The 53,114-nt window shown below is 35.5% G+C and carries 45 protein-coding genes, 2 tRNA genes and 2 pseudogenes; 30 read left to right on the forward strand and 19 right to left on the reverse strand.

The annotated features are described in order from the left end of the window. Window positions 1-207 precede the first annotated feature (207 nt). The 14 genes from cyoE to tsaB all read left to right on the forward strand — a co-directional run bounded on the left by cyoE (window position 208) and on the right by tsaB (window position 12,037). Window positions 208-1,101, forward strand: coding sequence for a heme o synthase (gene cyoE / locus JF259_RS14600; protein ID WP_199116328.1), 894 nt, complete (start codon window positions 208-210; stop codon window positions 1,099-1,101). Between the two features lie 2 nt (window positions 1,102-1,103). Beyond that, a complete protein-coding gene (locus JF259_RS14605; RefSeq protein WP_199116329.1) occupies window positions 1,104-1,685 on the forward strand; it encodes a cytochrome c oxidase subunit 3 in 582 nt (193 codons plus the stop codon). Window positions 1,686-1,822: 137 nt separating this feature from the next. Then, window positions 1,823-2,803: a cytochrome c oxidase subunit 3 gene (locus JF259_RS14610; RefSeq protein ID WP_199116330.1), complete on the forward strand. Its 981-nt coding sequence runs from the start codon at window positions 1,823-1,825 to the stop codon at window positions 2,801-2,803. A 19-nt stretch (window positions 2,804-2,822) separates the two neighbouring features. Next, window positions 2,823-3,203, forward strand: coding sequence for a cytochrome C oxidase subunit IV family protein (locus JF259_RS14615; protein ID WP_199116331.1), 381 nt, complete (start codon window positions 2,823-2,825; stop codon window positions 3,201-3,203). A 105-nt stretch (window positions 3,204-3,308) separates the two neighbouring features. Next, a complete protein-coding gene (locus JF259_RS14620; protein WP_199116332.1) occupies window positions 3,309-4,031 on the forward strand; it encodes a dolichol-phosphate mannosyltransferase subunit 1 in 723 nt (240 codons plus the stop codon). Next, the gene (locus tag JF259_RS14625; protein WP_199116333.1) at window positions 4,018-4,761 is read left to right on the forward strand and encodes an SCO family protein; all 744 of its coding nucleotides are present in this window, start codon (window positions 4,018-4,020) and stop codon (window positions 4,759-4,761) included. The genes JF259_RS14620 and JF259_RS14625 overlap by 14 nt, the downstream gene beginning before the upstream one ends. After that, the gene (locus tag JF259_RS14630) at window positions 4,754-5,293 is read left to right on the forward strand and encodes a DUF420 domain-containing protein (RefSeq protein WP_199116334.1); all 540 of its coding nucleotides are present in this window, start codon (window positions 4,754-4,756) and stop codon (window positions 5,291-5,293) included. The genes JF259_RS14625 and JF259_RS14630 overlap by 8 nt, the downstream gene beginning before the upstream one ends. Continuing rightward, window positions 5,286-5,510, forward strand: a complete 225-nt coding sequence (locus JF259_RS14635; protein WP_233164314.1) for a hypothetical protein — start codon at window positions 5,286-5,288, stop codon at window positions 5,508-5,510. Before JF259_RS14630 ends, JF259_RS14635 begins: the two co-directional genes overlap by 8 nt. A gap of 89 nt (window positions 5,511-5,599) precedes the next feature. Continuing rightward, window positions 5,600-6,301, forward strand: a complete 702-nt coding sequence (locus JF259_RS14640; RefSeq protein ID WP_199116336.1) for an ABC transporter ATP-binding protein — start codon at window positions 5,600-5,602, stop codon at window positions 6,299-6,301. Continuing rightward, window positions 6,294-7,523, forward strand: a complete 1,230-nt coding sequence (locus JF259_RS14645) for an ABC transporter permease (protein WP_199116337.1) — start codon at window positions 6,294-6,296, stop codon at window positions 7,521-7,523. Before JF259_RS14640 ends, JF259_RS14645 begins: the two co-directional genes overlap by 8 nt. A 2-nt stretch (window positions 7,524-7,525) precedes the next feature. After that, on the forward strand, window positions 7,526-8,770 hold the full coding sequence (locus JF259_RS14650; RefSeq protein WP_199116338.1) for an ABC transporter permease: 1,245 nt from the start codon (window positions 7,526-7,528) through the stop codon (window positions 8,768-8,770). A gap of 11 nt (window positions 8,771-8,781) precedes the next feature. Further along, a complete protein-coding gene (locus JF259_RS14655) occupies window positions 8,782-9,909 on the forward strand; it encodes an efflux RND transporter periplasmic adaptor subunit (protein WP_199116339.1) in 1,128 nt (375 codons plus the stop codon). A gap of 19 nt (window positions 9,910-9,928) precedes the next feature. Further along, window positions 9,929-11,260: a TolC family protein gene (locus tag JF259_RS14660; protein WP_199116340.1), complete on the forward strand. Its 1,332-nt coding sequence runs from the start codon at window positions 9,929-9,931 to the stop codon at window positions 11,258-11,260. Between the two features lie 99 nt (window positions 11,261-11,359). Beyond that, window positions 11,360-12,037, forward strand: coding sequence for a tRNA (adenosine(37)-N6)-threonylcarbamoyltransferase complex dimerization subunit type 1 TsaB (gene tsaB, locus JF259_RS14665; RefSeq protein ID WP_199116341.1), 678 nt, complete (start codon window positions 11,360-11,362; stop codon window positions 12,035-12,037). On the opposite strand, the gene JF259_RS14670 is transcribed toward tsaB, so the two are convergent. From JF259_RS14670 to JF259_RS14680, 3 genes are all read right to left on the reverse strand, one after another. After that, the gene (locus tag JF259_RS14670) at window positions 12,034-12,855 is read right to left on the reverse strand and encodes a mechanosensitive ion channel family protein (RefSeq protein ID WP_199116342.1); all 822 of its coding nucleotides are present in this window, start codon (window positions 12,853-12,855) and stop codon (window positions 12,034-12,036) included. The genes tsaB and JF259_RS14670 overlap by 4 nt on opposite strands. Before the next feature lie 197 nt (window positions 12,856-13,052). Beyond that, entirely contained in the window at window positions 13,053-15,089 is a 2,037-nt protein-coding gene (locus JF259_RS14675; protein WP_199116344.1) for a thioredoxin domain-containing protein, read from the reverse strand. A 118-nt stretch (window positions 15,090-15,207) separates the two neighbouring features. After that, complete coding sequence (locus JF259_RS14680; RefSeq protein WP_199116346.1) at window positions 15,208-16,113, reverse strand: NifU family protein; 906 nt, start codon at window positions 16,111-16,113, stop codon at window positions 15,208-15,210. A 174-nt stretch (window positions 16,114-16,287) separates the two neighbouring features. On the opposite strand from JF259_RS14680, the gene JF259_RS14685 reads away from it, so the two are divergent. Both JF259_RS14685 and JF259_RS14690 read left to right on the forward strand, forming a co-directional pair. Further along, on the forward strand, window positions 16,288-17,289 hold the full coding sequence (locus tag JF259_RS14685) for a PorP/SprF family type IX secretion system membrane protein (RefSeq protein WP_199116347.1): 1,002 nt from the start codon (window positions 16,288-16,290) through the stop codon (window positions 17,287-17,289). A gap of 5 nt (window positions 17,290-17,294) precedes the next feature. Further along, window positions 17,295-17,813, forward strand: a complete 519-nt coding sequence (locus JF259_RS14690; RefSeq protein ID WP_199116349.1) for a gamma carbonic anhydrase family protein — start codon at window positions 17,295-17,297, stop codon at window positions 17,811-17,813. A gap of 28 nt (window positions 17,814-17,841) precedes the next feature. On the opposite strand, the gene murI is transcribed toward JF259_RS14690, so the two are convergent. The 8 genes from murI to JF259_RS14730 form a co-directional block, all read right to left on the reverse strand. Then, on the reverse strand, window positions 17,842-18,621 hold the full coding sequence (gene murI, locus JF259_RS14695) for a glutamate racemase (protein WP_199116351.1): 780 nt from the start codon (window positions 18,619-18,621) through the stop codon (window positions 17,842-17,844). Between the two features lie 77 nt (window positions 18,622-18,698). Then, window positions 18,699-19,205: an OmpH family outer membrane protein gene (locus JF259_RS14700; RefSeq protein WP_199116353.1), complete on the reverse strand. Its 507-nt coding sequence runs from the start codon at window positions 19,203-19,205 to the stop codon at window positions 18,699-18,701. Window positions 19,206-19,236: 31 nt separating this feature from the next. Further along, window positions 19,237-20,322, reverse strand: coding sequence for an OmpH family outer membrane protein (locus JF259_RS14705; RefSeq protein ID WP_317192094.1), 1,086 nt, complete (start codon window positions 20,320-20,322; stop codon window positions 19,237-19,239). Window positions 20,323-20,618: 296 nt separating this feature from the next. Further along, window positions 20,619-23,291: a BamA/OMP85 family outer membrane protein gene (locus JF259_RS14710; RefSeq protein WP_199116355.1), complete on the reverse strand. Its 2,673-nt coding sequence runs from the start codon at window positions 23,289-23,291 to the stop codon at window positions 20,619-20,621. Next, window positions 23,224-23,964 carry an isoprenyl transferase gene (locus JF259_RS14715; protein ID WP_199116357.1) on the reverse strand — a complete coding sequence of 247 codons (741 nt, stop codon included), beginning with the start codon at window positions 23,962-23,964 and terminating at the stop codon, window positions 23,224-23,226. Before JF259_RS14715 ends, JF259_RS14710 begins: the two co-directional genes overlap by 68 nt. Next, window positions 23,965-24,651: a type IX secretion system protein PorG gene (porG, locus tag JF259_RS14720; RefSeq protein WP_199116358.1), complete on the reverse strand. Its 687-nt coding sequence runs from the start codon at window positions 24,649-24,651 to the stop codon at window positions 23,965-23,967. A gap of 99 nt (window positions 24,652-24,750) precedes the next feature. Next, entirely contained in the window at window positions 24,751-25,635 is an 885-nt protein-coding gene (locus JF259_RS14725) for an NAD kinase (protein ID WP_199116360.1), read from the reverse strand. 4 nt (window positions 25,636-25,639) lie between these two features. Further along, window positions 25,640-26,299 carry a CBS domain-containing protein gene (locus JF259_RS14730; RefSeq protein WP_199116362.1) on the reverse strand — a complete coding sequence of 220 codons (660 nt, stop codon included), beginning with the start codon at window positions 26,297-26,299 and terminating at the stop codon, window positions 25,640-25,642. A 237-nt stretch (window positions 26,300-26,536) separates the two neighbouring features. Here JF259_RS14730 and JF259_RS14735 point away from each other — a divergent pair, with 237 nt between their 5' ends. The 8 genes from JF259_RS14735 (at window position 26,537) to clpX (ending at window position 36,129) form a co-directional block, all read left to right on the forward strand. Continuing rightward, complete coding sequence (locus JF259_RS14735; RefSeq protein ID WP_199116364.1) at window positions 26,537-27,259, forward strand: pyridoxine 5'-phosphate synthase; 723 nt, start codon at window positions 26,537-26,539, stop codon at window positions 27,257-27,259. A gap of 107 nt (window positions 27,260-27,366) precedes the next feature. Continuing rightward, entirely contained in the window at window positions 27,367-28,143 is a 777-nt protein-coding gene (locus JF259_RS14740; RefSeq protein WP_199116366.1) for an alpha/beta fold hydrolase, read from the forward strand. A gap of 35 nt (window positions 28,144-28,178) precedes the next feature. Beyond that, window positions 28,179-28,526: a phage holin family protein gene (locus JF259_RS14745; protein ID WP_199116367.1), complete on the forward strand. Its 348-nt coding sequence runs from the start codon at window positions 28,179-28,181 to the stop codon at window positions 28,524-28,526. 13 nt (window positions 28,527-28,539) lie between these two features. Next, the gene (locus JF259_RS14750; RefSeq protein ID WP_199116369.1) at window positions 28,540-31,287 is read left to right on the forward strand and encodes a hypothetical protein; all 2,748 of its coding nucleotides are present in this window, start codon (window positions 28,540-28,542) and stop codon (window positions 31,285-31,287) included. 70 nt (window positions 31,288-31,357) lie between these two features. After that, the gene (locus JF259_RS14755; RefSeq protein WP_199116371.1) at window positions 31,358-32,428 is read left to right on the forward strand and encodes a TlpA disulfide reductase family protein; all 1,071 of its coding nucleotides are present in this window, start codon (window positions 31,358-31,360) and stop codon (window positions 32,426-32,428) included. A gap of 222 nt (window positions 32,429-32,650) precedes the next feature. Further along, complete coding sequence (tig, locus tag JF259_RS14760; RefSeq protein WP_199116373.1) at window positions 32,651-33,979, forward strand: trigger factor; 1,329 nt, start codon at window positions 32,651-32,653, stop codon at window positions 33,977-33,979. 166 nt (window positions 33,980-34,145) lie between these two features. After that, on the forward strand, window positions 34,146-34,820 hold the full coding sequence (gene clpP, locus JF259_RS14765; protein ID WP_199116375.1) for an ATP-dependent Clp endopeptidase proteolytic subunit ClpP: 675 nt from the start codon (window positions 34,146-34,148) through the stop codon (window positions 34,818-34,820). Between the two features lie 76 nt (window positions 34,821-34,896). Beyond that, window positions 34,897-36,129, forward strand: coding sequence for an ATP-dependent Clp protease ATP-binding subunit ClpX (gene clpX, locus JF259_RS14770; protein WP_199116377.1), 1,233 nt, complete (start codon window positions 34,897-34,899; stop codon window positions 36,127-36,129). 303 nt (window positions 36,130-36,432) lie between these two features. Here the strand turns inward: clpX and JF259_RS14775 are convergent, their stop codons facing one another. Continuing rightward, window positions 36,433-37,947 (reverse strand): GH3 auxin-responsive promoter family protein, encoded by a 1,515-nt coding sequence (locus JF259_RS14775; RefSeq protein ID WP_199116379.1) that lies wholly within the window; start codon window positions 37,945-37,947, stop codon window positions 36,433-36,435. Between the two features lie 42 nt (window positions 37,948-37,989). Between JF259_RS14775 and JF259_RS14780 the strand changes: the two genes are divergently transcribed. Continuing rightward, entirely contained in the window at window positions 37,990-38,784 is a 795-nt protein-coding gene (locus JF259_RS14780) for a DUF2797 domain-containing protein (protein WP_199116381.1), read from the forward strand. Between the two features lie 40 nt (window positions 38,785-38,824). On the opposite strand, the gene rpsU is transcribed toward JF259_RS14780, so the two are convergent. The 5 genes and pseudogenes from rpsU to JF259_RS14800 all read right to left on the reverse strand — a co-directional run bounded on the left by rpsU (window position 38,825) and on the right by JF259_RS14800 (window position 43,494). Then, window positions 38,825-39,019 carry a 30S ribosomal protein S21 gene (gene rpsU, locus JF259_RS14785; RefSeq protein WP_199116383.1) on the reverse strand — a complete coding sequence of 65 codons (195 nt, stop codon included), beginning with the start codon at window positions 39,017-39,019 and terminating at the stop codon, window positions 38,825-38,827. 328 nt (window positions 39,020-39,347) lie between these two features. Then, window positions 39,348-42,053 carry an AsmA family protein gene (locus JF259_RS14790; protein WP_199116385.1) on the reverse strand — a complete coding sequence of 902 codons (2,706 nt, stop codon included), beginning with the start codon at window positions 42,051-42,053 and terminating at the stop codon, window positions 39,348-39,350. Window positions 42,054-42,136: 83 nt separating this feature from the next. Continuing rightward, window positions 42,137-42,844, reverse strand: coding sequence for a queuosine precursor transporter (locus JF259_RS14795; RefSeq protein ID WP_199116387.1), 708 nt, complete (start codon window positions 42,842-42,844; stop codon window positions 42,137-42,139). 203 nt (window positions 42,845-43,047) lie between these two features. Next, a pseudogene (locus JF259_RS17645) lies at window positions 43,048-43,243 on the reverse strand (GIY-YIG nuclease family protein); the annotation flags it as partial. A 128-nt stretch (window positions 43,244-43,371) separates the two neighbouring features. Further along, entirely contained in the window at window positions 43,372-43,494 is a 123-nt protein-coding gene (locus JF259_RS14800) for a GIY-YIG nuclease family protein (protein WP_199116389.1), read from the reverse strand. Between the two features lie 465 nt (window positions 43,495-43,959). Between JF259_RS14800 and folK the strand changes: the two genes are divergently transcribed. Then, window positions 43,960-45,090 carry a 2-amino-4-hydroxy-6-hydroxymethyldihydropteridine diphosphokinase gene (gene folK / locus JF259_RS14805; RefSeq protein ID WP_199116396.1) on the forward strand — a complete coding sequence of 377 codons (1,131 nt, stop codon included), beginning with the start codon at window positions 43,960-43,962 and terminating at the stop codon, window positions 45,088-45,090. Between the two features lie 29 nt (window positions 45,091-45,119). On the opposite strand, the gene JF259_RS14810 is transcribed toward folK, so the two are convergent. Further along, on the reverse strand, window positions 45,120-45,779 hold the full coding sequence (locus JF259_RS14810; protein WP_317192095.1) for a class I SAM-dependent methyltransferase: 660 nt from the start codon (window positions 45,777-45,779) through the stop codon (window positions 45,120-45,122). Continuing rightward, window positions 45,780-46,319 carry an RNA methyltransferase gene (locus JF259_RS14815; RefSeq protein ID WP_199116398.1) on the reverse strand — a complete coding sequence of 180 codons (540 nt, stop codon included), beginning with the start codon at window positions 46,317-46,319 and terminating at the stop codon, window positions 45,780-45,782. It abuts the gene before it with no gap. A 132-nt stretch (window positions 46,320-46,451) separates the two neighbouring features. On the opposite strand from JF259_RS14815, the gene mutS reads away from it, so the two are divergent. The 4 genes and pseudogenes from mutS to cas9 form a co-directional block, all read left to right on the forward strand. Next, window positions 46,452-49,064 carry a DNA mismatch repair protein MutS gene (mutS, locus tag JF259_RS14820; protein ID WP_199116400.1) on the forward strand — a complete coding sequence of 871 codons (2,613 nt, stop codon included), beginning with the start codon at window positions 46,452-46,454 and terminating at the stop codon, window positions 49,062-49,064. 116 nt (window positions 49,065-49,180) lie between these two features. After that, window positions 49,181-49,252: transfer RNA gene (locus tag JF259_RS14825), tRNA-Gly, on the forward strand. Window positions 49,253-49,304: 52 nt separating this feature from the next. After that, a tRNA-Leu gene (locus JF259_RS14830) sits at window positions 49,305-49,388 on the forward strand. Between the two features lie 920 nt (window positions 49,389-50,308). After that, window positions 50,309-52,999, forward strand: a pseudogene (cas9, locus tag JF259_RS14835) (type II CRISPR RNA-guided endonuclease Cas9); the annotation flags it as partial. Between the last annotated feature and the right edge of the window lie 115 nt (window positions 53,000-53,114).

Consider the following 53,114-nt stretch of genomic DNA (forward strand, 5'->3'; position numbering starts at 1 on the left):
CATTAGATAAATAGGTCGAATTATTATTCTAATATACTGAAAATCAATGCTTTAACCTAATATTCAAGCGATTAATTTGCTGATAGTCAATGAATTATATTTTTGTCATGTACTAAAAAATAATTAATATTAGCTTACAATTGCTCAAATTGCTTTTATAAAGTATATTTGCACTCGCTAAACGAAAGCGCTTAAGAAACTATAACATTGGGGTATTCAAAATCTTCATTAGCAACACATTCTGTGATTTCAGATTTTAAGGAAATAACTAAAATGCGATTGGCATTAAGTGTGGTTTTTTCTTCGCTTGCCGGTTATATGTTAGGTGTCGATGTAGTCGATTTAAAGACTTTGGTGTTATTGGCTTTTGGAGGATACTTTATGGTTGGTGCTTCTAATGCATACAATCAGATTATAGAAAAAGACCTGGACGCTTTAATGGAGCGTACTAAAAATAGGCCTATCCCTTCTGGACGTATGACGGTTACTACAGCATTTATAATTGCATCTGTGTTTACGCTTCTTGGAATTATTATATTGTACAGTATCAACAAGCAAACGGCTATGTTCGGTGCAATTTCAATTTTTTTATATACCTGTGTCTATACACCTTTAAAAACAAAAACACCTCTGGCTGTTTTTGTTGGAGCCATTCCGGGAGCTATTCCATTTATGTTAGGATGGGTTGCAGCTACCGACGATTTTGGTATTGAGCCAGGAACTTTGTTTGCTTTACAGTTTTTTTGGCAGTTCCCACATTTTTGGGCCATAGGTTGGTTTTTGTTCGAGGATTATAAAAAAGGCGGATTTTACATGTTGCCAACAGGTAAACAAGATAAAGGTACGGCAGTACAGACTATTATGTATACTATATGGACTTTATTGGTTTCTATAATCCCAGTTTTCGGATTTACAGGAACTTTGAGTTTATCCATAGTAGCAACTTGCGTTGTATTTGTTTTGGGACTGGGGATGTTGTATTATGCCATCAAGTTGTTTAAAAAAATGACAGAATTAGCAGCTAAGCAATTAATGTTAGCTAGTGTGTCGTATATTACATTGGTACAAATAGTTTACGTTGTCGATAAATTTATAAGATAAGAATGGATTTAACAGAAGGTACTTTTGAAGAAAAGCAAGGGCGCGCAAAAAAAATGATGCTTTGGTTTGGTATTATTTCACTAATCATGTCCTTTGCAGGGTGGACAAGTGCATTTGTGGTAAGCAGTTCACGTCCCGATTGGTTAAAGGATTTTCAGTTGCCAAATGCTTTTGTAATTAGTACAATCATTATTTTAATAAGTAGTGTAACGTTTATTTTGGCTAAACGCGCTTTAAAAATAGGTAACAGACAAGAAACTAGCCTTTGGTTGGTAGTTACTTTTGTCTTGGGAATTGTGTTTATTGCATATCAGTTTTTAGGATTTCAGCAAATTATTGATCTAGGATATAATTTTACAGGGCCAACAAGTAATGTAACCATGTCTTACATTTATTTAATAGCTGTAGTGCACATCCTGCATGTTGTCGTTGGGTTAATTTGCTTGCTGGTAGTAATTTTTAATCATTTTAAACATAAATATAATGCAGCAAGAATGCTAGGTGTAGAGCTGGCAGCAACCTTTTGGCACTTTATAGATGCGCTTTGGGTTTACCTCTTTTTGTTTTTATATTTTATAAGATAATTTAACGCTTTTTATACCTATTGAATAACATCTCACAAATGGCTTTATTTAGAGTCTTTAAAATTTAGTAAGGGATGTTTCATTAGATGAATAAATTGATTATTTTTGTGCAACTTTTTAAAAAATAACCATTACATATGAGTACTACAGTTGTGAATACTGGAACAGAAGGTAAAACCTGGGGAGGGGCGAATCAGCCTTTAAAGGCAAGTTATGGTAAAATGATGATGTGGTTTTTCATCGTTTCAGATGCATTGACATTCTCTGGCTTTTTAGCTGCCTACGGATTTTCGAGATTTAAATTTATTGATTCATGGCCAATAGCCGATGAGGTGTTTACGCACGTGCCGTTCTTGCACGGCCAAGAATTACCAATGATATATGTGGCATTCATGACGTTTGTATTGATTATGTCATCTGTTACTATGGTACTTGCTGTAGATGCAGGGCATCATCTAAATAAAGCCAAAGTAACACTTTATATGTTCTTAACTATTATAGGAGGACTTATTTTCGTGGGGTCTCAAGCTTGGGAATGGGCGACCTTTATAAAAGGTGATTATGGTGCTGTTCAGACAAAAGGGGGTAATATTTTACAGTTTGTAGATACCGATGGGCATCGTGTTGCCCTAAGGGATTTTGTAACAGCAGGGCCTAAAGCGCGAACCGAGCATGAGCGTAAAAGTGGTTTGTGGTTTGTAAGTGAAGGGACATTGCCTACATATACAGTAGAAGAGGTTGTAGCAGGTTTAGAATCGCATGATAATGTTTTAGTAAGAACACAGATTATAAATGAGCATGGAGAGAAAACAGTGCTTTCCAGAGGCGAGTCCCTAAAAGTTTTAAAAGATAATGGTAAATTGGTCGTAGAAGGTGCTAATCTACAGGTAAATGAGTATGGTTCGCCGTTATTTGCCGATTTCTTTTTCTTTATTACTGGTTTTCACGGCTTTCACGTATTTTCCGGTGTTGTTATTAATATCATTATTTTCTTTAATGTGGTATTAGGAACTTACGAAAGACGTAAAAGCTACGAAATGGTAGAAAAAGTTGGTTTGTACTGGCACTTTGTAGATTTAGTTTGGGTATTTGTATTTACATTCTTCTATCTAGTTTAATTTTTAAAAATAATTTAAAATGGCACACGCACATAAGTTAGAAATACTAAGAGGTTTAATTAAATTTAAATCGAATACTCAAAAAATCTGGGGCGTTTTAATTTTACTTACAATCGTTACTGCTGTCGAGGTTGGTTTGGGTATTGTAAAACCAGAATGGTCAATGATCAAAGTTTTAGGGATGAAACTTTTAAATTGGATTTTCATTATTTTAACCGTAGTTAAGGCTTATTATATTACTTGGGATTTTATGCACATGCGCGATGAAACTAAAGGGTTAAGACGCGCAGTTGTATGGACATCCATATTTTTAATTTTATATTTAATCTTTATCTTATTGCAAGAAGGCGGTTATGTTTTCAATGTCTATAGCGATGGATTTGTAAAAAGAGATTTTTAAATAACACACTAAAGTAGTGTTAAAAAGATAGATTTAAGGTGGTTTTAATAACCACCTTTTTTATTTTTGCAAGGTGTTACAAATACAATAAATACATTTGTTTTAATGGATTACAAAAAGGCAGGTCGGTATGTGGTTTTGGGAATTTTGTTTTTTCTCCCTGTCACTTTTTTATTGTTCTTATATCCAGCGACCCACAATTATACTCCTTTGGATATTGTTAACGAAGCGGTAGGCGATCTACAGCCATTTTCTTCAGATTTAGAAAGTGATGTGCTTCTTAAAGATCATATTACGGTATTAGGATTTTTTGGTAGCCAACCAATGACTAGGGTTATTACAGCTTCAAACCTAAAAGAACTGGTTTATGATAAGTTTAAAGGGTTTAAACGTTTTCAAGTGGTCATTGTAATGCCAGATGGGACACAGGAAGCTGTTAGTGAATTAAAACAGGAGATTGCTTCGTATGAAGATATAAGGTTTTGGCATTTTGTGTTTGGTAGCCCACAAGATATTCGTCAATTATTCAATAGTTTGAAGGCGCATATGCAACTTGATGCAGAGCTTGGCACAGACGCTGTATTCATAATAGATAAAGATTTAAACCAGAGAGGGCGGCTTGATGATAGAAATGATAACGAGTTGGCAAAAAATAAACTTGTTTATGGAATGTATGCTTACAACTGTATTGAAGTAGCAGAAATCAAGAATAAGATGAGTGAAGACATGCGCATTTTATTTACAGAATATAGACAAAAACGTAAAGGAAATTTTGATTCTTCTACGAGAAGAGCCGATGATTTAAATAAAAACAATGAAGAAAACTAACTATTCGTATATAGGAATTGCCTTTGTTATTTTAGTATTTGGGATACTTTTTATCCCGAAAATTATTGATAGAATTACTAACAACGATGTTACAAGAAATGAGAGTAGAAGTAATTTTAAAGATGACAAAAAAGCGGCAGCGGCAGATTTGGCATTTATCGAAATTAATGGAAAACGAAAAAAAGTTCCGTCTTTTTCCTTTGTAAACCAAGACGGTAAGCTTGTTAGTAATAAAGATTATGAAGGCAAAGTGTATGTAATCGAATTTTTCTTTACAACATGCCCAACTATTTGTCCTAAGATGAATGCCAACCTTGTTCAAATTCAAAATGAATTTAAGACGTTCAGAGATTTTGGTGTGGCTTCCTTTACTATCAACCCAGATCACGATACACAAGCCGTTCTCAAGGCTTATGCAGAACAATATAATATATCCAATCCCAATTGGCATTTAATGACAGGAGATAAGGATGCCATATACAAGTTAGCAAATGAAGGCTTTAACTTGTATGCCGCCGAAGAAGAAACTGCTGCTGGCGGATTTGAGCACTCTGGAAATTTTGCCCTTATAGATAAGAATGGATACATCCGGTCGCGAAAAGACAATTTTGGTAATCCCATAATTTATTATAGAGGCGTCATTTCCGAAGAAGAGCAGGTAGATGATGAAGGTGTAGAGGAGGAAATTAGTAAACTAAAAGAGGATATAAAAAAATTACTTGATGAATAATAGCATTCAGAATATTAAAGACGAAAAGAAATATAACAAGTGGATTGTTGTATTGTCGGTCCTCATCCCTTTAGTGGTTGCAATCTTGTTTGGGGTTAAAATACCAAATGTAGAGCCTTTAACATTTTTGCCACCTATTTATGCATCGATAAATGCGCTAACAGCAACCGTGTTGATTTTAGCATTTATTGCCATTCGAAATAAAAAAATCATACTGCACAAGCGGTTAATGACCTCTGCAATTATGCTTTCTGTGTGTTTCTTGGTAATGTATGTTGCTTATCATATGACCAGTGATTCTACAAAGTATGGAGGCGAAGGGCTCATTAAATATATTTATTATTTTGTGTTGTTAACGCATATTCTGTTATCAATTGTTGTTATTCCTTTTGTGTTAATAACCTATGTTCGAGCCATCACAAATAATATTGAAAAGCATAAAAAAATTGCAAAGATTACATTTCCGTTATGGTTGTATGTTGCAATTACAGGTGTTGTTGTTTATATTATGATTTCGCCATATTATGTTTAAGTTTAAAACGGTCATACTATTGTTTTTGCTATTAATGTTAGCTTTACCCGTTGATGCGCAATGTGCCATGTGTCGTGCTGTTTTAGAAAGCGAACAAGGACAGGGTACAGCAGAGGGGATCAATGATGGGATTGTATACTTAATGGCCATTCCATATATTCTAATTGGAGGAGTTGGGTATTTGATTTATAGGAAATTCAATACGTTAAAAAAGTAATAAAAAGTTTTCGGAACAATTTTTGTAACATTTCTTTGTTTTATCAGTCTAATCGTTAAGTCTTAAGACTTACATAAATCAATCAAAAAATGTTAGAAATTCATCAATTGCACAAATCGTATCCCATTGGCGATTCCAGTTTACATGTTTTAAAAGGTATTGATCTTACGGTCGAATCAGGAGAAATGGTAGCGATTATGGGGTCTTCCGGTTCTGGAAAATCAACTTTACTTAATATTATTGGGATGTTGGACGAAGCCGATTCTGGCGAATACATCTTGGACGGATTACCAATTAAAGACCTTACAGAGAAAAAAGCAGCAGTATACAGAAATAAATTTTTGGGGTTCATTTTTCAGTCGTTTAATCTTATAAACTATAAAAATGCCCTAGAGAATGTTGCACTTCCCTTGTATTATCAAGGAATGAAGCGTAAGGAACGTCAAGAATTGGCCATGTTTCATCTTGAAAAAGTAGGTTTGGCCGATTGGGCACAACACTTACCAAAAGAGCTCTCGGGTGGGCAAAATCAACGTGTAGCTATAGCAAGGGCCTTGGCAGCTAATCCTAAGCTTTTATTGGCAGATGAGCCTACAGGTGCTTTAGATACCAAAACGTCTTATGAAATCATGGAGTTTATCCAACAATTAAACGACGAAGGAAAAACGATTTTAATGGTAACGCACGAAGAGGATATCGCCAATATGTGTAAGCGAATTGTTAGGTTGCGAGACGGCGTTATTATGGAAGATAAAAAAGTTCAGCAAGAAAGAGTCTCAGCATATGTTTGATCTGGATCTTTGGCGGGAGATTTTTCAAAGTATAAATAAGAATAGAACCAGAAGCTTATTGTCGGGTTTTACAGTGGCATTTGCCATACTGTTATTTGCTATTCTGTTCGGTATTGCCAATGGTTTAAAAAATACTTTTAAAGAAGCCTTTGGAGATGATGCCACCAATTCCATATTTATTAATTCAGGAAGAACAACCAAAGCTAGCAAAGGACTTCAAGCTGGTAGACGCATTCAATTCAAAAATGAAGATTACGATTATATAAAAGAAACTTATAACAATAAGGTAGAATTTATTACCGGACGTGTGTATAAGAATATAAATGCATCCTTTAGAAATGAACAGAACAATTATAGTGTAAGGGCAGTACACCCAGATCATCAGTTCTTGGAAAAAACTAAAATAAAAGAAGGCCGTTACATCAATCAAAATGATTTAAACAATGCTACCAAAGTAGTTGTTATTGGTCGTTTAGTAGAAGAGGACTTGTTTTTAAGAACAAGTGCTTTGGGTAAATATATCAATCTTAGTGGTATTCCTTATAAGGTAGTTGGGGTGTTTACAGATGATGGGGGCGATAATGAAGAGCGGCTTATTTATATGCCCATTACTACGGCACAACAAGTCTATGGTAACAACGATTATATAGACCAAATTAACTTAACCTATAACCCAGAATTGAATTACGACCAAGCTTTAGCCTTTAGTAGTTCATTAGTAAGGAAACTAAAAGAACGGTTTTTGGTAGCATCAAGTGACCAAAGGGCTATTCGGGTCCGTAATTTGGCAGCCGATTCAAAAAAAGTAAACCAGTTTAATTTAGCTTTAACAAGTATTATTCTAATTATTGGCTTTGGTACTTTAATAGCAGGTATTGTTGGTATTAGTAATATCATGATTTTTATAGTTAAAGAACGTACCAAGGAAATAGGTATACGTAAAGCATTGGGAGCATCGCCAAGATCAATCGTTTCCATCATTTTAATTGAGTCCATTCTTATTACAGCCATAGCGGGTTACGTAGGATTATTGATTGGAATGGGCGTTTTGGAAGTTGTAGGGCCTAAATTAGAAGCCTATTTTATAAAAGATCCGGCCGTTAGTACCAGTTTGGTAATTAGTGCTACCATAACATTAATAATTGCAGGAGGTATTGCAGGGTACTTCCCAGCGAAGAGAGCTTCAAAAATTAAACCCATAGTAGCTTTAAGAGACGATTGATTATGTTTAGATTTTTATTCGATAGAGATACTTGGCAAGAGGTTTACGATAGTTTTAGCAAAAACAAACTACGGTCTGTCTTAACTATGGTAGGTGTTTGGTGGGGTATTTTATTATTGATCGGACTTTTGGGATCGGCCAGAGGCGTAGAGAATTCCTTTAATCGTTTGTTTGGAAGTTTTGCTACCAATAGTGTTTTTATTTGGGGACAGAATACTAGCAAACCGTTTAAGGGCTTTCAGGAAGGAAAAAGGGTTAGGTTATCACTGTCGGATGCAAAGAAAGTAGAAGATAATATCGATGGTATTGAGTTTGTCGTTCCAAGAAATCGAAACCAAGCCACCGTTGTTAGAAACTTTCTTTCGGGGAGTTTTGCTATTAATGGCGATTACCCTCTATTGGATAAAGTACAAAAGAAAAAATTAATATATGGGCGGTTTATAAACCAAAACGATATTGATGACAATAAAAAAGTAGCCGTAATTTCTGAAGAGGTATATAAACAACTGTTTGAAAAGGATAAAAACCCTATAGGCGAATATATAGAGGTTAACCAAATTAGTTTTAAGGTAATTGGGATGTTCGAAAACGGAAATGGTAATATGGGACCTTCATCAGATATCCATATACCATTTACAACCTTTCAGCAGGTATACAATCAAGGCGATAGTATAGGATGGATGATGATTACTGGGAAACCAGAATATAGTATTGAACAAATCGAAACGGATGCAAAATTGCTACTTAAAAACTTAAATAGAATCCATCCTGAAGACAATCGTGCTTTTGGGAGTTTTAATTTGGGAAAGGAGTTTGCAAAAATTAAAGGTTTTTTAATTGGGATGCAATTTTTAACATGGTTTGTAGGTATTGCAACCCTTATTGCGGGGGTCTTTGCTATAGGCAATATTTTATTGATCACGGTTAAAGAACGTACCAAGGAAATTGGTGTTCGTCGTGCTTTGGGGGCGACACCGTTTGAGATAAAAAGACAAATTGTTTTAGAGGCAGTTTTTATAACGTTGGTAGCAGGCTTATTTGGTATTATAACAGGTGGGTGGATTTTAATTGCGCTCGATCATTTTTTCGGACAAGGAACTGAAGCCGTTATTGTCAATGCCTCCGTTTCCATAGCAATTGTGTTTATAGCCTTAATAATATTAGTGATTTTAGGGACTTTAATCGGGCTCATCCCAGCCTTTAAAGCAACTAGTGTTAAACCCATACAAGCATTAAGAGAAGAATAATAGTTAAAAATATGAATAAAACAGTAAAAATTAGTTTCGTAATTATAGCCATTATACTATTGGCTATTGTATTGAAGTATTTTAAGGATGCCAATACTAAAGATATAGAAGAATACAGTGTTGAAGAACCTTTTTACACGTCTATAAATACAAAGGCTGTGGCCACAGGGAAACTGAATCCAGAAGAAGAAATAGAATTGAAACCGCAAATTTCAGGAATTGTAGACAGGATATTGGTTGAAGAAGGCGATGTGGTTAAAAAAGGAGATTTGATTGCCCAAATTAGGGTTGTTCCCAACGAGCAGAGTCTTGTAAGTGCCAAAAGTAGAATTAGCTCCTCAAAATTGTCATACGAAAACTCCAAAGTACAATATGAAAGAGATAAGACGCTATTTGAAAAGGGAGTTATTTCAAAGCAGGCTTTTGAAAATAGTGAATTGGCCTTTAATCAGGCTAAAGAGGCTTTGACTCAAGCACAAAATGATTATCAAATCATAAAAAGAGGATCCATTTCAGGAGGAAGTTCGGCCAATACAAATATTGTAGCCCAAATACCGGGAACCATATTGGAAATACCAGTACGTGAAGGCGATCAGGTGATCCAGAGCAATAATTTTAATGAAGGGACTACAATTGCTACCATAGCCGATATGAGCATGATGATTTTTGAAGGTAAGGTAGATGAAGCCGAAGTAGGAAAATTGGAAGAGGGCAAACAAATAAAAGTGATACTTGGGGCCATAAATGATAAAGAATTTCCTGCTAAACTAACCTTTGTTGCACCTAAGGGAATTGAAGAAAATGGAGCGGTGCAATTTACTATTAAAGCAGATGTTGTTATTGATTCTACTACAAACATAAGGGCAGGCTATAGTGCTAATGCCGAGATTGATATAGAGAGTAAAGACAGTATTTTGGCAATAAGGGAAGCATTGCTCCAGTACAATAGAATAACAGAAAAGCCTTTTGTGGAAATACAAGAGAAAGAAGGTGCTTATAAGAAGCAAAATGTAACCTTGGGGTTGTCTGATGGGATCAATGTAGAAATAGTAGAAGGCGTGAAATTGGGCGATAAAATAAAAGTGTGGAATAAGGCTTCTAAAGAAGGCGAAGAAGAACGAAGAGGTCGCAGAAACTAATAAATTTAGATTAACTACTATGATGCAATTAAAAAAAAGGATGTTGATAGGTTTGTGCTTTGCAAGCATGGCTGTGTTCTCTCAACAAAAAAAGTGGTCATTACAAGATTGCGTTACCCATGCCTTAGATAATAATATTACCGTAAAGCGAACAGAAAATCAATTATTAATAGACGAGCAAGATGTTGTAGCGGCTAAAGGACAGTTTTTACCATCATTAAGTGCTAGTGCTTCACATAGTGTAAGTTTGGGGCAAACCGAATTATTTACTGGTAGTTTTGTTAATAGAACCAGTCACTCTACAAGTTTTGGTGTTGGGTCTTCGGCAACCGTTTTTAATGGTTTTAGAATAAAAAACTCATATGAATTATCTAAACTCAATTTAGAAACGACAAACCTAGAGCTAAGCAAAATAAAGGATGATATATCCTTAAATGTTGTTGACGCCTATTTAAGGGTTTTGTTTAACAAAGAAAATTTAGAAATAGCCCAAGTACAATATGAATTTAGTCTTAAACAATTGGATCAGGTTAAAGGACTTGTTGATGCAGGCGTACAACCGCGCGCCAATATTTACGATGCCGAAGCTACCTTGAGCAGGGATTCGCAAAATGTTACGGTAGCCGAAAACAATTATAATTTGGCTTTGTTGTCCTTATCGCAATTATTACAAGTTCCATTTGAAGGGTTCAATGTAGAAATGATTGCTGTTGATACGCCATCTGAAGCACTTTTGTATAAAACCGTAACCCCGGTGTTAAACCATGCTTTGAGTAATAGGCAGGAAATAACCTTAGCAGAACGGAATATTGAAAAGGCATCATTAGGTACGGAAATTTCAAAAAGTGGCTATTACCCCTCGGTAAGTTTAAGCTATGGGTTTGGTACAAGTGCATTTTATTCTAATTTAACCGATAATGAATCTGAGTTTTTAAGTCAGTTGAACGATAATAAAGGTCATCGTTTCTCATTGAATTTAAATATTCCCATTTTTTCAAAGTTTCAGAATAAAACGGCTGTAGCAAAAGCTAAAATTCAAGAAAAGAACCGACAGTTAGATTTAGAACAGGCTAAATTAACGGTAGAGTCCAATATTCAACGCGCCTTTACAGATGCCCAGGCTGCATTTAAGGCTTTTGAAGCTGCAAAAAAATCGTTGGCTTCACAAGAATTGGCCTTTAACAACTCGAAAGAACGTTATAACATAGGGAGTATGACTGCTTATGAATTAGAACAAGCTCGAGTCGCTTTAATAAATGCACAATCTTCCCTAATAAATGCTAAGTACGATTTTGTATTTAAAACGAAAGTGCTGGATTTTTATATGGGGAAAACCCTTATTGCGCATTAGTATTTGTGGCTTTCATTGATTTTTAGGAGTGGACAAAGATTAAGCGTGTAAAAGTGCAAACAAAATGATAGTTTTGCAGTCACTAATAAATAAGTTGAAATGAATCCAGTCATACTTAGCATAGAAACAGCAACAACTAATTGTTCGGTGTCCTTGTCAAAGGGAGGGGAAACCCTCGTTTTAAAAGAAGACTACGATACGAGTTATTCGCATGCAGAACGTTTGCATGTTTATATAGATACCGTATTAAAAGAAGCCGAGGTGCCGTTAACGGCTATTGAAGCCGTTGCTATAAGCAAGGGACCAGGATCTTATACAGGGTTGCGTATTGGGGTGTCCGCAGCAAAAGGATTATGCTTTGCATTGGGCAAACCCTTGATTTCTATAGCAACATTGGAAGCATTGGCGCATCAGGTAAAGTGTGATGAAGGTGTCATTGTTCCTATGTTGGATGCAAGACGTATGGAAGTGTATTCTGCTGTTTTTGATGCTAACCACAATCAAATCAGGGCTACCGAAGCCCAGGTATTAGATGAATCTGCTTTTAGCAGTTATTTAGAAAAAGGTAAAGTTTATTTTATTGGAAATGGCGTAGAGAAAACAAAGACTTTGATATCGCACCCCAATGCTGTATTTGTTGAAAATAAATTGCCGTCGGCGAATGAAATGGGGCTATTGGCTTTTAATAAATATAAAATAAGCGACACCGAAGATGTCGCCTATTTTGAACCTTATTATTTAAAAGATTTTGTAGCAATGAAGCCTAAGAAAAATTAGCCCTGTTTTTGTATTTCTACTTGATGCGGATAAGGAATTTCAATGCCTGCGGCGTCAAGTGCTTCTTTCGTATTTTCTGTAATTCCAAAATAAACCGCCCAATAGTCTTCGGCATTACACCAAGGTCTTACCGCAAAGTTGATAGAGCTATCGGCTAATTCCAATACATTTACAGTAGGCTCGGGAGTTTGTAATACTTTTGGATGGTCTTTTAGAACTTGCATCAGTACTTCTTTCGTTTTTTTTATGTTTGAGTCGTAACCAACACCAAAAACCAAATCGACACGACGTGTACCTTCGGTTGTGTAATTGATAATATTTCCGTTAGATAAGGCACCATTTGGAATAATAATCTCTTTGTTGGAAAGCCCAGTTAGCTTGGTCGTAAATATTTCAATTTCTTTAACAACTCCTATTTCACCTTGAGCTTCGATGAGATCACCAATTTTAAAAGGTTTAAAGATCATAATCAACACACCGCCGGCAAAATTACCCAAAGAGCCTTGTAAAGCCATGCCAACTGCCAGACCTGCAGCGGCTAAAATGGCAGCAAAAGATGTGGTAGGGACACCCAGAGTACCTAAAAGAGTAATGATGAGTAAGATTTTTAAGCCCCAGCTTGTAAGGTTAAGGAGAAACCTTTGAAGGCTTTCATCGTAGTTGCTCTTATGCATTACTTTTTTGGTGGCTTTAAGGATTTTTTTAATAATCCAGGAACCAATGATCCAAACGGCAATAGTGCCTATAACCTTTAATCCGTATTCGGTTGCAAATTCAATTAGGATGGTTGTCCATTTTTTTAATTCTGTTATTTCCATAGTGTCTATTTGATAATGTATTGTTTAAAAATAAGAATTGTTACTATGAAGTTTAAACCACTTCAATGCGTTATTTAAAGTTATAAGTGAAAAATAGTCAAATTTCTTTTTTGAACCAATATTAAGTACGACCCAATAATATAGGAAATAGTCACTTAAAATGATTAATGTTTGTACTTCGTAAAAGAAAATAATGTTTACTCTTTTAGCAGTTTTATGGCTCGATCTACTTCTTGTACAGGGATTTTACATGCCTTATTTACGCAAACATAAATTAAGGTTGCTTGCGGATTGTATCGGTTTGCTAACAACGGTAAGTTGTTTTCTTTAAGGCTCCCCGCTATTAACTTGTTGGGGACATAATTATTGTTAAGCTCAGCAATTTTTTGCTTTGCATCCTTTCCTACAATGGCAACCTCATAATAAGGTGCTGCGTAGTTTAGCATTAAATCAAGCCAATTGGAGTACCCCGAAGGGTATTCTTGCATTTCGGGTTTAACATTGTTGAGCATGGTCATAGCAGTCTTACTAAAATGTTCATTGTCGAAATAATGCGCTAATTTAAATAGGTTTTTGGCCATTACGGAATTACTTGCCGGAATAACATTATCGCGGTATTCTATGCTTCTGGAAACTAAAGAAGCATCACTGTTCGAGGTAAAAAAGAACATTTTGCTATTATCGTCATAAAAATGATCGAAGGCATAGTTAGCCAAGTCTCGTGCTGTAGTTAACCAGGTTTCGTTTAAGGTGTTTTCGTATAGCGCAATAAAGGCATCAATTGTTGTAGCATAATCTTCAAGATAGCCATTAATGGTACTTTTACCGTCTTTATAATTATGGTTTAAGCCGCCGTCTTCACGTAATTGATTATTAATTATAAAGTTTGCGTTTTTTTCAGCAGCTTGTAAATAGTCGGATGTTTTAAAAACGCGGTAGGCATCTACATAACCTTTAAGCATAATGGCATTCCAAGAGGTCAATGTTTTGTCGTCCAATCTGGGACGCTCTCTTTTATTGCGTTCTTTAGAAAGAATGGTTTTCCATGTATTAACTTTTTCTCTTAAGGTTTCAATTGTAGTATTATGCTTTTGGGCTAGGGAAACATCATCATCTTTTCTAATAAGTACGTAGTTTTCGTGCTCCCAAAGACCATATGGGTTAATGTTGTAATAGTCTGAGAACATATCGAAATCGTCTTTGAGAAGTGTTTTCAGTTCTTCTTTTTGCCAAACATAAAAAGCACCTTCTTCCAGTTCACCCTCAGCATTATGACTATCGGCATCCAATGAAGAGTAAAAAGCCCCATTTTTGGTAGTCATCTCTTGCTTTATATAGTCTAAAGTTTGAGTCACAACATCCTTGTAGAGTTCATTTTTAGTTGTAAGATAAGCATCGGCATATAAGCTTACTAACTGACCGTTGTCGTAAAGCATTTTTTCAAAATGGGGTACATGCCAAATAGCATCAACAGAATATCTTGAAAACCCACCTCCCACATGGTCGAAAACACCACCGTAAGCCATTTTTGTTAGGGTAGTATTTACATAATCCTGCAAGGCCTTATCATTATTTTGATAGGCATACCGTAATAAGAAATGGTAATTATTAGGCATCATAAACTTAGGCGCTCTATTTAAGCCACCATCGTTATGGTCGAATTGTTTGCTCCAATTGTTTATGGCATCTGCAATAAATTGCGTTTCAAAAACAGGTTCATCGGTATTCAGGGTCACCATATCTAAAGACTTAATACCTTGTTCCAGTTTGTCGGCATACTCATGGAGTTTTTCAGGCTTTTCAAGGTAGAGTTTAGAAATTTGATCCAAGGCGTTAAGCCATTGTTCCTTTTTAAAATAGGTACCTCCCCACACCGGTCTGCCATCAGGTAGTGCAACAACATTTAAGGGCCAACCTCCACTCCCTGTCATAAGTTGTACAGCGTTCATATACACCTGATCAACGTCAGGGCGTTCTTCTCTGTCAACCTTAATATTAACAAAATTCTTATTCATTACCTGGGCCACAAGGCTGTCCTCGAAGCTCTCATGTTCCATAACATGACACCAATGGCAAGCTGCGTATCCTACACTTATTAGCATGAGCTTATTTTCTTGTTTAGCCTTATTTAAGGTGTTTTCGTTCCATGGATGCCAATCTACTGGGTTATGGGCATGCTGTAACAGGTATGGACTGGTTTCATTTATTAAGGCATTGGTGTATTTATATTCCATTTCTTCTGATGTTTGACTTTTGCAATTGAAAAGTGCTGTAAAAAATAATAATATAATATAGGACTGTCTTTGCATGTTTTTGGTGTTTATAAAATGAAATATAAAATTGCTAAAGGGGTTAGCCATTAATAGCTTCTACCATTTCAACTTTTCCAGGTAGCATTTCTTTTAACATGTTTTCAATACCACTTTTTAAGGTGTATGTTGAAGACGGACAACCACTACAGGCCCCTTGTAGCAAAACACTAACATTTTTGCTTTCTGCATCATAGGAAATAAACTGAATATTGCCTCCATCGCTAGCTACTGCAGGTTTTACATATTCTTCAAGGATGTTTATAATTTCTTTAGAGATATCGTCTAAGTTTTCAAATTGGTTGTCCAGTTGTGTAGGTGTTTTTTCTAATGATTCAGCAGCATTAGGTAAAACGACCTCTTTACCATTTTCAATATAGCTTCGTATAAATTCGCGAAGTTCTATGGTAATATCTTGCCATTCGGCCATATCGTATTTGGTAATCGACACATAATTCTCGTCAATAAAAACACGCTTCACAAATGGAAAGTGAAATAGTTCTGTTGCCAGGGGGGATAGTTTGGCATCATCAATGGAAGTAAATTCAAATAAAGAAGTAACAATCCTTTTATTGGCCACAAATTTCATAACAGCAGGATTAGGAGTGCTTTCGGCATATACGGTTACCGGTACTTTCTTTGCTGCATTGGCAGAGGCTTCAATTACAATGCCTCCATCGTTTAAATAGGCTTCAATTTGTTCGGACATTTCATCTTTAACATCCGTCCATTCTACAATATTGTAACGTTCAACAGCAATAAAGTTACTGGAAATGTATACCTTCTTTACAAAAGGTAAGTAGAATAACTGTTGCGCCAAAGGGGATAGCTTTGCTTCATCTATGTTATTGAACTCAAAGCTCTCGTGCTTTGTTATGAATTGATTTAACTCAAATTTTATGATAGCATTATTAGATGTTTCCTGTATGGAAACCTTAAAAGTATTCATTTTTAATTTTTTTGTAAAAATACTAAAAGAAAACTATAGATATCCATATATTTGAGTTTTGTTGTACTTGACAATAACGTTAAAAACACACAATATGTTTTTTAAATTATTGTGTTTAAGTTTTTATGAGTCAGTAATTTACATTTAAAAGGATAAAGTCCTGAACCAAACTATATGAAACTAAAACCTCTTTTTATACTAACAATCCTTTTATTGTTTAGCCATAACGCAAAATCGCAGGAAGGCCTTCCGGTTTACACCGATTATCTTACAGACAATTATTATTTGATTCACCCGTCAATGGCAGGTGTAGCAAACTGTTCTAAAGTTAGGTTAACTGCTCGGCAACAATGGTTTGGGCACGAAGATGCACCTAAGCTTTTAACCTTAAGTATTAATGGTCGGGTAGGTGATTCACAGTCGGCTTTGGGAGGGATAGTGTATGCCGATAAGAATGGCTACCATTCTCAAACAGGGGCTTATGCAACCTATGCGCATCACTTGATGTTTTCGAGAAGTGAATTGGATTTAAATATGCTTTCCTTTGGTTTGAGTGTTGGGTTCATTCAATATAAGTTGGATGAAACAACGTTTCTTGCAGAAGGATTTGATCCCCGGGTTTCTGGGATTGTTTTAAGCGACACCAATTTAAATATTGATTTTGGTTTTTCGTACCATTATTTAGATTTTTATGCCCATGCTACAGTTAAGAATTTGCTTAAGAATTCTGGGATTAATAATGATGTAGAAATTACCAGTAACTTAAGGCGTTATTTAGTATCGGCTGGATACGTGTTTGGTAAATACGGAAGCGAATGGAGTTATGAGCCTTCCTTAATGTTTCAGTACAAAGATGGTACTAAAGAGGCTTCCATCGATATTAATGCGAAAGTGTACAAGAAGATGGATTTTGGCAAAGTTTGGGGAGGCCTGTCTTATCGAAGAAGTTTTGATGGTGCGGAGTACTTGGACGGCTCTGGTGTAAGCAGTCAAAAATTACAATTATTTTCCCCCATGTTGGGCGTTAACATCAATCAGTTTATGTTTGCTTATAATTATACTTACCAATCGAATTCCATTGTATTTAGTAATGGTGGCTTTCACCAACTTACATTAGGGTACAATTTTGATTGTAAACGCGAGCGTTTTGATTGTAACTGTCCTGCGGTAAACTAATAATTATGCCAGTTATTAAAGAGGTAAACGGAAAAAGCCCACAGATCCCAGAGGATTGCTATGTGGCCGAAAATGCTACCATTGTAGGCGATGTGAGTATGGGAAATCAGTGCAGTGTTTGGTTTAATGCTGTAATTCGTGGCGATGTTCATTTTATAAAAATGGGTAATAAAGTAAATGTCCAAGATGGTGCTGTTATTCATGCTACTTACCAAAAATCGCCAACTACCATAGGGAATAATGTTTCCATAGGGCATAATGCTATTGTGCATGGTTGTACAATCCATGATAATGTTTTAATAGGTATGGGGAGTATTGTTATGGACGATTGTGTGATTGAAAGTAACAGTATTATTGCAGCCGGAGCCGTAGTATTACAAAATACCCATGTTGAGGCCGGTAGTATTTATGCCGGGGTTCCAGCAAAAAAAGTAAAAGATATTTCTCCTGAATTGATTTCTGGTGAGATTGACCGTATTGCTAATAATTACATTAAATATTCAGGTTGGTTTAAAGAAGACTAGAATTACTTTAAACGTCCATTATTTTCATTTAAAAGTCTAAGTATTCTGCGGTATGGGTTGCGTTTAAAAGCGAGGTCATTATTGCTGGGTCTCCATTCGTGTAAAAAAGGTTTTCAGGCATAAGCGTTACTATGTTTAATAGACCGTGTTGTTTTAAAATGGCTTTGGTTTGTTTGGCTACGGCTGCTCCAGAATCTATTATTTTAACGTGTTCAGGAAGCATCTCTTTTAGTAAGGGGATCAAGTAGGGGTAATGGGTACACCCTAAAACGAGATGGTCTATATTGGCTTCTATCATAGGTTGTAAGTAGATGTTAAGGAGGTGCCTCATTTCTTTTGAATGCAATGCCCCTTTTTCTATAAGTTCTACAATGCCTTCTCCTACACGTTCAACAACTGTTATATTTGATGCGAATAACCCAGATGTTTTGGAAAAAAGTTCACTACTTAAAGTGCCTTTTGTTGCCAGTATGCCTACGGCATTGGTTTTGGTTTGTAAGGCAGCCGGTTTAATAGCAGGCTCAATACCAATAAAAGGAGTTTTATAAGAGTCCCTAAGTACTTTTATGGCATTGGTAGTAGCGGTGTTGCATGCTACAACAATTAATTTACAGCCTTTGCTAAGTAATAATTCGGTGTTTTTGATGCTTAATTGAACAATGGCATCTTTGCCTTTTGGACCATAAGGAGCATTGGCACTATCAGCTAAATAAATAGTGTTTTCATTAGGTAAGAGTTTATGGATCTCTTGCCATATAGAAGTTCCTCCTACACCCGAATCGAAGATGCCAATAGGTTGTTTGTTCATGGTTTAACAAAAGTAAAAAAGCTACTTGATTAAGTAGCTTTTTAAATTATTTTAATTATGATTTAGAAGGGGTATAGTTAAATACCTAATTCTTTTTTAACATCATCTAACAAATTTTTACCGTCTGCTAGGATTGTTACACCAAGAGAAGAATCCAAGACATACTCATAACCTTGTGCTCTCCCCACTTTTAAGATGGCTTGGCGTGCTTTCTCTGTGATAGGCTTTAATAACTCTTCTTGCTTCTTTTGCATATCTTGCTGCGCATCCATTCTATATTTTTGAATACGTTGCTCTTTTTCTTGTAACTCAAGTGCTCTTTTTTGATTTTCCTCTTCTGTTTTTGTGGCTTGTTCGGCTTCGTATTGTTTAGCAGTGTTTTGGAATTCGGTAATAGAAGCTTGAATATCTGTTTGGTATGTTTTACCTAAAGTTTCTATTTGTGTTTGGGCAGCTTTCATCTCCGGCATTGCCTGAATTAATTCTTGCGTATTTATATGAGCAACTTTACTCTGAGCTTGTGTAAAGCTTACGGTTCCTATACATAATGCAGTTGCTAATAAAATTGTTTTTAATTGTTTCATTTTTAAAATAGTATTAATGTGTTATAAATTATTAATTGTTGTTTATACTGTCTCTTGCTTTTTGTCTGTCTTCTAAAATTTTCTTCCTTCTTTCTTCTAGTTCTTTTTTTCGTGCTTCTCGTTCCTTTAATTTTTCTTGTCTACGTTCTTCTAAGAGTTGTTCTCTAGTTTTTGTTTCTCCGTCGGTTTTCGTGCTTTCAGATGCTTGGGCTTCGGGTTTTTTATCCGCTGTTTCTGTTTCCAATTTGCTTCTGGCATCTAGCTTTGCTTGTCTTGCTTTTTCGCGTTCATCCAATATTTTCTGGCGTCTTTCCTCGGCTTCTTTTTTCTTGGCTTCACGTGCATCTAAAATTTCTTGTCGACGCTTTTCAATGGCACTTTCCCTTGCTTCTTGCTTTTCTTTCAATGCTTTTTCACGTTCCTCCAGCTCTTCGTTTATTTCTGGCACCAATTCTTCTTCTTCAGCAGCTTTGCGTTCCGATTTAGATTGTACTTGTTTACGCTTGGATGCTCTTGTTATGCTCCTTAAAATTTGTTCGCTTAAATCGAACTGTTTTGCCGAATACAACATGACCACATCGGCCGATTTGTCAAAAATGAAATCATATTTCCTACTTGCTGCAATGTCTTGAACAGCTGCAAAAATTTGATCTTGTATGGGTTGCATTAACTGCTTCTTTTGAAGCATTAAATCGCCATTGGGTCCAAATCGTTTTTGCTGATAGTCTAAGATTTCTTTTTCTTCAAAATAAATATCTTCTTCGCGTTCTTCTACAAGTTCTTTTGTTAAAAGCGCCTTTTCATTGCTAAGGTCCTTACGTTTTTGTTCAACTTCAGACAATTTGACTTCAATTTCGTTTTTCCATTTTTGCGCTTTATCATTTAGTTGCTCGGTAGCTTGTTGGTATTCGGAAACGTTTTCAAGAATGTATTCGGTATCTATGTAACCTATCCTAACGCCTCTTTGAGCATGCAAAGAATAGCTTGAAATAAAAAGGGTTATCAGTAAAAAAAGAACGTTATGTTTCATGTGGTTGTACGCATTTGGCTGTTTGGTCACATGTAACTCACATATATTATTTCGTTGGATTTGAAATTTTTTTAATGCACGTTTCATCTGTTAGATATTTTTATTATTTATTGGTTTATAAATTCTAAAAACGACAGATGATTTATTAGCTAGGTACTGTCACTTTTTGAATTACTCATTTCAAAATTAACGTTTTTTAACCTTAAAAATTTTAATTCTTCTTTCAAATCATCAAACAAATATTAGAAAATATCATGCCAAATTAAATTTTTCTAGTTTTCCAATTGGCAAAACAGACCGTAGTAATCATAAAATATTCTCTAAAATTCCATGTTTTGTTGTTATACTTTTTCCTTTTAAATTGTTAAACATAGGGCGGCACATTAAAATTGTTGTCCAATTATAAAGTGGGTTTCCCAACCATTCTTTTGAGTTTCTCCAGGTAACGGATCGAAACCATGTCCGAAGTCGATACCCAACAAGCCAAAGGCAGGCATGAAAATGCGAATACCCAATCCAGCAGAACGTTTAAGGCTAAAGGGGTTGTAATCCCTAAAGCTATTATACGATGCACCGCCTTCAATAAAGGTTAATGCATATATTTTAGCAGAAGCCTTCAGGGTAATTGGATAACGTAATTCCAATGAAAATTTATTATAGATAGTCCCTCCATCTCTATCAGACAGTGATTGGTTAGGGTACCCACGTAAAGCAATGGCTTCCCTGCCATCTAAACTGTAAGTTCCTAGTCCATCACCCCCTAGAAAGAAACGTTCAAAAGGTATAATTCCCCTGTCGTTATTATAGGCCCCAAGGAAACCAAATTCTACGCTAGGTTTTAATACCAAGTCTTTTACAATTTGAGCGTACCAATCGCCTTTAAAGTTTATTTTGTAGAACTCTAACCATTTATAACGTTCCTGGTCAATTCTTGGAAGGTCTTCTTGAGCCTGATTGTAGGCGCTGGTTTGTTCTGGTGTTGGGTTAGAAAGAGAACCGAAGTTTTGAATAATATCAAAGGCTTCATCCCTATCTTGTTTAAGTGTGGTATAATCTACACCATTAAATAAAGAATAAGGCACTGTTAACTTAGCTGTAACACCAAAGTTTGAACCGCCAGTTGGATAAATAGGATCTATTTGGGTATTGTTTCTACTTAAGCCCACCGTATAGGATAAGTTGTTAGAGTAACCATCTCCAAAGGTAAACAGACCAGTGTTGTAATTGTTAAGATCGTAGCGTTGGTAGCTAATGGCTTGCGATAATGTGAAATAATCATCAGGTACTGTTAATCGTTTTGCTAAACCAAAGGTAATCCCCGTAATATTAAAGCTTCTGCTTTTATCGGCGTTACGGGTTACGTAGTCATATAAGAATTGCTTGGTATGTGATATGGATGTCGAAAACTGGACAGGTCGTTTACCGCCTAACCAGGGTTCAGAAAAAGAGAAACTATAAGTTTGGTAAAAACGACTGGCTTGTAAACGTAGCGCCAATTTTTGGCCATCTCCCATAGGGATAGGTTTGTAAGCGTCTTTTTTAAAGATATCCTTAATGGCAAAGTTGTTAAACGATAGTCCTAGCGTTCCTATAAAACCACCACCACCATAGCCACCTTGCAATTCAATTTGGCTAGATCCAGTTTCTTTAACAGCATATTCCATATCTATGGTGCCTTCTATCGGATTTGGGTTGTTAAAGTTAGGCGATATTTCCTGAGCATCGAAAAAGCCTAACTGTCCCAGTTCCCTAACAGTACGAACAACATTGGCCTTACTGTATAACTGTCCCGGTCTGGTTCGTATTTCCCGGTATATAACGTGATCGTTTGTTTTGTCGTTGCCAACAACCGATACACTGTTAAAGTAGGCTGGTTTTCCTTCGGTTATACGTATTTCCATATCGATAACATTATCGTTGGCACTAACTTCTACTGGGTTTATTTGTGAAAATAGGTAACCGTTATTTTGGTATTGGTTTGTAATATCAAAGGCATCAGGTTTAGTAGGATCTGCGATACGCTTTTCCAGTAAAACACCATTGTAGATATCTCCCTTTTTGATACGCAATAATCTATTTAATTGTTCATCTGTATATACGGTGTTCCCAATGAACTTAATGTCTCCAAAGGTGTATAGGTTGCCTTCTTCTAAATCAATTTTAAGGGAAATAGTTTTATTGTCGTTTACTATTAAACTGTCAGATACAATGCGTGCATCCCGATACCCATTTTCTTTATATTTTTCAATAACTTTCGATAAATCTGCCTGATAGGCTGAGTCTATAAATTTAGAACGTTTTAGTAAGCGCAGGCGGTTTATTTTTTTGGTGCTCTTCATGCTTTTTCTAAGCTTTTTGTCACTTAAAACCGAATTGCCTTCAAATGTAATGTCTTTTATTTTTACCTTTTCACCCTTATCAATATTAAGTACCATATTAACCCTGGAAGTTTCTATAGAGTCTTTAACGTCTATAGTATTGATGTGTACTTTGGTGTTTAAAAAGCCTTGTTTTTTGTACTTGGTTTCAAGGAAATTTTTTGTTGTGGTCCTTAGGTTTTCAGTTACTTTAACGCCTTTCTTTAGCTTATTTTCTTCAATAATACTTTCTTTTTTACTGTTTTTTACACCATTAATTTTTAGTTCATTAAGCTGGGGTAAATCGGAAAGTTTAATTTCCAAGGAGGCGACATTGCCTTCAATTTTAGCAATATAAATTTCTATGTCACCAAACAGTTTTGAATCCCAAAGCTTTTTTATGGCTTTGCTTATGTCCTTGCCGGGAATCATGATTTCTTTTCCTTTTCTTAAACCAGAGTAGCTAATAATGGTTTGTTCCTCAAATTTGGTATTCCCCGAAACGGAAATGTCCCCTAAAACGTATTTTTTTCCACTGGAAAATGCTTGTTCTTGCGCTTGAAAATTGAAGCTGCCTATAAATAGTAATAAGGTAATGCAGTACTTTAAATATGTTGTCAAAGGTAAAATTTTAGCTAAGTTGTTCACTTGTTTTCCCAAATCGTCGTTCTCTTTTTTGATATTCAATAATAGCTTCATGTAAATGTTGCTTTTTAAAATCTGGCCAAAGTATACTGGTAAAGTATAATTCGGCATAAGCAATTTGCCAAAGCAAAAAGTTGCTTATACGTTGTTCGCCACTGGTTCTTATAAGCAAGTCTACATCTGGTAAATTATGCGTATAAAGATGCTCATTTATAATTGATTCATCAATATTTTCGGGCGAAATTATATTATTTTTAACTTTAATACTAATTTCTTTAACAGTGTTTAGCAATTCTTCCCTAGAACCATAACTTAAAGCCAATGTTAAGGTCATTCTGTTATGGTTCTTGGTAGCATCCATAACATCTTTCAATTCATTTAGGACTTTTGAAGGGAGTGTGCTTAAATTGCCTATAGCACAAAGTTTTATGTTGTTCTCTTTAAGTGTCTTTATTTCTTTTTTTAAAGAGGCGACTAATAGTTTCATTAAGGTTTGTACTTCCAATTTTGGACGTTTCCAGTTTTCGGTGGAAAAAGCATAGAGGGTTAAGTTTTCTATGCCAAGTTCGGCACTTGCTTCAACAACCTGTCTAACGGCCTTGGTGCCATTCTCATGTCCAAAAGCACGCAACATCCCACGTTGTTTGGCCCAGCGCCCATTGCCATCCATAATAATGGCGACATGTTTGGGTAGCTTGTCAAGTGCTATTTGTTGTTTTAAATCCATTTAATTTGGGCAATAACAAGGGTTTATTCCAAAAGTATATGTTAAGGTAACACCCGAAAACACATACCAATCATAATTATTTATATTACCAAAGCGAAAGTGCTGAAGGTCTGGATCCTTGGGAGCGCTACCGTCAATTCTATCGGAAAAGGTAAATCGTGCACCTATTTCAGCACTTAAATTAAGGTGTCCTATAAACGTTGTTTTAAATCCCAAGGCCATAGGAATTCCAAAAGCCCAGCTAGAGCCTCCGCCATCGAACCTAACGCCATTGGCAAAATAAAAATTGTCATGATGTGCTGCGCTAATACCTGAATATAAATAAGGGGTTGCTATTTTTTTACCTGTGTGCAAATCGTAATCAAAAAAGGTGAATTCCATTCCAGCCGACAGCTCTATAACAGGGTTGGTGAATTCGTAGCCGCGTTGTATGCGTCTAGGGTCATCCGAATCTAAGTCTACACCTTTTAAGTCACTAAATATTAAAGAAAAACGGTAAGAATGCCTTGGGCTTCTGTTCCATTTGTAAACACCGCCAAAGGCTAGTTGGTTTGGTGATATATAATTGGTGGCACCTACATCTCCTATAAAATTGCTGCCACCCAAATAAACTCCTATTTCGTGAATTTGGGAGTGGCTTAAATGAACGCTTAAAATGCTTAATATTAATACGGTAAAATGCCTCATAAATATTCAAAAGTTTGCAAATATAATAAATAAGATTAGCCAATTACAATTTGTAATGAATTGTCTGAGTTTAAAACAGTATTTCTATTAATTTATTGCTTAGTTACGTTTGTCTTCACCCCAAAGTAACTTTTTGCGAAGTGTTACCAAAAAGCTTTCGTTTAAAAGATCTATCATCTTAATTTTAAAGGGGGCCTTTTTTATTTTTATAATGGTCCCATTGTCTAAAGTTGCAATTCTGGAGTCTAATGATACTAGGTGTTGCTCTTCTCTGCCGTCAACTTTTAATTGAATTTCAGTTGAGTCTGGAATGACTAGCGGTCGAGCACTCAAATTGTGGGGTGCGATAGGTGTTAAAACCAAACTGTTAGCGCCAGGTGTTATTACGGGGCCTCCACAACTAAGGGAATAGCCGGTAGATCCTGTTGGGGTCGATACAATTAAGCCATCGCTCCAATACGATGTGAGGTATTCGCCATCCAAGTGGGTTTCTACAGTAATCATGGATGTCGTATTTTTTCTGCTTACAGCTACTTCATTAAGTGCAAAGTTTAAGGCGTTAAGGTTTTTGTTTTCAGGTATGGTCTCGACAGCAAGTAAGCTGCGTTCAGATATGTTATAATTACCATCAATAATATCCTGAATGGCATTTTCTATTTCGCCTACTTGAATGGTTGCTAAAAACCCTAAACGCCCAGTGTTGATTCCAATAATGGGAATGTTAATGTCTTTTACAAAGGTAGTAGCTCTTAAAATGGTGCCGTCGCCTCCTACACTAATAAATAAATCAAACGAATCGTCTAAGGTGTCAAAGGTTTTAAAGGATTCAAAATCTTTAATTATAGTAGAGTTGTTTTTAATAAGACTATGGAATTCAGTTTCAATATAGGCATCAATGTTCTTTTTTAGTAAGTAATTAAAAAGCGTCAATACCGAAGCACTTGTGGTTTTATTATAAAATCGACCAAAAATAGCAACCTTCATAAATCTATATGTTTAAATATTTCTTTAAATATTCCGATCTTTCTTTTAGGATCTCGTTATAGCTGTCGTCTTCATGACCGGAAACAATATTATAGCTATAGCGCCTAAAGGTCTGTATAATTTCATTAAGGCTAACATTTGCTATTTTAAGAGTGACTTGCGCGACATCATTTTTTATTTTTGAAATAAAAGCGCCTAAAAGTCTGCCGTTGTTTGATTCTACTATTTGGCTTATCTCACTAAAAGAGTAATCGTTAATGCCTTTTTCGATAACCAAAATACCACCAGCTTCAGAAAAAAATGGAGACTCAGCAAATAAACTTATAATATCGTTTAATTCGTAATAGCCCAGGTATTTGTTGTCATTATCTAAAACAGGCATGATGTTGGTAGACTTTTGGGCAAAAACTTCCAGTACATCCAACCAAAGTGTGGTGTCCCGAACAAAAAAGTCTTCGAGTGCATATTTGTAGTCTTTTAACAGTTTGTCCGTTTCAAAGCAATGCGCGTCGGTTTCAAAAAAGCAACCTATAAATACATCGTTGTCGTCTTTTACCGGAATATGGGAATAGGTAAGCCGATTAAACAACTGCTGTAATTCGCTTATGTTGCTGTTGACGTTTAACGGTTCTATATCGTTAATTATATATTGAGAAAGCTTCATTGTTTATTTTATGTTTTTTAGTGTTGACTCGATAACCGAGATTTAAATGCTCCGAGGCTTGCCTCGAAACCAATAGTGTTTATTCTAATAAATGCCTCGTGGGTTTACCCCGAGGTAGTTTGCTTTACCAATTGCGAATGCCATTGCTATTACACCAAATTACCTGTGCAAATTAATCAAAAAAATAGTACTTAAGCTTGTTCTACTTTGTATTTTTGTCATTTAAAACAGCGATTCATGACAAAGTTGAGTGTTAATATTAATAAGATAGCTACTTTGCGAAACTCCAGGGGAGGGGATGTGCCAAATGTAGTACAGTTTGCTAAAGATGTGCAACGTTTTGGTGCAGAAGGTGTAACGATACACCCACGACCTGATGAGCGCCATATACGCTATCAAGATGCACGCGATCTAAAACCAGAAGTTTATACCGAATACAATATAGAAGGAAATCCTATAAAATCGTTTTTGGATTTGGTTATAAGTATTAAGCCAACCCAAGTTACTTTAGTGCCAGATGCAGTTGATGCAATAACTTCTAATGCCGGATGGGATATTATTAAACATAAAGACTTTTTAATTGATGTCATTCAGGAATTTAAGCAAAATGGTATTCGGACATCTATTTTTGTCGATCCCGTTTTAAAGCAAATAGAAGGCGCTAAAGCAACAGGAACAGATAGAATTGAGCTGTATACCGAAGCCTATGCCCACCAATATGGACTAGGGAATACAGAGGGAGTTAAGCCTTATGTTGAATGCGCAGAGTTGGCTATAGATTTAGGGTTGGGAATTAATGCAGGTCATGATTTATCGCTGGACAATATTGCATTTTTTAAGAAAAATGTCCCAGGGGTTCAGGAGGTGTCTATTGGACATGCCTTAATTGCGGAAAGTTTGTATTTAGGGGTAGAGAATGTTATTCAAATGTATCTTAATAAGTTAAAAGCTAAAAGTTAAAAGTTTTGAAGATTGAAAACAGAAGATAGGATACGGTATTGAGGCAAATATTTAAAGTGTACACCTAGTAACGGTTGACTTGTAATTAATCACAATAATAATTTTTCGTGGCAATAGAACAGATTTTACATTCAAATATTATAGGAGAGGGACATCCATTTGTTATCCTGCACGGTTTTTTAGGAATGAGCGATAATTGGAAAACTCTTGGAAAACAGTTTAGTGACCAGGGCTTTCAAGTACATTTGGTTGATCAACGTAATCACGGTAGGAGCTTTTGGGATGATAATTTTAGTTATGAAGTTTTAGTAGAGGATTTAAAGAATTATTGTGAAGCACATCAGTTGTCAGACATCGTTTTGTTAGGGCATTCCATGGGGGGGAAAGCAGCCATGTTATTTGCTACAGAATACCCCAATTTTGTTTCAAAACTAATTGTTGCCGATATTTCACCGCGCTTTTATCCTGTACATCATGACGCTATTTTAAATGGACTAAGTGCTATTGATTTTAATGTTGTTAAAAGCAGAGGTGAGGTCGATAAACAACTGAGTGCATATGTGAAAGATTTGGGAACACGCCAATTTTTACTTAAAAATTTATATTGGAAAGAGAAAGGAGTGTTGGCATTTCGAATGAATCTTGAGGTTTTAAAAACGGAGGTTGCTGAGGTAGGTGAACCCTTGCCTAGTTATGCTGCTTTTAATAATGATGCATTGTTTTTAAGGGGCGACCGTTCTGAATATATAGGAGTGGGGGATGAAGCTGTTATTTCAAATCACTTTCCCAATGCAAAAATCGTTACTATTGCTAATGCTGGTCATTGGTTGCATGCCGAGAACCCTAAAGACTTTTTCGAAGCTGTTGTAAGATTTGTTTCATGATTTTTTCGTAGATTTAAGGAATAAATGTAAGATCTATGAATTTAATAGTCAAACTATTGCTAAACGCATTGGCCGTTATAGTACTGTCTAAAGTTTTAAACGGGGTATATGTAGATAGTTATGTTACAGCTGTTGTTGTAGCCGTGGTTTTATCGCTCTTGAATCTATTTGTAAAGCCTGTTTTGGTAATTTTCACCTTGCCAATAACCATAGTTACCTTGGGTTTGTTTTTACTAATTATTAACGCTTTAATTATCTTATTGGCCGATAATTTGATTGATGGGTTTTCGGTTAGTAGTATTTGGACTGCTATCCTATTCAGTGTGCTCCTTTCCATACTTCAATCTATTCTGCATTCTCTTTTAAAAGAAGATAAAAAATAGCTTAGTGTTTTTTATGATGACAACTAAAGGGATAAGGAGGCAAACTTTCTTTAGGGTGTTTGTTTCGGTTCGCATTTGTGGTGTTTTCGGTTTATTGTTGTTTTCAAATTTGTCTTTTTCACAAGAAAAAGAAGATAGTGCGATGGATTTGTTAATAGCCGAAAAGGTATACCTGCAACTTAGCTCTAAAGTATATGCAAAGGATCAAACGATTTGGTTTAAGGCCATTGTAGTAGATACGGAAACTACAAAGCCTACCAATATTAGTGGGGTGCTTTATGTCGATTTAATAGCTCCCAATGGAGAGATTGTTAAACACAAGCTGGTGAAATTGAACCATGGGATTGGTAATGGAGCATTCGAATTGCATAGTGATTATGGACTGGGACGATATCTGGTAAGGGCCTATACTCTATGGAATAGAAATTTTGGTGATGATTTTATGTTCAAAAGCTACGTTAACATTGTAGATTCACTTAATAAGAACAGTAAACAGGTGCTGGGAGATTTGGTCTTGGTAGAGAAAGAACAAGGCCAATTTGTTTTAACAGGAGAGTTAAAACCATATCGAGGGAATGAAAAAACTAAAAAGGCAATAAAAGTTTATTTGGATTGGGGGACGGGGAGGGACACTTTAACAATTAAGGGTAAAGAGAGGTATTTAATGGAGTATGAAGTATCTAATGAGGCAGATTGGATTGCTCTTAATTTTGATAATGGTTCAGGGGATTGCTATTCGAAAACAATTGCCATAAATAGTTCTTGCTTAGATGTAAACTTCTTTCCGGAAAGTGGCAAATTAGTTCATGGTTTGCAAAATAAAATAGGCGTAAAGGTCTTGGGCTTTAACGGTAAGGGAAGGTGTGTTGTAGGAAAAGTGTTCGATGATTTGGGGAACTTGGCAGCTACATTTAAGAGTAATCATTTAGGGATGGGGGCTTTTTTTCTAAAAGCAGATAGCAGTAGGGTTTATCATGCGAAGGTCTATTCGGTAAACGATATTGTTCACGAAACATTGTATCCACTGCCCAAAGTGGTTTCGAAAGGTAGTAATTTATCGGTTTTAAAGGATAAGGATAAGGTGAAGTTAAGGGTTGTGTCTAATTGCCTTAATAGCAATATTTATATAAAGGTTAGTTGTAGAGGAGTGGATTATTACATTGTTGAAGGTGTATTGCAGGAAGGGCGTTTAGTTGCTGAATTGCCCTCTTGTAGTTTGCCTGAAGGCATCATTGTTTTTACACTGCTGAATGACAAGCAGATGCCTGTTGCTGAACGTTTGTATTTTAACGAGTCTCCTAAAAATAGGTTGTCCATTGCACTTAATACAGATAAAATTGCCTATAAAAATCGAGAGGAAATCAAATTAAATATTGGTGTTGCCGGAGATGACAGTTTGCCTTTGCCTGAAACAGATATATCTGTATTGGTAATCAATAAGGAGCAATGGCGTAAAGGGTTGGATGAAACGATTCTGTCCTATTTTTTGTTAAACTCAGAACTTCGTGGAGAAGTAGAAGATCCCGGGTATTATTTTAAGAAAGGATCTCCCATTAGATTTGGGGATCTTGATGCATTGCTTTTAACTCAAGGATGGCGTGATTACAAATACCCAATAAAAAGAAAGGACACCTCATTTTTTTTACCGCAACCAGGCCTTATGGTAAAGGGCGTCGTTCAGGCAGGTGGTTTAAAGAAAAAGCCAGCTAAAGATGTTGGGGTGACTATGCTTACTTTTGGAGATGTATCCTCTATTCAAAATCAAATATCAGATACTACGGGTGAGTTTCGTTTTTTGTTGCCAGATATTTATGGAGACCGGACAAAGGTTTGGTTGCAAGCAAGGGATACTTTAGGTAAAAAAAATAACTATACTATTTTGTTAGATCGGCAAAGACCACCTAAAGTGGTCTATAATAGTGCTGAAGAAGAAGGGGGTGATATTGTAAAAAAGGTGGTTAAGGCTCAAAGTGAACGTAAGCGAGTAGAAAAGGCTTTTGATTCCCTTTACGGAGTAACCCAATTGGAAACAGTATTGGTTAAAGGGTATAGAATGACTCCAAAACAGAAAAACATTAGTAAAAAGTATGGTGAGCCAGATGTTATTATAACTGGTGATGAAATCCGTAATAAAGAAAAAAACTGGTCGTATGGTTTGTATAGTATCTTATTGTTTAATTATGGGGATCAAATAGAAATAGAGCAGTTTTCTGATGGGTTTATGTTGGCTCATATTAAAGGAGGACGTAACGAGCCTACTTTGTTAATGGTAGATGGTCGTTTGTTGCAAAAATATGAATACGAATTTGTTTCGAACATGCCATCTGAAATTGTAGAACGGGTTGACCTTATAAAATATGCCAAGTTTTTCAAAAGCCGTTATTTAGAAGTCTTTCCAGAAACAAATCCTTTGGAAGCTCCTTATATGGGACACATTATTTCAATTTATACAAAAGGGGAAGTTGGGATTCATGGTAGCGCTAAGCCTTTTCCCGGAACTTTAAATGCTGCAATTGATGTTTTTTCTCCGGCAAAAGAATTTTATGCTCCAAGATATGATGAGCCAGATGCAAGTAATATGCCTTTAGATTTAAGAAGTCTAATATACTGGAACCATAGTGTTAAAACAAATCAAACGGGAAAAGCTTTTGAGACCTTTTACAATGGCGATATAGGTGGAGAGTATGTTATTGTTGTTGAGGTTATTTCAAAGGATGGTCGTATTGGGTATAAAGAGAGCGTGTATAATGTGGTAGAATAGAGGAGAGCATGCCTAATGTGAAAACAAGGACAAACTTTTCATGATTAATAATAAACTAAAACTTAGATGAATGAAAAATAGTTTGCTGATTTTTATTTTGTTGATCTTTTCTTGTCAAAAAAAGAGTGTAACTAATGGTTATTTGGTGAACGGTGTAATTAAAGATATGCCAGACAGTACAAAAGTTATGATGTACTTTGATAAAGACTCAATAATGGGAGTGACAGACATAATTAATGAAAGATTTCAATTTAAAGGAAGTATAAAGCGACCAAGGCGCGTCATGTTGAGAATAGAAAGCACAAGAGATCAAAAAATGTTTTGGCTGGAGAACCATAAGATTGATATTGATGGAGAAAAAGGGGGCTTTGTTAATAGTAAGGTGTCCGGTTCCAAAACGCAAAAAGAAGCAGATATTCTAAAGGAACGCAAAGACTCTATACATAGGGAAATGAGCAAGGTAAACAGTATGGTAACTGATAGCAATAGGGATTCTCTGTTTGTTATTTATAACCGAATGATAGATGAAGAAGTGGAGATAAACAAGAAGTTCATTCGCGATTACCCTGATTCCTATGAAAGCCTTACCGTTTTAAATGTTGGAACTAAAGAAAAGATAGGAGCAGCAGAAACCAATAAATTGTTTCATATGTTGAGTGAAACGTTGCAAGAGACAGAAGAAGGTAAATCAATCAAGGATTTCGTGGAAATAAATAAAAACCCAATAGTTGGAGGAGAATTTATAGACTTTAAACAAATGAACGATAAAGGGCAATGGATTCAGCTATCAGAAATAAAAGGGAAATATACCTTGCTTGAATTTTGGGCTTCTTGGTGTGGTCCATGTAGGGCATTTAACCCAGAATTGGTTGAATTGTACCAAATGTATAAAGATAAAGGGTTTGTAATCTTGAGTATTTCTTTAGATACAAATAAAGATAAATGGATTCGGGCTATTGAAGATGATGGTTTGGTTTGGGATAACGTGAGCGATTTAAATGGAGGGGATAATAGAGCTGCAAAGATTTATGGTGTTAGAGATATCCCAGATAACTTTTTGATCGACGAAAATGGAGTAGTCATCGCTAGGTATTTAAGAGGGAACGATTTAAAACAGAAACTTAAATCGTTGTTTGAATAAATAATGAGAATCAAAGAAAGCAACAGATTTTGGAAATAATCTTATTTATGGATTTGTATCGAAATGATAATAAAAAATAGCTTAAAATCAAGCGGTTAAAAACTTTGTTGGGATGCTAAAATGTTATATTTTTGCATCCCAATTTTAGATACATAAATTTTTAGGCTTTTAAAAAGAGCCTTTTTGTTAAATACCCGTATAGGGATCTATATCATTATAAAAATGAATATTACAAGAGAAAACGTTGACGCATTAAATGCTGTAGTAAAAGTTGATATTGCTAAAGAGGATTATAGCGATAAGGTAGAGAAAATCTTAACAGATTATCGCAAAACAGCTAATATTCCTGGTTTTAGAAAAGGCCATGTTCCAATGGGAATGGTAAAAAAGCAATACGGTAAAGCTGTTTTGGTAGACGAAGTGAACAAACTGCTACAAGATGCTTTAAACAAATATCTTACAGAAGAAAAATTAGATGTTCTAGGACAGCCGTTACCAAAACCTCAAGATGATATCGATTGGGATTCTGAAGGTTTTACTTTCGAGTTTGAGTTAGGGCTAGCTCCAGAGTTTGACGTTGAATTAAAAAGTAAAAAAGCAATAACGCATTACAATATTATCGCCGACGATAAGATGATCGATGAGCAAGTAGAGCGTATTCAAAAACAATATGGAAAGTTGGTGTCTCAAGATACGGTGGAAGCCGATAGTGAGATTACAGGAACCTATAATAATGAAGAAAAGGAAATAGATAATACAGTAACTTTAACTTTAGATAAATTTAAAGGAAAAGCAACTGCTAAGCAATTTGTAGGAGCTAAAGTAGGTGATGTTATTACTTTAAATACAAAAGGGCTATATGAAGATGACCATGAGTTAATGCATGCATTAAAAGTTAGTCATGATGAAGCGCACGGATTGGATATAGAGGTAAACTTTACAATTACAGAAATTAACAAACGAGAACTGGCAGATTTAGATCAGGAATTATTTGACAAGCTTTTTGGTAAAGACACTGTTAAGTCGGTTACCGAATTAAAAGCAAAAATAAAAGAAGACGCCGAAAAACAATTTGTTCAGCAGTCGGACCAAAAGTTGTTGAACGATGTAACCGAATACTTAGTTGAAAATACTAAGTTCGATTTGCCTGTAGAGTTTTTACAAAAATGGTTGCAAACAGCAGGAGAACAGCCATTAGATAACGATCAAGCTAAAGAAGAGTATGAGAAATCTGAAAAAAGTTTGCGCTATCAGTTAATAGAGGGTAAGTTAATTACCGATAATGACATTCAGGTAACGATTGACGACATTAAAGGGCATGCAAGAGAAATGATTAAGGCGCAAATGGCACAGTTTGGTCAATTGGATCCATCAGATAAGGAGTTAGATGATATTGCTGCAAGAGTATTATCTAATCAAGATGAAGCACGTCGTATTTCAGAACAGCTTATCAGCCAAAAATTATTGGAACTTTATAAAGAAAAAGCTAATATCAAGGTTAAGGAGTTAAGCTACGAAGACTTTGTGAAAGAAGTTTATGGCGATAAATAATCAAGGCTTTTTATAAAATAATAATTGCTTATATTTAGGCGCTATAACGAATTCGTTATAGCGCCTAATTTATTAATGAATTCAGGCTTTTGAGTACTAAGTATATAAGAATAACGTTATTTAAAAGACCTGATTTTTTAACTAACAATCTAACAAGTAGAGTATTATGGATTACGCTAAAGAATTTGAAAAATTCGCGATAAAAGACCAAGGCATTAGCAGTACATATTATAATAAAATTATGAGCAGTATGTACCCTACCAGCCTTACACCAAATATTATTGAGGAACGTCAATTAAACGTTGCTATTTTTGATGTGTTTTCTCGTTTAATGATGGATCGTATTATTTTTATGGGTACTGCAATCAACGATCAAGTGGCAAATATCATTCAGGCACAACTATTGTTTTTAGAGAGTACCGATTCATCAAAGGACATTCAAATATATATAAACTCACCGGGAGGTAGCGTATATGCTGGATTGGGGATTTACGATACCATGCAGTTTATAAAGCCAGATGTGGCGACAATTTGTACAGGGATGGCAGCGTCAATGGGAGCTGTTTTATTGTGTGCCGGAGCCAAAGGAAAACGTAGCGGTTTAACACATTCCCGTGTCATGATCCATCAGCCTCTTGGGGGAGCTCAAGGACAGGCTAGTGATATAGAAATTACAGCTAGAGAAATTTTGATTTTAAAAGAAGAACTTTACAAAATTATTAGTAACCATACTGGACAGGATTACGACAAGATATATCAAGACAGTGATCGTGACTACTGGATGAAGGCCGATAAAGCGAAGGAATATGGTATGATTGATGAGATTTTAAAGCGCAATTAAAATTAAAAATTGTAAATTTAATAAATTGTTATAGAGGGATTTATGATGATTTATTTTTTCATAAAATAAATAATTAATGGCAAAGGAAGAATTAGAATGTTCGTTTTGTGGTAGAAAAAAACCAGAGACGAACTTATTGATAGCTGGGTTGGATGCACATATATGTGATAGGTGTATTGAACAAGCACATGGTATTGTTATTGAAGAATCAAAGCAAAGTGACAGCCACGACCTATCAGCAGAATTAAAACTCCGTAAACCAATTCAAATCAAGGAATTTCTTGATGAGTATATTATCGGACAGGATATGACCAAAAAAGTCATGTCTGTTGCGGTCTATAACCACTATAAGAGATTGTTACAGCCTACCTCGAACGACGATATTGATATCCAGAAGAGTAATATCATTATGGTTGGGCAAACAGGAACAGGTAAAACTTTAATGGCTAAAACCATTGCGAGAATGCTTAATGTGCCATTGGCTATTGTAGATGCTACCGTCTTAACAGAGGCAGGTTATGTTGGTGAGGATGTAGAAAGTATTTTAACACGTTTATTACAGGCAGCAGACTATAATTTGGATAAAGCCGAAAAAGGTATTGTATTTATTGACGAGATAGATAAAATAGCTCGTAAAAGTGACAATCCGTCCATTACACGCGATGTATCCGGTGAAGGTGTACAGCAAGCTTTGTTGAAATTATTGGAAGGAACTGTAGTAAATGTGCCGCCAAAAGGAGGTCGTAAACATCCCGATCAAAAGTTTATAGAAGTAAATACAGAGAATATTTTGTTTATAGCCGGTGGCGCTTTTGATGGTATAGAACGTGTTATATCCAAACGTTTAAATATGCAGGCCGTTGGTTATAGTGCATCTATTTCTGATGATGTTGTAGATCAAGAAAATTTATTACAATATATTATACCAAAAGATTTAAAGGATTTTGGCTTAATTCCTGAAATTATAGGACGATTACCAGTGCTAACCTATATGGATCCTTTAGATGCCGATACTTTAAGAGCTATCTTAACTGAACCTAAAAATGCCATTATTAAGCAATATAAGAAGTTGTTTACTATGGACGAAATAGACTTTTCCATTACCGATGGCGCTTTAGGATTTATTGTAGATAAGGCTATCGAGTATAAACTGGGAGCTAGAGGGTTACGTTCCTTATGTGAAGAGATTTTAACCGATGCTATGTTTGAGTTGCCAAGTAGCGAAGCTAAGAAATTGAATGTTACTAAGGCTTATGCCGAGGAGAAGTTAACAAAAACAACTTTAAAGAAACTAAAAGCAGTTTCTTAAGATATTGTTTTTATAATATAAAAAAACCACGCAATTGCGTGGTTTTTTTGTTCTATGGATATGTTAATTAATAATAGGCATTATGGATATTTATCTTTTAATGCTGCTTTAAAACGTTATGGTGCGTTACAATAAATAAGCTTAGAGAGAGTGAATATTTATTGACCATATAAGTTTTAGAACTGATTCAAAAATATACTTAATTAAACACAGGGCAAAGCATAAATTAAGCTTTTAGATAATAGCCCAATAAACTCGTTTAAGGGCCAGGGCAATTACACTTTGTCGAAAGTATTGGTGGTTTTAGTTATTTAAGCGTAGCAAGTCATTGATATAGTCACGTGTGTTGGAAAGTCTAGGTATTTTATGTTGTCCCCCAAGCTTGTTGTTTTCTTTTAACCAATCATAAAATAGATGTTTGCGAGCCATATGGATCTTGGGCTTGTTGAGTGTTAGGTTGTTATAGCGTTTGGCTTCATAATCGGAGTTTAATGCTTTAAGCGCGTTATCAAATAACTCATTAAAGTAATCGATGTCTTTAGGAGGCGTTTTGAATTCAATGAGCCATTCGTGGGCTCCTTTTTCTTTGCCTTCCATAAAGATGGGGGCTGCTGTGTAGTCCACTATTTCCGATTTGGTTCGTTTGCAAACTTTTTTCAAAGCCTCTTCAGCATTTTCAATAATGAGTTCTTCACCAAACACATTAATATGGTGTTTTGTGCGTCCGGAAACTTTTATCCGGTATGGATTTGTTGATGTGAATCGAACGGTATCCCCAATTTTATAACGCCAAAGCCCTGCATTGGTTGTAATGACCATAGCATAGTTCTTGTTAATTTTAACCTCACTAAGAGGAATAATATTTTCTTCAGGCGTACCGTAGTTGTCCATTGGTATAAACTCGTAAAAAATGCCATAATCCAACATGAGCAAGAGTTCGCTGGAATTATTTCTGTCCTGAATAGCAAAAAAGCCTTCAGAAGCATTGTAAATCTCATAGTACCTAAAGCCTGATTTAGGTAAGATTTTTTTATACTGGTCTTTGTAAGGTGTAAAGCTTACGCCACCATGAAAATAAACTTCTAAGTTAGGCCAAACATCAAATAGATTTTGCTTGCCGGTAGTTTCTAATACTTGGTTAAGCAATACGAGCATCCATGAGGGAACGCCGGCCAAACTCGTAACATTCTCTTTAATGGTTTCATCTACAATTGCTTGCATTTTGTGTTCCCAATCACTCATTAAAGAGACTTTATTGCTAGGTGTGCTACTAAACTCTGCCCAAAAAGGCATATTGTCAATTAAGATGGCCGATAAATCGCCAAATACAGTACCGTTTTCCCTGTAAAGTTCTTTACTGCCACCTAACCTTAGGCTTTTGCCTGTAAAGAGTTGTGAATCCTCATTATTGTTTAAGTACATGCACAATAAATCCTTACTTGCTGCATAGTGGCAATCTTCCAACGATTCGGTGCTTACAGGAATGAATTTGCTTTTTGCATTTGTAGTGCCACTGGACTTTGCAAACCATTTAATAGGATGGGGCCAAAAAATATTGTTTTCACCTAATCGAGAGCGCTCAATAAGGCCTTGATACCCTTCATAGTTTGTTACTGGAACACGCTCGGCAAATGTTCTGTAGTTTGTTATTGAGGCAAAATCATATTGTTTTCCAATATGGGTGTCTTTGGCAATGTCAATAAGGTTTAGTAGGAGTTCGTTCTGTACTTCATTGGGGTATTTCAAAAATAAATCGATTTGGTGAAAGCGTTTTTTTAGAAACCAAGAAGCAACAGAATTTACTAAGGTAATTGCCATATTTGTATTATCTTTAATTTTTTAAAAATAATACTTTTTTTCATGACCTACCAAGGTGTTTTAACAAAAATGGAAAGCGAATTTTCACAGCCAGTTCAATATTATCTGGTGTTCGAAAATGACTTTTTAAATATGAATCAGTTGCTGGGTAAAAACATTACCGTTCAATTTGTTAAATACCAATGTTTAAACTGTAGTTTGGATAAACCTATTTACAGGCAAGGGTTTTGTAAAAGTTGTTTTTATGATGTCCCACAAGCGGCCGATTGGGTGATGCGCCCAGAGTTAAGTACGGCACATTTAGATAAAGAAGATCGTGATCTGGTTTTCGAAAAGCAAGTACAGTTGCAACCGCATATTGTTTATTTAGCTAATTCCAGTAATGTAAAGGTAGGGGTAACGCGTAAAACGCAGGTGCCTACTCGTTGGATCGATCAGGGAGCACATGAAGCCATAGAAATTGTTGAAGTGCCCAATCGTTATTTAGCAGGTATTACCGAAGTTGCCTTAAAAGAGCACGTTTCCGATAAAACCAATTGGCGTAAAATGCTTAAGAATGATATTGAAGATGAAGATCTTGTTGAGTGGCGTGAACGCTTAAAAGCATATTTGCCAGAAGAGGTAACCGATTATTTTATAGAAAACAATACGGAAACAAATTTAGAGTTTCCCGTTCGGCAGTATCCATTAAAACCAAAAAGCCTAAATATAGAAAAAGAGCAAAGTTATACAGGGACTTTAGTTGGCGTTAAAGGGCAGTATTTAATATTTGAAGATAATACTGTTTTTAACATTCGTGCTAATGAGGGGTTGGTAGTTGCGATTTCTATAAAATAAAACCCCACTTACAGGATGTTGCAAATGGGGCTTCAATATATTATATATCTTCTTGATCCCTAAGGTTTTGAATGTACGCTGCTTTTTGGATTTCGCGACGTCTTTTAACGGAAGGCTTTGTGAAAAACTGTCCATCCCTTAAGTTTTGCATTACTTTAATATTTCTGTGTTTTCTTTTGTAACGTTTTAAGGCACGTTCAATATTTTCGCCTTCTTTTACAATAATTTTTAGCATAAATAATTTTAATTAATTGATTAGTGTTTTAGGATTTTCCTAAACACGCTTAGTACGTTGTTTTAGAACTATATTTAAACAAACAGTATTCCCCTTAAGAGAATTGTATAGCACCATCCAAGGGATAGGTAAATTGATGTCCGTTTCCTTAAGGTGAAGCTGTTAGCCATGAGGCTTTACTTTTTGGGAAACATTTCTCGGGATATTTAATGACCGTATGTTATATTTATATATAAGCTGTACTTTTTACAAGATACGCTTTTCATTCAAAAAAAACTAAAAAATTGTACCACTTTATTTTTTAGTTGTGGACAAAAGTAAGCATTTATTAATTAATAGTGTCTTTTGTCTTTTTGTTTCCAAATAAACCACCCAATACATTTTTAACTGTTTCTTTGGTTTGGTTGGCGTTTGTGTTGGTTGAATCCATTTTAGGCTTGTTTACGCTGGCAGAATCTACTTTTGGTTGACGATTGTTAAAGATGCCGCTTACAACGTCTTTTATAGCGTTGTTTTGCTGTTTTTTAAGCGAATCTGATTTGGATTGGTTGTTGCCTATAAGATCACCGAGCATGTTTTTTACTTTATCCTTGCCTTGGTTTAGAAGCTTTTGTTTTTGTATTACAACCAGCTGTTTGGTGAGGTTGGTAATACTGCTTGTTAGATCTGTTTTAACACTAGGGTCTGCTAATGTGCCACTAATGTTGGTAGTAACAGGAACATTTATTTTTTTTGTTTCTTCGCTATCTATTTTTGCAATTAATTGGTTTACTTCATTGCCTAGATATTTGGCAGGTACATTAAAAACAGCATTATAATTTAACTTTTTGTCAAATCCGTGAGAGCCCGAAATATCGATTGTGATGTCTTGGAACTTAACTTGAAATGGCTTTACGCTTACCTGTCCGTTATTAAACTCGAATTTGGTTTTTAGATCTTTGAGGTCTAATTTGTTGAAGTCAACAAAATTTAAAGCACCTTCTAATTTGGAGAATAATGCTGTTTGGTCAGGGCTGATTTTTGTAGCTAGTAATTCGGCAATGGCGTTACCAGAAAGCGAGTTTAGTTGAGGCGTAAATTCATTATCAAGATTACCCGATAATCCAATATTTGTGTTTAGTTTGCCCTCCAGTAATTTAGCAATTGGCGCTAAGTTTTGAAGAAGCGCCATTCCTTTAAAGGATTCGGAGATATCAAAGCCGTCGGCCCCTAAATTAATTTGAAAACTAGGCGTTTCTGTTTGCGTAGAGACAATCCCGTTAACGGCCAATTTCCCGTTAAATATGCTTGAAGACATGTCTTTTAACGTGGCTTGCTGGTCTTTTAAGATAAGTGTGCCTTTTACATCTTTCAGGTTTAAATTATCATAAACAACGGTTTTTGCACTTGCATTTATGGTACAGTCTAGGAATTTTGGAATTTTTAAAGTTTCGGTAGTTGTTGTTTTCTTTTCTTTAGGGGTTTCTTCCGATTCGGTCATGAAATCACTCACTTTAAACAGGTCCGAAGTGAGCTTAAAGTTACCCTGTAAGGTGTTGTCGCTTAACAAAAATCCTAATAGGTTCTGTATTGTTCCTGTTACATTTAAATCGCTGTCTCCTGTTTTTGCCCTAAAATTATTTAGGTTTATTGTTCCAGGGTTAAAAGTCATATTTGCTTGAGAAATATGTATGGGATTTACAATGTCTTCCGAAGAGAACATAAAATCACTAATATCTAAAGAGCCGTTGTTTTTTATACGCGCGTATGCATTGGTTTCAATGGCTTTCATATCGAAAACTGTGTTAAGCTTGGCTTTTAAAATGCCGCTTAAAGGCGTGTCTAATTCAATAGGGTATACTTTTGTTATGTTCCCTAAATTAAGGGTGCCGTTAATGTCTGCATTTACCAACATGTTTTTGGTAATGTTTTTTAAACTTAAACGGGATTCAAAAATGTCATTGTCAATTTGAAAATTTAAAGCATTTACATTTATATAAGTATCGTCAGTTTGTCCGCTATTATTTTGTATTATAGTGTTTATAAAAATATTTTCAACACGTTTGGGGAGATCTGGATACTTAAACGAAGCATTGTTGGAGGCTATTTTGATGCTGAATTTGGGAATGTTGTCTTCTAAAATTGTTCCGTAAATACGTCCTTGAACCTTAAAGTCTCCACTAGTTTCTACATTTTCAATATTTTTAGAGTAGTTCTCTGGGATAAGGGCTAAAAAGTTTTTAAAGTCTGATTCGGGGTTTTCAAAAGAAATGTCTATATTCTGGCCGTTTTCCATTAATTGTACATAACCCGAAAATTCTATTGGTAACTGATTAATAAATCCTTTATTGTCTTTAAAGGTGTACTTGTTGTTTGTTAAGTCAAGATTTATTATCGCGTTTAGTTTAATGCTGTTATTGTTAAGGTAATTGGTACTATCCATGCTAAAACTTACAAGAGCTTCTGTGCTTGTGTCCAATTCTGACGTGTTAGCAGAAAAAATACCTTTACCTTGATGGTTTAAATTTGTGATGCGCATGTTTATCTTGGAGCTTGCATCGCTATAATTTAGGCTACTATTGATTATTTTGTAATCTTGAATGTCGAATGAAAAATTATTTTCGTTGGATTTAGAAGTGGTATCTTCTGAAGGTTTTGTAATGTCGTAATTAACATTTCCGTTTTCATCGGTTTTTAAGTTTAAAATAGCTTCATTTATATAAATGGCATTAATGGTTAATGGCCCTTCGTCTGCTGTTTTAAATAATTCTTTAACAGACATGGTAAAAGCTATGTTCTTTACAGAGGTAAAGACTTCGTCTTTAAAAGGTTCGAAATTGGTTATTACGAGATCGTCAACACCAATATGTGCCTGGGGGAAGTTCTTTATAAAGCTAAGGCTTACGTCACTAAATTCTACATGAGCATTAAGGTTGTCGTTAATAAAGCGCTTAACCATGTCCTTAATTTGCGATTTAAAGGCTAAAGGAAGGGCGATTAAAAGAGCAATAACTATTAGTAGTGCGATACCTGTAATTTTTAAAGCTTTTTTCATGAGTTGGTTTTATTACGTATATACGCAAAAATGATGCTAAAAGATGAAATATTACCTGTCTTTATTGTTAAGATTTATTAAAGTTAACTAATTAGGTTGATTTCTTCATTTAGTTTGAGCTTGAAACGCTTTCTAAAAAGAAAGACGCCTAAATACAAAAAAGGTGTGTCGCATAAGGCTACCAATACTTTAAAGATAAAGCCACTAAGCAAAAGCCCTTTAAAGCTGCTCCAAGGGAGTACTTCGAAGGCGCATAGTAGAAATACAACCGAAAATGTGTCGACAAATTGCGATAGCCAAGTAGAGAAATTGTTGCGTAGCCACAAGTGTTTGCCTTGGGTTAAGTGTTTCCAGAAATGATAAATACGAATGTCTATAAATTGCGCAAATAAATAGGCAATCATACTCGCGCCAACAGCTAAAATGGTGCGTCCAAATACGGTCGAAAATAAGGTGTCGTTTATAGGCGAATCGGGAAAGGCGGGTACAATATCGGCTACGTATACTATTAGTACAGAGAAAAGAGAAGCAAAAATGCCCGTGACAACAATGTCGTTAGCCCGCTTTTTTCCATAAATTTCACTAATTAGGTCCGTAATTAAAAACGTAATAGGGTAAGGTAGTATGCCAACAGAAACCACAAAGAGTTTGCTTCCAAAAACAGATACATCTATAGGATACCAAAAGAAGAATTTTTGAAAGATAAGGTTGGATACTACAAGCGATGTAATAAACAAGGCTCCTAAGAGGATATAGATACGTTGGGCGGCTAGTTTGTCTTTTGAAGTCATATGGGCTTGTTATTTAAATGTGTTAAATGTTTTTTGGTAGTGTGGCGTGATTATAGGAGTACTACATCTATCTGTAGCTTTTTACTTTCATTAGAATCTCGATACATTTTTTCTTTGTTCCGCAGAAAAAACACTCGATTTGACATTGCCTTATTCCATTTGGTTTTATGTCTAGTAGGGGTGCGAGCATGGTTTTGAAGATTTCATTGTTTGTTAAATTTCTTTTTGGCTAAGTTAGGAAGCTTTTCAAATTCATTTTTAATCAAGGCTTTCTTTTTTGCTTTTGACCATTTCTTTATCTGCTTTTCATTTTCTATAGCAATCCTCTACATTCGTGAATTCGGCATAATATACTAGCGTTATTGGGCTTCTTTTATAAGTATAGCTGTCATTGTGTTTTTTACACGTTTAAATTTTAGTAATTAATTGATTTTATTGTAATTATAAAATTAAGAACGTGTGCAACCACTCCTTACACTCGTTCTCTCATTAAAAACTTTAAACATTCGCTTTTGTGAAAAAAATGCTTAAATTTTGTTAATGTTCGTTTCATTGGAATGTTTTGATTTACGTTTTGTTAAATTAGAGGTTATACCTGTGTAATAACTGTTGTCTGAACATTTCAGGATGTAAACGTAGTAGATTTTCATGTTATAGCAGGTAACGTTTTTTGGATACAATTCCAATTAAAAATCAGAATCACATCGCGGCAATATTTAAGAAATGATCTATTGTATGTCAGTTCGAGTGATGCGACATAGGAGCATCGTATCGAGAACGATTTGTGTATAAATCATTACGGTAAATATAAATATAGTAAATTTCCTTCTGTTAAAATGAATTGTTGTTCAGTTGTTTGGTTGTTGCTGATTGGTAATTGTATTGCCAGTCAAATGTTATTATGGCTTTCATTAATTAGGGAAGTTATATTTTTCGAAACAATTTTTCTCTATTGCATTTTAAAATGAGTTCAATAAATAGAAAGGGGAATGTAGGGGCTATTAAATTTGAATATTTGTACTCAAAGAGTTAGAGTCGTATCATTCAATTTGTTAAAAATTACGCTTAGTAAATATAAAGGAAACCATTTACTTTTCGGTAATTTGCTTTTTCTTATGAAGCGATCAAGAACATATTATATTGCTCTGGGGAGTAATAAAGGCGATAAACTGCAAAACCTTCAGGAGGCTGTAGAGGCAATACACCTTAAGATAGGGATGGTAATCACTATTTCAAAAGTCTACACATCGGCTGCATTTGGTTTTGAAGGTGACGATTTTCTTAATGCGTGTTTGGTCTTAAAAAGTGATTTGAAACCAGAAGAGGTATTGCAGGAGCTGTTGGTTATAGAAGTTTCTTTAGGGCGGGTACGAACGGAAGGGGTAGAAGGCTATCAAGCCCGTACCGTCGATCTGGATATTATTTTTTCTGAAAAGGATATTATTTCGACCGATACCCTAGAGGTGCCGCATCCCGAAATGAGCAAACGTCAATTTGTGTTGTTGCCATTGCATGACGTGGCTCCTAACATGGTTCACCCCATATTACATAAAACGGTTAGCGAATTATTGGCAAGTTGTGGGGATACATCTGTTTTAGAGCCCATTTCCCAGAACCTTAATAATCCAAGGGATCGTTATAACCTCTCAAAGTATAAATACATTGCTATAGAAGGGAATATAGGAGCGGGAAAAACCAGTTTGGCAACTAAAATTGCTAATGATTTTAATGCAAAATTGATTTTAGAGCGTTTTGCCGACAATCCGTTCTTGCCAAAATTCTACGAAGATGCACAACGTTATGCTTTTCCATTAGAAATGTCTTTTTTGGCCGATCGTTATCAGCAAATACATGAGGATATGTTACAGCTTGATATGTTTAAGGATTTTATCATTAGCGATTACGATGTATTTAAATCTCTTATTTTTTCTAAGATTACTTTACCGGAGGATGAATTCAATTTGTACAGAAAACTTTTTGACCTGATGTATAAGGATCTTACAAAGCCAGATTTGTATGTGTTTTTGCATCAGAGTACATCACGCCTTCAGGAGAATATTAAAACCCGAGGACGTCATTATGAGCAAGATATAGCTGATGATTATCTGGAAAAGATCAACGCTGGATATCTCGATTTTCTAAAAAATAAAAAAGATGTTGAGGTAAAGATCATCGATATTACCGATAAGGATTTTGTTGAAAACCGTCATGATTATTTATGGGTGTTGGGAGAGATTTTCAGCTAGTATTGCAAAATATGCAAGCACACCTGTCGTCAAAATGCTTTGTATAATGTTGTGACAATACGTCCTTTGTTATTCGCTAAAACAAGTGTGTTTAGGTTTTTTACTTCTTTAACTTTTAGGTTAAAGGGCGCTTCCAATAAATTAACACCGCTGTTTTGTTTTATTCTTATGCCTTGACCGGAAATAATATCCTTGTTAGGGATAAAGTCATTTAGGGGAATATGCTCTGTTAGGATAATGTATTTATAAACGGCTATTTTTTTAATTATCTCCAGTATTTCTGTGTTCGATAAGTGTTGTAATACTTGCCGAAGTATTATGCAATCTGCCGAAGGTAGTTTGTCTTTCGAGATATCCCGACAGTGAAATTCCAAGTTAGGTGCTGTGTATCGTTCTTTATTTCTGTCGATTAGCTTTTCAACAATGTCAACAGCAATATATTGTTTTGTATAGGGTACTAAATGTTTGCCTATGTTAAAATCACCACAGCCTAAATCGCAAACTACTAGTGGTGTATTGAACGAATGTAAAAAATCGATAACGGCCTCTAAATATGGTTTTGTGATTTTTGGATCGTGCGAACCTGCACCAGAATAGAAATCGAATGCTTTACCGCCCCAAAGGTTCATGTCGTAAATCTGGGTCATCACGTCTTTGGTGGGCCATGGGGTTTTTGCTTTTTTTGCCACTTATTTTTTATGAGCTTTTAACTTGGAGAACACATCCCATATCACAACGCCGGCGCTTACCGAAATGTTTAGTGAGTGTTTGGTGCCGTATTGTGGAATTTCTATTACTGCATCGCTGGCGCTTACCACGTCTTGTGCGACCCCTTTTACTTCGTTGCCAAATACCAGAGCATATTTGGTATTGGTTTCTGGAGTAAAGTCATTTAGCATTGTGGCGTTTTCGGCTTGCTCGATGGCACAAACTTTTATATTTTCAGCTTTTAATTTTTCAACTAACGACAATGTATCCTTTACATACTCCCAAGCAACGGTTTCGGTACTGCCCAAAGCAGTTTTGTGAATGTCTTTGTGCGGTGGGGTAGCGGTGATACCGCACAAATAGATCTTTTCTATTAAAAAGGCATCACTGGTTCTAAAAACGGAACCAATGTTGTTGAGGCTGCGTATATTGTCCAGGACAATAATTAAAGGGGTCTTGTTTGTGCTTTTAAAGTCATCAATACTTAATCGGTTTAATTCGCTGTTCTTTAGTTTGCGCATGCGTATTTTGTTAAAAATCTACGTGTAATTGTAGATAACTTCTATGTGGGCTATTTCAAAAAAGATCAAAATAATGGTATTTTAGCAACCCTTGCTAATAGTTGCAAAAATAACATAAAAATTTCTTGACCCTTGGCTAAAAAAACGAAAAAGGAAACGCCTTTAATGAAACAGTACAATACGATTAAAGCAAAGTACCCAGATGCTTTATTGTTATTTCGCGTAGGGGATTTTTATGAAACCTTTGGCGAGGATGCTGTTAAAACGGCTGGTATTTTGGGGATTATCCTAACCAAGCGTGGTTCTGGTAGTGAAAGCGAAACGGCTTTGGCAGGTTTCCCACATCACTCATTAAACACCTATTTGCCTAAATTGGTGAAAGCGGGTGAGCGTGTGGCTATTTGTGACCAGTTGGAGGATCCTAAACTAACGAAGACAATCGTAAAACGTGGGGTAACCGAATTGGTGACTCCGGGAGTCGCTTTAAACGATGAGGTATTGGTCTCTAAATCCAATAACTTTTTGTGCTCGGTATATTTTGATAAAAAAAATATCGGAGTTTCATTTTTAGATATTTCAACGGGGGAGTTTTTAACATCGCAAGGCAATGCCGAGTATATCGATAAGTTGCTGCAGAATTTTAGTCCGAGTGAAGTATTGGTGCCTAAGCAAAAGCGTACGCTTTTTAACGATACATTTGGCGACGATTTCCATACCTTTTACTTAGAGGATTGGGTGTATCAAACCGATTATGCCTATGAAACATTAATAAAACACTTTGATACCAAAACGCTTAAAGGTTTTGGGGTTGAGCATTTGTATGAAGGTATTATTGCTTCGGGTTCTATTTTACATTATTTGTCGGAAACGCAGCATCATAAACTACAGCATATTACGTCCATATCCAGAATTGCGGAAAATGACTATGTGTGGATGGATAAGTTTACAATTCGTAATTTAGAACTTTATAATTCTACTAACCATAATGCAGTAACGCTGTTACAGGTTATCGATAAAACCATCTCCCCAATGGGAGGGCGTTTGTTAAAGCGTTGGCTAGCCTTACCCCTAAAGAATTTAGATAAAATAAAACAGCGCCATGAAGTGGTCGATTTTTTAACAAAAGATACAACCACGCATCAAAAGATACAAAACCATGTGAAGCATATAGGGGATTTGGAACGGTTAATTTCAAAGGTTGCCACAGGAAAGGTGAATCCGCGTGAGGTCATTCAGCTTAAAAACTCATTGGAGGCCATTGTGCCTATTAAGGCATTGGCCTCGAATTGTGACAATACTTCTTTAAGGAGTATTGGTGATAATTTACAAAGCTGCGATACGCTACGGGAAAAAGTAAAACAAATGCTTAATGAAGAAGCTCCGGTAAATGTGCTAAAAGGGAATAGTATAGCGCCTGGTTTTTCATCGGAATTGGATGAACTGCGGGGGCTTTCAAAATCTGGAAAAGATTATTTGGATGGAATGTTGGAGCGTGAAAGTGAGCGTACGGGTATAACGTCCCTTAAAATAGCATCCAACAATGTATTTGGTTACTATATTGAAGTACGCAATACGCATAAAGATAAAGTGCCAGCCGAGTGGATACGTAAGCAAACCCTCGTAAATGCCGAGCGCTATATTACCGAAGAGCTTAAAGAGTATGAAGCAAAGATACTGGGCGCCGAAGATCGTATTTTAGAAATAGAACAACAATTGTTTGCCGATTTAGTTGTTTGGCTTAATCAATATATTAAACCGGTACAGAAGAATGCGCATTTAATCGGACAGTTAGATTGCTTGTGTGGTTTTGCGCAATTGGCTAACGATAATAATTATGTGTATCCAACCATAGATGATTCGTACGACCTGGATATTAAAGAAGGGCGGCACCCGGTTATTGAAAAGCAGTTGCCATTGGGGGAGGCTTATATTACCAACAATGTGTTTTTAGATAGAACGGTCCAACAGATCATTATGATTACGGGGCCTAATATGTCTGGTAAATCGGCCATTTTGCGTCAAACCGCCCTTATCGTATTGTTAGCACAAATAGGGAGTTTTGTGCCTGCTCAGGAGGCGCGTATTGGTTTGGTAGATAAAATATTTACAAGGGTGGGGGCTAGTGACAATATTTCTATGGGCGAATCGACCTTTATGGTAGAGATGAACGAGACGGCTTCTATTTTAAATAATATTTCGGACAGGAGCTTGGTATTATTGGATGAGATTGGTCGTGGTACGAGTACTTATGATGGTATTTCTATAGCTTGGGCCATTAGCGAATACTTGCATGAGCACCCGTCTAAACCCAAAACCTTATTTGCTACGCATTATCATGAGCTTAACGAGATGACCGAAACCTTTGGGCGTATTAAAAACTTTAATGTTTCGGTAAAGGAATTAAAGGATAATGTGCTTTTTTTAAGAAAACTGGTTGAAGGGGGCAGTGAGCACAGTTTTGGAATCCATGTGGCAAAAATGGCAGGTATGCCACAGCAGGTTTTGCATCGGGCAAACAAAATTTTAAAGAAATTGGAGCGTTCGCATTCTAGTGAAGAGCTTACCGATAGCGTTAAGTCGATAAAAGATGAAATGCAGTTAAGCTTTTTTAATCTTGACGATCCGTTGTTGGAAAACATCAAGGAGGAAATATTAGATATTGAAATAGATACACTTACACCAGTAGAGGCCTTGATGAAATTAAATGAGATTAAACGCATGCTTGTTAAGAAAAAACAGGCTTAAAAATAAATTCAATTATTTTTTTAAAAAGGCTTTGGAATTCGAAGATTTATACTAAATTTGCAACCGCAATAACGAATTGCAGGCCGTTTAAAGCGGTTAGGTTCTTAAATAATACTGCGAAAGTAGCTCAGGGGTAGAGCATCACCTTGCCAAGGTGAGGGTCGCGGGTTCAAATCCCGTCTTTCGCTCTGAAACTTTCTAAAATATACCAAGTCGATGTGCTTAGCGCAGTCGAAGTATGCTGAAGTGGTGGAATTGGTAGACACGTTGGACTTAAAATCCAATGGACATTAGTCCGTGCGGGTTCAAGTCCCGCCTTCAGTACAAAAGCCTTTATCTTTTTAAGATAGAGGCTTTTTTTGTGACCTAAAGCGGTGTTGTATTTGGGAAGTAAAGAAATCCTTGCTTTGGGTTGAGGTGGTGCTTTTGAATTTCTTTGTTCTTGTAGTGCACCTCTATTAGATGCATTACCATGCCTTTAATATGAAGTAAAGGTGAAGGAGATATGAAGGAGATATGAAGGAGATATGAAGGAAAGGTGAAGGAGTAGCTTTGTCTAGGGTATAGGGTCTAGGGTTTTGGATTTAGGAGTGGTAGATGTTTCGCTTTGTTTGATAGTTCTTTATTTTTTCCCATTGCTGGACCCTTCGTTTTGGCTCAGGATAAGTAACAAAAAGGTAGGCCGGGGTGATTCTACAGCTAAGCTTCTTTTTGTTGCTGGGAGTTGGGAGATTGAAGTTGAAAGTCACTGCTAACTGAACACTGAATATAATGACAACTGTTAATTTCGATACGATTTTTTCAAAAAATCACTGACATAAATTCTTTATTCATTATTCACGTTAATATAAGAAAATGCTCTAATTTTTGTATTAAATTACGTTTATTATTTAGTGAATTTTTTTACTTAAATATAAAAATATATATTTATAGACTTAAGGAAGGAAACTGCATTTATTCATTTTACTAAGTCATCGAGATTTAAATGTATTGAGGTTTGCTCTTTGGTTATAGGCCTTTGCTTTGGTTTTGTTTAACAAAGAGTATGATGCATTAAGTAAAAAAGCCCCGAATTGGAAGTCGAGGCGGCTTAAATGTTTTCACAACGGAATAATCCTTATTGTGAATTGCTTTCAGATAGTGTAAATGTAGTAAAAATAACTCGAAATCAAAATGTGGTTTACCGTAAATATATTTTTATAAATGAACGTAACTTTTGATTTTAATAGTTTAAGTAAAAATAAATGAAAAGAATTTTAGGATTGGATTTGGGAACCAACAGTATTGGATGGGCGTTGGTTGAGAAAGACTTTGACAATAAACAAGGTAAAATACATGGGATGGGAAGTAGGATTATTCCAATGAGCCAAGATGTTTTGGGAGATTTTGGGAAGGGTAACTCTATATCTCAAACTGCTGAAAGAACTGGGTATCGTAGTGTAAGACGATTACGGGAAAGACACCTTCTAAGACGAGAACGTCTCCACAGAGTTCTTAATGTGCTGGGTTTTCTTACTGAACATTATGCTTCGCAAATTGATTTTGAGAAAAGGTTAGGGCAGTTTATTGATGAAACAGAACCCAAATTGGCGTGGAGGAAAATAGGAAGAAAGAAAAACGGAAAAGAGAAATTCGAGTTTTTGTTTCAAAATTCTTTTAATGAAATGGTTTCCGAGTTCAAAATGAACGGACAGGACGTTAAAATACCTTACGATTGGACAATTTATTACTTACGTAAAAAAGCGTTAACTCGAAGAATAGAAAAAGAAGAGTTAGCCTGGATAATACTCAATTTTAATCAAAAACGAGGGTATTATCAATTGCGTGGTGAAGAGGAAGAAGAGAATCCTAATAAGCTTGTGGAATTTTATTCTTTAAAAGTTGTTGATGTAAAAGCCGATGAAGAACCTAACAGAAAAGGAGAGACATGGTATTCTTTGATCCTTGAAAATGGTTGGATTTACAGGCGATCGAGCAAAACAGATATGTCTGATTGGAAAGACAAGGTCAAAGATTTTATTGTAACGACGGATATGAATGATGACGGTTCGGTTAAAACAAACAAAGAAGGAGAAGAAAAAAGGAGTTTTCGCGCTCCAAAAGAAGATGATTGGACACTAATAAAAAAGAAAACGGAGCAAGAAATTAATCAATCTCATAAAACCGTAGGAACTTATATTTATGAAAACTTGCTTCAAAAACCAAATCAGAAAATAAAAGGGAAACTGGTAAGAACCATTGAACGAAAATTTTACAAAGAAGAATTAAAGCAGATTCTGCAAAAGCAAATTGAATGTCAACCTGAATTATTTACCGATGATTTATACAATGATTGTGTTCGCGAATTGTACAGAAGCAATGAGGCTCATCAAATGCAGTTAAGTAAACGTGACTTTGTTCATTTATTTCTAAACGATATTATTTTTTACCAACGTCCTTTAAAAAGTAAGAAATCATCTATAGCGAACTGTTCGTTAGAGTTTAGGGCTTTTAAGGATAAAGATGGAAACAAACAAACGCTTTACCTCAAAGCCATTCCAAAATCCAATCCATATTATCAAGAATTTCGTGTTTGGCAATGGCTGTATAATCTAAAAATTTATACTAAAGAAAATGATACAGATGTAACGAATCAATTTATCAGAGGTGCTGAAGATTGGGAAAGGCTTTTTGAATTTTTAATGGAGCACAAAGAAGTAAACCATATTGATCTTCTAAATTATTTTATTGAACCAATTGTGAAAGAAAAGTTTCCGAGTGCGAAAGGGAAAACTCTAAAGGCTGAAATTTTAAAAGAAATAGGAAAGTACCGTTGGAATTACGTTTATGATGGTGAAAAAGACGAGTCTAAAAAGTACCCGATGAATGAAACGGGATATGAAATCAGAAGACGATTAAACAAGGTTAAAAATGTTCCTGAAAATTTCTTGAAAAGAGACGTTGAACAGTATTTATGGCATGTTATTTATTCTGTTACCGACAAAATTGAATTTGAAAAAGCATTAATAGCTTTTGCTAATAAATATGGTTTAGATGAAGCTTCATTTACAGAAAATTTTAAAAAGTGCAAACCCTTCGACAGTGATTATGGCAGGTATTCTGAGAAAGCTATTAAGAAGTTGCTCCCTTTGTTAAGGTTAGGAAAATATTGGAGTTGGGATGCTATTGACGAGAAAACTAAGGATCGCATAAACAAAATTATTACTGCAGAATATGATGAGAAAATAAAAGATAGAGTACGTGAAAAAGCAATCCGTTTGAATGAAGAACATCATTTTCAAGGATTACAGTTGTGGTTGGCTCAATACATTGTTTACGATCGCCATTCTGAAGCTAATAGTGTAGGAAAGTGGAATTCTATTGCCGATTTAGAGAATTACTTACAAGAGTTTAAGCAACATTCTTTGCGTAATCCTATTGTAGAACAGATTGTAACCGAGACGCTAAGAGTTGTTAAGGATATTTGGAATCACTACGGAAAAGGGGTGAAAGATTATTTCGATGAAATTCATATCGAGCTAGGCAGGGATATGAAAAATCCAGCTGATAAACGTAAAAATTTGACCAATATCATTTCTGAAAACGAAAACACTAATCTACGTATAAAAACCATTCTTTCGGAATTGTTAAATGATAATTCGATTGAAAATGTACGTCCTTATTCTCCAATGCAACAGGAAGCTTTGAAAATATATGAAGATGGAGTGTTAAACTCGGGTATTGAGATACCTGATGATATTGATAAAATCAGCAAAAAGTCAGAACCTACAAAGTCAGAAATTCAACGGTATAAACTTTGGATGGAGCAAAAATACCGTTCGCCTTATACGGGAAGGCCAATTCCATTGAGTAAGTTGTTTACTCCTGCTTATGAAATAGAACACATCATTCCACAGAGTCGTTATTTTGATGACAGCTTTAGTAATAAAGTAATTGACTTAGGCATTTAACTACTAATATTTTTGATAAAGCATGGTTCGGTATTCACCATTCTGTTCAAAAGGTTGTCAAAAATGTTTTCTTTCATGAAGCTTCTATTAAAGCGATAAC

Origin of the sequence: Snuella sedimenti (assembly GCF_016428595.1) — a bacterium.
In the GTDB taxonomy this organism is placed as follows: domain Bacteria; phylum Bacteroidota; class Bacteroidia; order Flavobacteriales; family Flavobacteriaceae; genus Snuella; species Snuella sedimenti.

Coding starts and splice junctions, on each gene's coding strand:
- JF259_RS14640 (WP_199116336.1), top strand. CDS start 5,600: ATGTTAGAAATTCATCAATTGCACAAATCGTATCCCATTGGCGATTCC.
- JF259_RS14680 (WP_199116346.1), bottom strand. CDS start 16,113: ATGAATACTTTTAAGGTTTCCATACAGGAAACATCTAATAATGCTATC.
- clpP (WP_199116375.1), top strand. CDS start 34,146: ATGGATTACGCTAAAGAATTTGAAAAATTCGCGATAAAAGACCAAGGC.
- JF259_RS14690 (WP_199116349.1), top strand. CDS start 17,295: ATGCCAGTTATTAAAGAGGTAAACGGAAAAAGCCCACAGATCCCAGAG.
- JF259_RS14710 (WP_199116355.1), bottom strand. CDS start 23,291: ATGAAGCTATTATTGAATATCAAAAAAGAGAACGACGATTTGGGAAAA.
- JF259_RS14715 (WP_199116357.1), bottom strand. CDS start 23,964: ATGGATTTAAAACAACAAATAGCACTTGACAAGCTACCCAAACATGTC.
- JF259_RS14605 (WP_199116329.1), top strand. CDS start 1,104: ATGGATTTAACAGAAGGTACTTTTGAAGAAAAGCAAGGGCGCGCAAAA.
- JF259_RS14790 (WP_199116385.1), bottom strand. CDS start 42,053: ATGAAAAAAGCTTTAAAAATTACAGGTATCGCACTACTAATAGTTATT.
- rpsU (WP_199116383.1), bottom strand. CDS start 39,019: ATGCTAAAAATTATTGTAAAAGAAGGCGAAAATATTGAACGTGCCTTA.
- JF259_RS14685 (WP_199116347.1), top strand. CDS start 16,288: ATGAAACTAAAACCTCTTTTTATACTAACAATCCTTTTATTGTTTAGC.
- JF259_RS14645 (WP_199116337.1), top strand. CDS start 6,294: ATGTTTGATCTGGATCTTTGGCGGGAGATTTTTCAAAGTATAAATAAG.
- JF259_RS14655 (WP_199116339.1), top strand. CDS start 8,782: ATGAATAAAACAGTAAAAATTAGTTTCGTAATTATAGCCATTATACTA.
- JF259_RS14795 (WP_199116387.1), bottom strand. CDS start 42,844: ATGACTTCAAAAGACAAACTAGCCGCCCAACGTATCTATATCCTCTTA.
- JF259_RS14670 (WP_199116342.1), bottom strand. CDS start 12,855: ATGGAAATAACAGAATTAAAAAAATGGACAACCATCCTAATTGAATTT.
- JF259_RS14705 (WP_317192094.1), bottom strand. CDS start 20,322: ATGAAACGTGCATTAAAAAAATTTCAAATCCAACGAAATAATATATGT.
- JF259_RS14650 (WP_199116338.1), top strand. CDS start 7,526: ATGTTTAGATTTTTATTCGATAGAGATACTTGGCAAGAGGTTTACGAT.
- tsaB (WP_199116341.1), top strand. CDS start 11,360: ATGAATCCAGTCATACTTAGCATAGAAACAGCAACAACTAATTGTTCG.
- JF259_RS14700 (WP_199116353.1), bottom strand. CDS start 19,205: ATGAAACAATTAAAAACAATTTTATTAGCAACTGCATTATGTATAGGA.
- JF259_RS14625 (WP_199116333.1), top strand. CDS start 4,018: ATGAAGAAAACTAACTATTCGTATATAGGAATTGCCTTTGTTATTTTA.
- JF259_RS14800 (WP_199116389.1), bottom strand. CDS start 43,494: ATGAAAATCTACTACGTTTACATCCTGAAATGTTCAGACAACAGTTAT.
- JF259_RS14635 (WP_233164314.1), top strand. CDS start 5,286: ATGTTTAAGTTTAAAACGGTCATACTATTGTTTTTGCTATTAATGTTA.
- folK (WP_199116396.1), top strand. CDS start 43,960: ATGAAGCGATCAAGAACATATTATATTGCTCTGGGGAGTAATAAAGGC.
- JF259_RS14755 (WP_199116371.1), top strand. CDS start 31,358: ATGAAAAATAGTTTGCTGATTTTTATTTTGTTGATCTTTTCTTGTCAA.
- JF259_RS14730 (WP_199116362.1), bottom strand. CDS start 26,299: ATGAAGCTTTCTCAATATATAATTAACGATATAGAACCGTTAAACGTC.
- JF259_RS14610 (WP_199116330.1), top strand. CDS start 1,823: ATGAGTACTACAGTTGTGAATACTGGAACAGAAGGTAAAACCTGGGGA.
- JF259_RS14735 (WP_199116364.1), top strand. CDS start 26,537: ATGACAAAGTTGAGTGTTAATATTAATAAGATAGCTACTTTGCGAAAC.
- clpX (WP_199116377.1), top strand. CDS start 34,897: ATGGCAAAGGAAGAATTAGAATGTTCGTTTTGTGGTAGAAAAAAACCA.
- JF259_RS14725 (WP_199116360.1), bottom strand. CDS start 25,635: ATGAAGGTTGCTATTTTTGGTCGATTTTATAATAAAACCACAAGTGCT.
- JF259_RS14675 (WP_199116344.1), bottom strand. CDS start 15,089: ATGGAATATAAATACACCAATGCCTTAATAAATGAAACCAGTCCATAC.
- JF259_RS14660 (WP_199116340.1), top strand. CDS start 9,929: ATGATGCAATTAAAAAAAAGGATGTTGATAGGTTTGTGCTTTGCAAGC.
- porG (WP_199116358.1), bottom strand. CDS start 24,651: ATGAGGCATTTTACCGTATTAATATTAAGCATTTTAAGCGTTCATTTA.
- JF259_RS14620 (WP_199116332.1), top strand. CDS start 3,309: ATGGATTACAAAAAGGCAGGTCGGTATGTGGTTTTGGGAATTTTGTTT.
- JF259_RS14775 (WP_199116379.1), bottom strand. CDS start 37,947: ATGGCAATTACCTTAGTAAATTCTGTTGCTTCTTGGTTTCTAAAAAAA.
- JF259_RS14745 (WP_199116367.1), top strand. CDS start 28,179: ATGAATTTAATAGTCAAACTATTGCTAAACGCATTGGCCGTTATAGTA.
- JF259_RS14630 (WP_199116334.1), top strand. CDS start 4,754: ATGAATAATAGCATTCAGAATATTAAAGACGAAAAGAAATATAACAAG.
- JF259_RS14615 (WP_199116331.1), top strand. CDS start 2,823: ATGGCACACGCACATAAGTTAGAAATACTAAGAGGTTTAATTAAATTT.
- tig (WP_199116373.1), top strand. CDS start 32,651: ATGAATATTACAAGAGAAAACGTTGACGCATTAAATGCTGTAGTAAAA.
- JF259_RS14815 (WP_199116398.1), bottom strand. CDS start 46,319: ATGCGCAAACTAAAGAACAGCGAATTAAACCGATTAAGTATTGATGAC.
- murI (WP_199116351.1), bottom strand. CDS start 18,621: ATGAACAAACAACCTATTGGCATCTTCGATTCGGGTGTAGGAGGAACT.
- JF259_RS14780 (WP_199116381.1), top strand. CDS start 37,990: ATGACCTACCAAGGTGTTTTAACAAAAATGGAAAGCGAATTTTCACAG.
- JF259_RS14750 (WP_199116369.1), top strand. CDS start 28,540: ATGATGACAACTAAAGGGATAAGGAGGCAAACTTTCTTTAGGGTGTTT.